Annotated in this window: 50 protein-coding genes and 3 pseudogenes (2 of these 53 only partly in view); 28 read left to right on the top strand and 25 right to left on the bottom strand. The window is 70.0% G+C overall.

The window, feature by feature from the left end; genetic code table 11:
• From recF to dnaA, 4 genes are all read right to left on the bottom strand, one after another.
• On the bottom strand, positions 1-811 hold the 5' portion of the coding sequence (gene recF / locus ACFF45_RS00500; RefSeq protein ID WP_381340299.1) for a DNA replication/repair protein RecF. The gene continues 311 nt to the left of window position 1, outside the view; only the first 811 of its 1,122 coding nucleotides appear in the window; its start codon is at positions 809-811; the stop codon falls past the left edge of the window.
• A 39-nt stretch (positions 812-850) separates the two neighbouring features.
• Positions 851-1,726, bottom strand: coding sequence for a phosphogluconate dehydrogenase (NAD(+)-dependent, decarboxylating) (gnd, locus tag ACFF45_RS00505; RefSeq protein WP_381340302.1), 876 nt, complete (start codon positions 1,724-1,726; stop codon positions 851-853).
• A gap of 204 nt (positions 1,727-1,930) precedes the next feature.
• Entirely contained in the window at positions 1,931-3,061 is a 1,131-nt protein-coding gene (dnaN, locus tag ACFF45_RS00510) for a DNA polymerase III subunit beta (RefSeq protein ID WP_381340305.1), read from the bottom strand.
• 993 nt (positions 3,062-4,054) lie between these two features.
• Complete coding sequence (gene dnaA / locus ACFF45_RS00515; protein WP_381340307.1) at positions 4,055-5,995, bottom strand: chromosomal replication initiator protein DnaA; 1,941 nt, start codon at positions 5,993-5,995, stop codon at positions 4,055-4,057.
• 374 nt (positions 5,996-6,369) lie between these two features.
• On the opposite strand from dnaA, the gene rpmH reads away from it, so the two are divergent.
• The 9 genes from rpmH (at position 6,370) to ACFF45_RS00560 (ending at position 13,356) form a co-directional block, all read left to right on the top strand.
• The gene (gene rpmH, locus ACFF45_RS00520; protein WP_003956500.1) at positions 6,370-6,507 is read left to right on the top strand and encodes a 50S ribosomal protein L34; all 138 of its coding nucleotides are present in this window, start codon (positions 6,370-6,372) and stop codon (positions 6,505-6,507) included.
• Between the two features lie 21 nt (positions 6,508-6,528).
• Positions 6,529-6,900 carry a ribonuclease P protein component gene (rnpA, locus tag ACFF45_RS00525; protein WP_381340310.1) on the top strand — a complete coding sequence of 124 codons (372 nt, stop codon included), beginning with the start codon at positions 6,529-6,531 and terminating at the stop codon, positions 6,898-6,900.
• Entirely contained in the window at positions 6,897-7,274 is a 378-nt protein-coding gene (gene yidD / locus ACFF45_RS00530) for a membrane protein insertion efficiency factor YidD (RefSeq protein WP_381340313.1), read from the top strand. Before rnpA ends, yidD begins: the two co-directional genes overlap by 4 nt.
• A 3-nt stretch (positions 7,275-7,277) precedes the next feature.
• The gene (gene yidC, locus ACFF45_RS00535; RefSeq protein ID WP_381340316.1) at positions 7,278-8,576 is read left to right on the top strand and encodes a membrane protein insertase YidC; all 1,299 of its coding nucleotides are present in this window, start codon (positions 7,278-7,280) and stop codon (positions 8,574-8,576) included.
• A gap of 15 nt (positions 8,577-8,591) precedes the next feature.
• Positions 8,592-9,104: a Jag family protein gene (locus ACFF45_RS00540; protein WP_381340318.1), complete on the top strand. Its 513-nt coding sequence runs from the start codon at positions 8,592-8,594 to the stop codon at positions 9,102-9,104.
• Positions 9,105-9,209: 105 nt separating this feature from the next.
• Positions 9,210-9,926 carry a 16S rRNA (guanine(527)-N(7))-methyltransferase RsmG gene (rsmG, locus tag ACFF45_RS00545; RefSeq protein WP_381340321.1) on the top strand — a complete coding sequence of 239 codons (717 nt, stop codon included), beginning with the start codon at positions 9,210-9,212 and terminating at the stop codon, positions 9,924-9,926.
• Between the two features lie 304 nt (positions 9,927-10,230).
• Positions 10,231-11,304, top strand: a complete 1,074-nt coding sequence (locus ACFF45_RS00550) for a ParA family protein (RefSeq protein ID WP_381340553.1) — start codon at positions 10,231-10,233, stop codon at positions 11,302-11,304.
• Positions 11,301-12,404: a ParB/RepB/Spo0J family partition protein gene (locus ACFF45_RS00555; RefSeq protein ID WP_381340324.1), complete on the top strand. Its 1,104-nt coding sequence runs from the start codon at positions 11,301-11,303 to the stop codon at positions 12,402-12,404. The genes ACFF45_RS00550 and ACFF45_RS00555 overlap by 4 nt, the downstream gene beginning before the upstream one ends.
• A gap of 334 nt (positions 12,405-12,738) precedes the next feature.
• Positions 12,739-13,356 (top strand): GNAT family N-acetyltransferase, encoded by a 618-nt coding sequence (locus ACFF45_RS00560; RefSeq protein WP_381340327.1) that lies wholly within the window; start codon positions 12,739-12,741, stop codon positions 13,354-13,356.
• A 91-nt stretch (positions 13,357-13,447) separates the two neighbouring features.
• Here ACFF45_RS00560 and trxA read toward each other — a convergent pair whose 3' ends face one another.
• The 7 genes from trxA to ACFF45_RS00595 all read right to left on the bottom strand — a co-directional run bounded on the left by trxA (position 13,448) and on the right by ACFF45_RS00595 (position 23,273).
• Positions 13,448-13,780 carry a thioredoxin gene (gene trxA, locus ACFF45_RS00565; RefSeq protein WP_381340330.1) on the bottom strand — a complete coding sequence of 111 codons (333 nt, stop codon included), beginning with the start codon at positions 13,778-13,780 and terminating at the stop codon, positions 13,448-13,450.
• Between the two features lie 44 nt (positions 13,781-13,824).
• Positions 13,825-14,793 carry a thioredoxin-disulfide reductase gene (gene trxB, locus ACFF45_RS00570; RefSeq protein ID WP_381340333.1) on the bottom strand — a complete coding sequence of 323 codons (969 nt, stop codon included), beginning with the start codon at positions 14,791-14,793 and terminating at the stop codon, positions 13,825-13,827.
• A 159-nt stretch (positions 14,794-14,952) separates the two neighbouring features.
• A complete protein-coding gene (locus ACFF45_RS00575) occupies positions 14,953-15,864 on the bottom strand; it encodes an RsmA family anti-sigma factor (RefSeq protein WP_381340335.1) in 912 nt (303 codons plus the stop codon).
• Positions 15,861-16,586, bottom strand: a complete 726-nt coding sequence (gene sigM / locus ACFF45_RS00580) for an RNA polymerase sigma factor SigM (protein WP_381340338.1) — start codon at positions 16,584-16,586, stop codon at positions 15,861-15,863. Before sigM ends, ACFF45_RS00575 begins: the two co-directional genes overlap by 4 nt.
• A gap of 21 nt (positions 16,587-16,607) precedes the next feature.
• Entirely contained in the window at positions 16,608-18,338 is a 1,731-nt protein-coding gene (locus ACFF45_RS00585; RefSeq protein ID WP_381340341.1) for a protein kinase family protein, read from the bottom strand.
• Positions 18,339-18,478: 140 nt separating this feature from the next.
• The gene (gene murJ / locus ACFF45_RS00590) at positions 18,479-20,851 is read right to left on the bottom strand and encodes a murein biosynthesis integral membrane protein MurJ (protein WP_381340343.1); all 2,373 of its coding nucleotides are present in this window, start codon (positions 20,849-20,851) and stop codon (positions 18,479-18,481) included.
• Positions 20,852-20,894: 43 nt separating this feature from the next.
• Complete coding sequence (locus ACFF45_RS00595) at positions 20,895-23,273, bottom strand: DUF6049 family protein (protein ID WP_381340346.1); 2,379 nt, start codon at positions 23,271-23,273, stop codon at positions 20,895-20,897.
• A gap of 257 nt (positions 23,274-23,530) precedes the next feature.
• On the opposite strand from ACFF45_RS00595, the gene ACFF45_RS00600 reads away from it, so the two are divergent.
• The gene (locus tag ACFF45_RS00600) at positions 23,531-24,970 is read left to right on the top strand and encodes a CCA tRNA nucleotidyltransferase (RefSeq protein ID WP_381340348.1); all 1,440 of its coding nucleotides are present in this window, start codon (positions 23,531-23,533) and stop codon (positions 24,968-24,970) included.
• A 117-nt stretch (positions 24,971-25,087) separates the two neighbouring features.
• On the opposite strand, the gene ACFF45_RS00605 is transcribed toward ACFF45_RS00600, so the two are convergent.
• The 4 genes from ACFF45_RS00605 to ACFF45_RS00620 form a co-directional block, all read right to left on the bottom strand.
• The gene (locus tag ACFF45_RS00605; protein ID WP_381340351.1) at positions 25,088-25,558 is read right to left on the bottom strand and encodes an LppU/SCO3897 family protein; all 471 of its coding nucleotides are present in this window, start codon (positions 25,556-25,558) and stop codon (positions 25,088-25,090) included.
• 119 nt (positions 25,559-25,677) lie between these two features.
• Positions 25,678-26,955: an MFS transporter gene (locus tag ACFF45_RS00610; RefSeq protein ID WP_381340354.1), complete on the bottom strand. Its 1,278-nt coding sequence runs from the start codon at positions 26,953-26,955 to the stop codon at positions 25,678-25,680.
• 76 nt (positions 26,956-27,031) lie between these two features.
• Complete coding sequence (locus ACFF45_RS00615; RefSeq protein WP_381340356.1) at positions 27,032-28,114, bottom strand: inositol-3-phosphate synthase; 1,083 nt, start codon at positions 28,112-28,114, stop codon at positions 27,032-27,034.
• A gap of 45 nt (positions 28,115-28,159) precedes the next feature.
• Entirely contained in the window at positions 28,160-28,843 is a 684-nt protein-coding gene (locus tag ACFF45_RS00620; protein WP_381340359.1) for a PadR family transcriptional regulator, read from the bottom strand.
• Positions 28,844-29,216: 373 nt separating this feature from the next.
• On the opposite strand from ACFF45_RS00620, the gene ACFF45_RS00625 reads away from it, so the two are divergent.
• Positions 29,217-31,919, top strand: coding sequence for a transglycosylase domain-containing protein (locus tag ACFF45_RS00625; protein WP_381340362.1), 2,703 nt, complete (start codon positions 29,217-29,219; stop codon positions 31,917-31,919).
• Positions 31,920-32,040: 121 nt separating this feature from the next.
• A complete protein-coding gene (locus ACFF45_RS00630; RefSeq protein ID WP_381340556.1) occupies positions 32,041-33,549 on the top strand; it encodes a glycosyltransferase family 87 protein in 1,509 nt (502 codons plus the stop codon).
• Between the two features lie 108 nt (positions 33,550-33,657).
• Here the strand turns inward: ACFF45_RS00630 and ACFF45_RS00635 are convergent, their stop codons facing one another.
• The 3 genes from ACFF45_RS00635 to ACFF45_RS00645 form a co-directional block, all read right to left on the bottom strand.
• On the bottom strand, positions 33,658-34,689 hold the full coding sequence (locus ACFF45_RS00635) for an alanine racemase (protein WP_381340365.1): 1,032 nt from the start codon (positions 34,687-34,689) through the stop codon (positions 33,658-33,660).
• Positions 34,690-34,763: 74 nt separating this feature from the next.
• Positions 34,764-35,885, bottom strand: coding sequence for a peptidoglycan bridge formation glycyltransferase FemX (gene femX / locus ACFF45_RS00640; RefSeq protein WP_381340368.1), 1,122 nt, complete (start codon positions 35,883-35,885; stop codon positions 34,764-34,766).
• Positions 35,886-36,075: 190 nt separating this feature from the next.
• Entirely contained in the window at positions 36,076-36,387 is a 312-nt protein-coding gene (locus ACFF45_RS00645) for a hypothetical protein (protein WP_381340371.1), read from the bottom strand.
• 262 nt (positions 36,388-36,649) lie between these two features.
• Between ACFF45_RS00645 and rpsF the strand changes: the two genes are divergently transcribed.
• The 4 genes from rpsF (at position 36,650) to rplI (ending at position 38,361) form a co-directional block, all read left to right on the top strand.
• Complete coding sequence (rpsF, locus tag ACFF45_RS00650; protein WP_003991486.1) at positions 36,650-36,940, top strand: 30S ribosomal protein S6; 291 nt, start codon at positions 36,650-36,652, stop codon at positions 36,938-36,940.
• A gap of 77 nt (positions 36,941-37,017) precedes the next feature.
• Positions 37,018-37,602 (top strand): single-stranded DNA-binding protein, encoded by a 585-nt coding sequence (locus ACFF45_RS00655; protein WP_381340373.1) that lies wholly within the window; start codon positions 37,018-37,020, stop codon positions 37,600-37,602.
• Positions 37,603-37,659: 57 nt separating this feature from the next.
• Positions 37,660-37,896, top strand: coding sequence for a 30S ribosomal protein S18 (rpsR, locus tag ACFF45_RS00660; protein ID WP_003949403.1), 237 nt, complete (start codon positions 37,660-37,662; stop codon positions 37,894-37,896).
• Positions 37,897-37,914: 18 nt separating this feature from the next.
• Positions 37,915-38,361, top strand: a complete 447-nt coding sequence (gene rplI, locus ACFF45_RS00665) for a 50S ribosomal protein L9 (RefSeq protein WP_381340376.1) — start codon at positions 37,915-37,917, stop codon at positions 38,359-38,361.
• Between the two features lie 173 nt (positions 38,362-38,534).
• On the opposite strand, the gene ACFF45_RS00670 is transcribed toward rplI, so the two are convergent.
• Positions 38,535-39,872, bottom strand: a complete 1,338-nt coding sequence (locus ACFF45_RS00670) for an MATE family efflux transporter (protein WP_381340379.1) — start codon at positions 39,870-39,872, stop codon at positions 38,535-38,537.
• Between the two features lie 459 nt (positions 39,873-40,331).
• Between ACFF45_RS00670 and dnaB the strand changes: the two genes are divergently transcribed.
• The 9 genes and pseudogenes from dnaB to ACFF45_RS00715 all read left to right on the top strand — a co-directional run bounded on the left by dnaB (position 40,332) and on the right by ACFF45_RS00715 (position 48,658).
• Positions 40,332-41,810, top strand: coding sequence for a replicative DNA helicase (gene dnaB / locus ACFF45_RS00675; RefSeq protein ID WP_381340381.1), 1,479 nt, complete (start codon positions 40,332-40,334; stop codon positions 41,808-41,810).
• A gap of 137 nt (positions 41,811-41,947) precedes the next feature.
• Positions 41,948-42,450, top strand: a pseudogene (locus ACFF45_RS00680) (transposase); the annotation flags it as partial.
• Between the two features lie 169 nt (positions 42,451-42,619).
• Positions 42,620-43,270: pseudogene (locus ACFF45_RS00685) on the top strand (ISL3 family transposase); the annotation flags it as partial.
• Positions 43,271-43,393: 123 nt separating this feature from the next.
• Positions 43,394-43,489, top strand: a pseudogene (locus ACFF45_RS00690) (transposase); the annotation flags it as partial.
• A gap of 393 nt (positions 43,490-43,882) precedes the next feature.
• A complete protein-coding gene (locus ACFF45_RS00695) occupies positions 43,883-44,197 on the top strand; it encodes a helix-turn-helix domain-containing protein (protein ID WP_381340384.1) in 315 nt (104 codons plus the stop codon).
• 332 nt (positions 44,198-44,529) lie between these two features.
• Positions 44,530-45,123: a TetR/AcrR family transcriptional regulator gene (locus tag ACFF45_RS00700; RefSeq protein ID WP_381340387.1), complete on the top strand. Its 594-nt coding sequence runs from the start codon at positions 44,530-44,532 to the stop codon at positions 45,121-45,123.
• Positions 45,120-45,962 carry an alpha/beta fold hydrolase gene (locus ACFF45_RS00705; protein WP_381340390.1) on the top strand — a complete coding sequence of 281 codons (843 nt, stop codon included), beginning with the start codon at positions 45,120-45,122 and terminating at the stop codon, positions 45,960-45,962. The genes ACFF45_RS00700 and ACFF45_RS00705 overlap by 4 nt, the downstream gene beginning before the upstream one ends.
• A 319-nt stretch (positions 45,963-46,281) precedes the next feature.
• Positions 46,282-47,115, top strand: coding sequence for a pentapeptide repeat-containing protein (locus ACFF45_RS00710; protein WP_381340393.1), 834 nt, complete (start codon positions 46,282-46,284; stop codon positions 47,113-47,115).
• A 157-nt stretch (positions 47,116-47,272) separates the two neighbouring features.
• Positions 47,273-48,658 carry a serine hydrolase domain-containing protein gene (locus ACFF45_RS00715; protein WP_381340396.1) on the top strand — a complete coding sequence of 462 codons (1,386 nt, stop codon included), beginning with the start codon at positions 47,273-47,275 and terminating at the stop codon, positions 48,656-48,658.
• A 106-nt stretch (positions 48,659-48,764) separates the two neighbouring features.
• Here ACFF45_RS00715 and ACFF45_RS00720 read toward each other — a convergent pair whose 3' ends face one another.
• The gene (locus ACFF45_RS00720) at positions 48,765-49,160 is read right to left on the bottom strand and encodes a GNAT family N-acetyltransferase (protein ID WP_381340399.1); all 396 of its coding nucleotides are present in this window, start codon (positions 49,158-49,160) and stop codon (positions 48,765-48,767) included.
• Between the two features lie 66 nt (positions 49,161-49,226).
• Positions 49,227-49,685 (bottom strand): MarR family winged helix-turn-helix transcriptional regulator, encoded by a 459-nt coding sequence (locus ACFF45_RS00725; RefSeq protein ID WP_381340402.1) that lies wholly within the window; start codon positions 49,683-49,685, stop codon positions 49,227-49,229.
• 140 nt (positions 49,686-49,825) lie between these two features.
• On the opposite strand from ACFF45_RS00725, the gene ACFF45_RS00730 reads away from it, so the two are divergent.
• Together ACFF45_RS00730 and ACFF45_RS00735 are read left to right on the top strand one after the other, a co-directional pair.
• On the top strand, positions 49,826-51,034 hold the full coding sequence (locus tag ACFF45_RS00730; protein ID WP_381340404.1) for an MFS transporter: 1,209 nt from the start codon (positions 49,826-49,828) through the stop codon (positions 51,032-51,034).
• A 148-nt stretch (positions 51,035-51,182) separates the two neighbouring features.
• Entirely contained in the window at positions 51,183-51,605 is a 423-nt protein-coding gene (locus ACFF45_RS00735; RefSeq protein WP_381340407.1) for a GlcG/HbpS family heme-binding protein, read from the top strand.
• 66 nt (positions 51,606-51,671) lie between these two features.
• Here the strand turns inward: ACFF45_RS00735 and ACFF45_RS00740 are convergent, their stop codons facing one another.
• On the bottom strand, positions 51,672-52,538 hold the full coding sequence (locus tag ACFF45_RS00740; protein ID WP_381340409.1) for a GNAT family N-acetyltransferase: 867 nt from the start codon (positions 52,536-52,538) through the stop codon (positions 51,672-51,674).
• A 1,223-nt stretch (positions 52,539-53,761) separates the two neighbouring features.
• On the opposite strand from ACFF45_RS00740, the gene ACFF45_RS00745 reads away from it, so the two are divergent.
• On the top strand, positions 53,762-55,231 hold the full coding sequence (locus tag ACFF45_RS00745) for a globin domain-containing protein (RefSeq protein ID WP_381340412.1): 1,470 nt from the start codon (positions 53,762-53,764) through the stop codon (positions 55,229-55,231).
• Between the two features lie 50 nt (positions 55,232-55,281).
• Here ACFF45_RS00745 and ACFF45_RS00750 read toward each other — a convergent pair whose 3' ends face one another.
• The 3 genes from ACFF45_RS00750 to ACFF45_RS00760 form a co-directional block, all read right to left on the bottom strand.
• Positions 55,282-55,764, bottom strand: a complete 483-nt coding sequence (locus ACFF45_RS00750) for an NUDIX domain-containing protein (RefSeq protein WP_381340414.1) — start codon at positions 55,762-55,764, stop codon at positions 55,282-55,284.
• Positions 55,765-55,851: 87 nt separating this feature from the next.
• Complete coding sequence (locus ACFF45_RS00755) at positions 55,852-56,757, bottom strand: LysR family transcriptional regulator (protein WP_381340416.1); 906 nt, start codon at positions 56,755-56,757, stop codon at positions 55,852-55,854.
• A 223-nt stretch (positions 56,758-56,980) separates the two neighbouring features.
• A protein-coding gene (locus tag ACFF45_RS00760) for a cystathionine gamma-lyase (RefSeq protein WP_381340419.1) crosses the window boundary here: on the bottom strand, positions 56,981-57,671 show its 3' portion. Its footprint extends 515 nt past the window's final position; 691 of the gene's 1,206 nt are visible here — the last part of the coding sequence; its start codon lies beyond the right edge, outside the window — the gene reads right to left on this strand; its stop codon occupies positions 56,981-56,983.

Here is a 57,671-nt window from a genome sequence, read left to right on the forward strand (position 1 = left end):
GCGGTCCCACCAGGGTGACGCCCCGCTCGATCTCCTGCTTGCGGGCGTCCGCGAGCGCGGCCATGAGCTGTTCGAAGAGGGCCTCGCGCGCGTGGGCGTCGCCCGGGGACGACGGCTTGTACTCCAGGGTGACCGGACCGCCGCCCGGGGCCAGCTGCTCGTACGCCTTGTCGGCGAGCGGCTGGAGCGCGGAGAGCAGTTCCAGCCGCTGGGCGAGCAGCTCGGCGCCCGCGCGCGCGAGGTGCTGGTCCCAGACATCGAGGGTGGACAGGTCCACGGTCCGGCCGCCGTGCCGCCGGGCCAGCGCGGCCGTCTTCAGCAGGGTGTTGCGCTGCTTGAGGACACGGTCGTAGTCGGAGCGCACGCCGCCCATCCGCGGGGACCGGGCGGTGATCAGCTCGTCGAGGAAGCGGCGCCGCTCCCCGGGATCGCCCTTGACCAGGGCGAGGTCCTCCGGGGCGAACAGCACGGTCCGCACGATGCCCAGCACGTCACGCGGCCTGACTTGCGACGACCTGTTGACGCGGGCGCGGTTGGCCTTGCCCGGGTTCAGTTCCAGCTCGACCAGTTGCTGCCGCTCGCCCTGCCGGACCTGGGCACGGACGATCGCCCGCTCGGCGCCCACGCGGACCAGCGGGGCGTCCGAGGAGACGCGGTGGCTGCCGAGGGTGGCGAGGTAGCCGACGGCCTCGACGAGGTTCGTCTTGCCCTGGCCGTTGGGGCCGACGAAGGCGGTGACACCCGGGTCGAGCGGGACCTCGGCCCGGGCGTACGAGCGGAAGTCGGCGAGCGACAGATGCGTGACGTGCATGGTGGTGCGCCGACCTCCCCCGGCCTGCTGTGGTGCCGGTTACTTCTTCTCGACCGCGTGGCCGCCGAACTGGTTGCGCAGCGCCGCGATCATCTTCATCTGCGGCGAGTCCTCCTGCCGCGAGGCGAACCGCGCGAAGAGCGAGGCCGTGATCGCGGGCAGCGGCACGGCGTTGTCGATCGCCGCCTCCACCGTCCAGCGACCCTCACCGGAGTCCTGCGCGTAGCCGCGCAGCCCGTCCAGGTGCTCGTCCTCGTCGAGGGCGTTCACCGCGAGGTCGAGCAGCCAGGAGCGGATGACGGTGCCCTCCTGCCAGGACCGGAAGACCTCCCGGACGTCGGTCACGGAGTCGGCCTTCTCCAGCAGTTCCCAGCCCTCGGCGTAGGCCTGCATCATGGCGTACTCGATGCCGTTGTGGACCATCTTCGCGAAGTGGCCCGCGCCGACCTTGCCGGCGTGCACGGAGCCGAAGTCGCCCTCGGGCTTGAGCGCGTCGAAGATCGGCTGCACCTTGGCGACGTTCTCCGCGTCGCCGCCGTACATCAGCGCGTACCCGTTCTCCAGGCCCCAGACGCCGCCGGAGACGCCGCAGTCGACGAAGCCGATGCCCTGGGCGGCCAGCTCCCCGGCGTGCTTCTCGTCGTCCGTCCAGCGCGAGTTGCCGCCGTCCACGACGACGTCACCGGGCTCCAGCAGCTCGGCCAGCCGGTCGATGGTCGACTGGGTGGCCGCCCCGGCCGGGACCATCACCCACACCACGCGCGGGCCGCTGAGCTTGTCCACCAGCTCTTCCAGGCTGTGCACGTCGGCGAGGTCCGGGTTGCGGTCGTATCCGACGACGGTGTGGCCCGCGCGGCGGATCCGCTCGCGCATGTTGCCGCCCATCTTGCCGAGGCCGACGAGACCGAGCTCCATCAGTTGTGTTCCTTAGGTTGCGACAGGTGGTGCGAGGTGGCGTTGAGGCACTTGCGTACCCACGTCCGAGCCTAGACCCGGACGCTCGCGCACATCTGTGGGCATACGCGCTCACGCGTACGCCCTCACCTGCGGCTTCGTCCAGCCGGTGGTCCACAGGACGGCGAGGCCGGTGGATCACCGGGCCGGCGGTCCCGCCCCGCGTCAGCCGCTGAGGCGGACCGGCATGATCAGGTACTTGTACGCCTCGTCCGCCTCGGCGTCCAGCGCCGGCTTGCCGCTGAGCAGTGCGGGCTTGGTGGACGTCGTGAACGACAGCTGGGCCACCGGGGAGTCGATCGCGCTCAGGCCGTCCAGCAGGAAGGTCGGGTTGAAGGCGATCGAGATGTCGTCGCCCTCCAGCTGGGCGTCGACCCTTTCCACAGCCTGTGCGTCGTCGCTGGAGCCGGCCTCCAGGATCAGCACGCCCTGCTCGAAGCTCAGCCGCACCGGGGTGTTCCGCTCGGCGACCAGGGCCACGCGCTTGACGGCCTCGACGAAGGGCGCGGTCTCGATCACGGCGACGCTGTTGAACTCCGTCGGGAACAGCGTGCGGTACTTCGGGAGGTCGCCCTCCAGCAGGCGGGTCGTCGTCCGCCGCCCGGCGCCCTCGAAACCGATCAGGCCCTCGCCGGCGCCCGAGCCGGACAGCGCCAGCGTCACGCTGTCGCCGCTGGTCAGCGACTTGGCGGTGTCCAGGAGCGTCTTGGCGGGCACCAGGGCGACCGCTGAGGCCTCCGGGTTCTCCGGCTTCCACAGGAACTCGCGGACCGCGAAGCGGTAGCGGTCGGTGGAGGCCAGGGTGACCTTGTCGCCCTCGATCTCGATGCGCACACCGGTGAGCACGGGCAGCGTGTCGTCCCGGCCGGCGGCGATGGCGACCTGGGCGGCCGCGGCGGCGAAGACCTCGCCGGGGACCGTGCCCGTGGCGTTCGGCATCTGCGGCAGCGCCGGGTACTCCTCCACAGGCAGGGTGTGGAGGGTGAACCGGGAGGAGCCGCACACCACCGTCGCCCGTACACCGTCTGTGGAGATCTCCACCGGCCGGTTGGGGAGCGCGCGGGAGATGTCGGCGAGCAGGCGGCCGGAGACGAGGACCGTGCCCTCCTCCTCGACCTCCGCCTCCACCGACACGCGCGCGGAGACCTCGTAGTCGAAGCTCGACAGGCTCAGCTGGCCGTCCTCGGCCTTCAGCAGCAGGCCGGCGAGGACAGGCGCCGGCGGACGGGCCGGGAGGCTGCGCGCCGCCCAGGCCACGGCCTCCGCGAGTACGTCGCGTTCCACCCGGATCTTCACTGTTGCCGCCTCCTGCTGTTGCCGGCGCTTCTCGCCCTGCCTGGCTTCGTCGTCTGTCTCGGTGTCACCGGGCCCTGGGGAGGGAAGGACACCGGGACCAGTCTGACGCACCGCACTGACAGTAGGTGCCTCTCGGGGTCAAGTCGTGACGAGGGGCAGCCGGGCACCGAAGGGCGAGTTGTGCACAGGACCCCCTTCGAAACGGATTCCAGGCTCTCTATGGTCGGGAGTAGTAGTAGGGCCTGTGGATACCGTGGATAACCGCGTTTGCGCAGCTCAGAGCCGATATTTTGTCCACGGGGCCTGTGGGCGGCGGCGGTGGACAACCGGGGCCGTCTGTGGAGAAAAGAAAGTTCTGCACACCCCGTGCACAGGGCGGGGCGACTTCTCCCCAGCGCTGTCCCCAGCTTTACCCACCTTTCCCACAGCCCAACCCGGCACCCTCGTGTGACGCCTTTCACTCGCGCCGGTGACCAGGCGCGCCGGGTTGCCGAACAGTGGACAGCGCTGTGGAGAAGCTGGGGATCGCTGGGGACAACCGCCCCCAGCCTGTGGGTTGCCCGTGGACAACTCCGTGCACAGCTTGTGGACCCGTCGGCTGTCCACAGTCTGTGGAGATCGTTCGTCCACGAATCCACAACCGGCTGACCTGGTCTGATGGTCTTTCAACAGGAGCGGCTGTGGACACGGTCTGGACAACTTCGCGGTCCCCAGGATGTGGACGGGAGAAAGTCACCGAATCTGTGGAGGGCGGCCGTAACCCCGCATGGATTCGAACACCGCAGGAACGCGGAACGGCGAAGGGCGCCCCGGGGACCTCGTCCCGGAACGGCGAAGGGCGCCCCGGGGACCTCGTCCCGGAACGGCGAAGGGCGCCCCGGGGACCTCGTCCCGGAACGGCGAAGGGCGCCTCGGGGACCTCGTCCCGGAACGGCGAAGGGCGCCCCGGGGACCTCGTCCCGGAGCGCCCTCGGCGGCGTACGGAGGCTGCTGTCAGCCGTTCTTGATGCGGTTCGTCAGCTCGGTCACCTGGTTGTAGATGGAGCGCCGCTCGGCCATCAGATTGCGGATCTTGCGGTCCGCGTGCATCACCGTGGTGTGGTCACGGCCGCCGAACAGCGCGCCGATCTTCGGCAGCGACAGATCCGTCAGCTCGCGGCACAGGTACATGGCGATCTGCCGGGCCGTGACGAGCTGGCGGCCCCGCGAGCTGCCGCAGAGGTCCTCCACCGTGAGGCCGAAGTAGTCGGCGGTGGCGCTCATGATGGCCGTCGAGGTGATCTCCGGGGTGGAGTCCTCACCGCCGGGGATCAGGTCCTTCAGGACGATCTCCGTCAGGCCCAGGTCGACCGGCTGCCGGTTGAGCGAGGCGAACGCCGTCACTCTGATCAGCGCGCCCTCCAGCTCACGGATGTTCCGCGAGATCCGCGAGGCGATGAACTCCAGCACCTCCGGCGGGGCGTTCAGCTGCTCCTGCACCGCCTTCTTGCGCAGGATCGCGATCCGGGTCTCCAGCTCCGGCGGCTGGACGTCCGTGATCAGGCCCCACTCGAAACGGTTCCGCAGCCGGTCCTCCAGCGTCACCAGCTGCTTCGGCGGCCGGTCGCTGGACAGCACGATCTGCTTGTTCGCGTTGTGCAGCGTATTGAAGGTGTGGAAGAACTCCTCCTGCGTCGACTCCTTGTCCGCCAGGAACTGGATGTCGTCGACCAGCAGGATGTCCATCTCGCGGTACCGCTTGCGGAAGCTGTCGCCCTTGCCGTCGCGGATGGAGTTGATGAACTCGTTGGTGAACTCCTCCGAGCTCACGTACCGCACGCGCGTACCCGGGTACAGGCTCCGCGCGTAGTGTCCGATCGCGTGCAGCAGGTGCGTCTTGCCGAGCCCGGACTCCCCGTAGATGAACAGCGGGTTGTACGCCTTCGCCGGCGCCTCCGCGACGGCCACGGCGGCGGCGTGCGCGAAGCGGTTCGACGCGCCGATGACGAACGTGTCGAAGAGGTACTTGGGATTCAGCCGCGCCGTCGGCTCGCCGGGGCCGGTCGCCGGCGCGGGCTGCGCGGCCAGCGGGCCGGGGGCGCCGCCGGACATCGGCAGCGCGGTGCCGCCCGGGCCGCGGTGCACCTGGCCGCCGGCCGGCGGCTCGGGACGCTCGCGGCGGGCGTCGCGCTGGTCGTAGTCGCCGCGCGACGGCTCGTACTCGGAGCGCGGCTGATCGTACGCCCGTTCGCGACCCTGCGGGCGGTACTCCTGGGCGGGCACGCCGTAGGAGTCGCGGGAGGGGGCGCCGTAGGGGTCCGGGGAGCCGTACGCGTCCGGTGAGCCGTAGGAGTCCGGTGAGCCGTACGGCTCCTGCGACGGGCTCGCGTAGGGGTCCCGTTCCGGGAAGCCCAGGCGCGGCTGCTGCCAGCCGTACTCGTCCTGCGCCGGCCGCGGCCAGGCGCCGGGCTCCGGTCGCTGGTACTCCGACGGGTAGGCCGGGCGCGGGCTGGGGAGCTGGTCGCCGGGCGAGCCCGGGAGCTGCTCGGCGCGGTGCTCGGTGCGATGCTCGGCGCGGTGGCGGCCGTACCCCTCGTACTGCCCGGACGACGGGAGCTCGGGCTCCTCGTAGCGCTGCTGGGGCTGGACGGGGGGTGCCGGCGGGGCGGGCGGCTCGCCCGCGGAGTCGTCGACGGTGATCGCGATCCGGATCGGCCGGCCGCACTCGCGGCTCAGCGTCTCGCTCACGACGGGGGCGAGACGGCCTTCCAGGACACCCTTCGCAAACTCGTTCGGTACGGCGAGCAGGGCGGTGTCGGCGACCAGCGCCAGCGGCTGGCAGCGCCGGATCCAGTGCTCGTCCTTGGCCTCGACGCCCTGCCCACGGCCCTCACCGAGAAGCTGCTCCAGTACGCGTGGCCACACTGCGGCAAGATCGGCAGGTACGTCAGCCACAGGGCACGCTCTCTCACAGGTCCCACGAACGTGTGGTTGTGGGACGGCTCGGGATGTAAATCGGGTCGGGCGGGGATAAGGGAACGAATCGGAGTCCAGCCACGGTAGTCAGCGCGACGGCTGCGGTTCAAGTTGTTGTCCCCAGGCTGTGGACAGTGTCCCCCCGGACCCCTGGTTTGACCGAATGGCGCAGCCGCGCGTACCGTAACCAGGTCGAGTTGTCGATGGCTGCTGCCGCCTGCCTCCGATGGGCACAGATCGCGTCAAGGTGATCGGAAAGCGGTGCACTCGGGCGTAACGCGAGCTACTCGTGGGCGCACGGTGACAGCCAGGACGGCACCCCGCCAACCCCGATACTTTTCTGGAGCCCCCGAGTGAGCAAGCGCACCTTCCAGCCGAACAACCGTCGTCGCGCCAAGACCCACGGCTTCCGGCTGCGTATGCGCACCCGTGCCGGCCGCGCGATTCTCGCGTCCCGCCGTAGCAAGGGTCGCGCCCGTCTGTCCGCCTGATCCCGATCAGGTCATGACGTCGTGCTGCCCACCGAGAACCGGCTGAGGCGGCGCGAGGACTTCGCGACCGCGGTACGACGAGGGCGCCGGGCAGGCCGCCCGCTCCTCGTCGTCCACCTTCGTAGCGGTGCCACGGACCCGCACGCGCCTGGGGAGAGCGCTCCCCCGACGCGTGCGGGTTTCGTCGTCAGCAAGGCTGTGGGCGGCGCGGTCGTGCGCAACACGGTCAAGCGCCGACTGCGCCATCTCATGCGTGACCGGGTCGGCCTGCTGCCCCCCGGTAGCCTGGTAGTCGTACGAGCGCTGCCCGGTGCGGGTGACGCCGACCATGCACAACTGGCCCGAGACCTGGACGCCGCCCTTCAGCGGCTGCTGGGAGGGGGCGCGCGATGAAGTACCCGCTGCTGGCGCTGATCAAGCTCTACCAGTGGACCATCAGCCCGCTGCTCGGGCCGGTGTGCAAGTACTACCCGTCGTGTTCCCACTACGGCTACACGGCCATCGACCGGCACGGTGCCCTCAAGGGCACCGCACTCACGGCCTGGCGCATCCTGCGTTGCAATCCGTGGTCGCTGGGCGGGGTGGACCATGTCCCGCCGCGCAAGCGCCCGCGGTGGCACGAGATGCTGCGCGACGCCTGGAGCGCACGCAAGGGCGGGCCCTCCGCCGCCGAAACGGCCACCGAAGAGAATGTCTCTCCGAGTCCTTCGAGCGACGTCCCTTCGAGCCCGGCCGCAGAGACCCCGTCCCATGCCCAAGGAGCATGATTAGTGGACACGATTGCCAGCCTCTTCAGCTTCATCACCACACCCGTCTCATGGGTCATCGTCCAGTTCCATTCGCTGTACGGTGCGCTCTTCGGCCCTGACACGGGCTGGGCCTGGGGCCTGTCCATCGTGTCGCTGGTGATCCTGATCCGCATCTGCCTGATCCCGCTCTTCGTGAAGCAGATCAAGGCGACCCGGGCCATGCAGACGCTCCAGCCCGAGATGAAGAAGATCCAGGAGCGCTACAAGAACGACAAGCAGCGTCAGTCCGAAGAGATGATGAAGCTGTACAAGGAGACGGGCACCAACCCGCTCTCCTCGTGCCTTCCCATCCTGGCGCAGTCGCCGTTCTTCTTCGCCCTGTACCACGTGCTCAACAGCATCGCGTCGAACGACACCATCGGCGTGATCAACGACCGGCTGCTGGAGAGCGCGCAGAAGGCCCACATCTTCGGCGCTCCGCTCGCCGCTAAGTTCACCGACGGCGCGGACAAGGTCGAGGCGCTCGGCTCCTCGATCACCGATGTGCGGGTCGTCACGGCGATCATGATCGTCCTGATGTCGCTGTCGCAGTTCTACACGCAGCGCCAGCTGATGACGAAGAACGTCGACACCTCGGTGAAGACGCCGTTCATGCAGCAGCAGAAGATGCTGATGTACGTCTTCCCGGTCATGTTCGCCGTCTTCGGCATCAACTTCCCGGTCGGTGTCCTCGTCTACTGGCTGACCACCAACCTGTGGACCATGGGCCAGCAGATGTACGTCATCCACAACAACCCGACCCCGGGTTCCAAGGCCCAGGCCGCCTACCTGGACCGCCTGTACAAGCACGTCACGCACCACGGCAAGACCCGCAACCGGCGCGAGCGTGCCATCGTCAAGGCCATCGTCGCCAAGGGCCGGGACCGCAACGACTACGAGCGCAAGTTCATCAACGGTCTGAGCAAGGCCGGTCTCGCGGCCCAGTCCGACGGCGCCGTCGTGAAGAGCGAGGCCGCCGTGGCCACCGTGACCGAGGACGGTACGCCGACCACCACCACTGCCGCCGCCGCGCAGCGGCGGCAGCAGCCCAAGCGGCAGCCCAAGTCCAAGCGCCAGGCCGCCGGCGGCCCCAAGCCCGCGGGCGGCGTCGAGAAGACCTCCGCGTCGTCGACTTCGCTGAGCAAGTCCGACGAGCCGCAGGACGCCGAGCCGACGGAGTCCGCCGGCAAGGCGGCGCCCAAGTCCGGCGGGGGCCGCAGCCGGGCCCAGTCCGGCCAGCGCAAGGGCCCGCAGCGCCCCAAGTCCTCGTCCAAGAAGTAAGAAGGAGTCCATCCCGTGACGGAAGGCACCACCTCCGCCGCTGCCGAGGGTGCAGACACCCTGACCCGCCTGGAGCAGGAGGGCGAGATCGCGGCGGACTACCTGGAAGGTCTGCTGGACATCGCCGATCTCGACGGCGACATCGACATGGACGTCGAGGGTGACCGCGCCGCTGTCTCGATCATCAGCGACACGGGAAGCCGTGACTTGCAGAAGCTGGTCGGCCGGGACGGCGAGGTGCTGGAGGCGCTCCAGGAGCTCACGCGCCTGGCCGTGCACCGGGAGACCGGTGACCGCAGCCGGCTGATGCTGGACATCGCGGGCTACCGCGCCAAGAAGCGCTCCGAGCTCTCCGAGCTGGGCGCCAAGGCCGCCGCCGATGCCAGGAACAGCGGCGAGCCCGTGAAGCTCAAGCCGATGACGCCGTTCGAGCGCAAGGTCGTGCACGACGCCGTCAAGGCCGCGGGGCTGCGCAGCGAGTCCGAGGGCGAGGAGCCGCAGCGGTTCGTCGTCGTGCTGCCCGCCTGAGCGGTCCCACGCTCCACCGGCCCCGTCTGTTGCGCAGGCGGGGCCGGTCTTTGTCAGCCTGGTAGTCAGCGCGTGCGCGCTGGAGGGTACGGAAGGACGGTCCCCGTGACGGAGGCAGCGGAGCTCCCCCCCGCTCCCGAGGAAGCCCGGGCGGTATTCGGTGATCGCTTCGCGGACGCGGTCCGGTACGCGGAGCTGCTCGCCGAGGCAGGTGTGCAGCGAGGGCTCATCGGCCCGCGCGAGGTGCCCCGCCTGTGGGAGCGGCACCTGCTGAACTGTGCGGTGCTCTCGGAGGTGGTGCCCGAGGCCGTCACCGTCTGCGATGTCGGCTCCGGCGCCGGTCTGCCCGGCATCCCGCTGGCCCTGGTCCGCGAGGACCTCAAGATCACGCTGCTGGAGCCCCTGCTGCGTCGGACGAACTTCCTCACCGAGGTCGTCGAGCTGCTCGGCCTGGACCACGTCACCGTGGTCCGGGGCCGCGCCGAAGAGGTCATGGGCACGCTCCAGCCGGTCCATGTGGTGACGGCGCGGGCCGTGGCCCCGCTGGACCGACTGGCCACCTGGGGCATTCCGCTGCTGCGGCCCTACGGCGAGATGCTCGCACTCAAGGGCGACACCGCCGAGGAGGAGCTCAAGGCCGCGTCCACCGCGCTGAGCAAGCTCGGCGCGGTGAGCACGTCCATCCTGCATGTGGGTGAGGGCGTGGTGGATCCCCTGTCCACGGTGGTGCGCGTCGAGGTGGGGGAGAGCCCGGGCGGTGTGCGCTTCGCTGCCAAGCGGGCGAAGGCGGCGCGGACGGGACGGGTGCGCCGGCGCCGCTGATCCGTCCTGAGGACGAGACGTACTCCACACAAGCTGCCGAACCTGCGCAAGTCGGAGTGTCGCGACAGTCCGGTCACGGCTGCTGTGCATCGTGTTTCACGTGAAACGTCGCTCACTGTTGCACGGCATCATCAGCCGCGGCCGCGCTGCGGCCGAACCCCGCGACCGCAGGCCTCTCGGCCCACTCGGCGAGAGGCCTGCCGGTCCCGACGGGGCTTCGTCCCCCTCGGGGGGGTCGGAGTTGTCCACAGAGGTGGATTTCTCCACAGAACAACAGGGCTCACTGGTTCGCGACCCCGAAGGCATGGGAGGCTCTGTTCATTGCGAGCCTGAAGTCGAGGAGAGTGAATCCTTGCGGTCCGACGCCCACATCGCGGGACCGATGACCGATCCGGTCCCTGGTCCCCGTACCGAGTCGCCGGGGGGCGATGTTTCACGTGAAACACCGCCCCCGATGGACGACACTCCCATCGGTCGTGCTGCCCAACTGGCGGTCGAGGCTCTGGGCCGGGCCGGTGAGGGTCTGCCAAGACCTGAACAGACCCGTGTCATCGTCGTCGCCAACCAGAAGGGCGGCGTGGGCAAGACGACGACGACCGTGAACCTGGCTGCTTCGCTGGCTCTGCACGGCAGCCGTGTTCTCGTGATCGACCTCGACCCGCAGGGCAACGCGTCCACTGCTCTGGGGATCGACCACCACGCCGAAGTCCCCTCGATCTATGACGTGTTGGTCGAGAGCAAGCCGCTCTCGGAGGTAGTCCAGCCGGTTCCCGATGTCGAGGGTCTCTTCTGCGCTCCAGCCACGATCGATCTCGCCGGTGCGGAGATCGAGCTGGTGTCCCTGGTGGCGCGGGAGAGCCGTCTTGAGCGGGCGATCCAGGCCTATGAGCAGCCGCTGGACTACATCCTCATCGACTGCCCGCCGTCGCTCGGCCTGTTGACGGTCAACGCGCTCGTGGCAGGCCAGGAAGTCCTCATCCCCATCCAGTGCGAGTACTACGCGCTGGAGGGCCTGGGCCAGCTGCTGCGCAACGTCGACCTGGTGCGGGGACACCTCAACCCCACGCTGCACGTCTCGACGATCCTGCTCACCATGTACGACGGCCGGACCCGCCTTGCCTCCCAGGTCGCGGACGAGGTGCGCAGCCACTTCGGCGACGAGGTCCTGCGGACGAGCATCCCTCGCTCGGTCCGTATCTCCGAGGCGCCGAGCTACGGACAGACGGTCCTGACCTACGATCCAGGATCGAGCGGTGCCCTCTCCTACCTTGAGGCGGCACGAGAAATCGCGCTGAGGGGCGTCGGCGTCAGCTATGACGCGACGCACGCCCATATCGGCGCCCAGAGCGACAAGAGCATGGTGGAGGGGATCCAGTGAGCGAGCGACGGAGGGGCCTGGGTCGTGGTCTCGGGGCACTGATCCCGGCGGCCCCGACCGAGAAGACACCGGCCCAGGCCGCGGTGGGAGGGGTGGCGTCCACGTCTCCCGCGGCGGTTCCGGTGCTGACCTCCGACCGCGGCGTGGTTGCGGCGAAGGTGGCCACCCTGCCGCCTGCTTCACGTGAAACCGAGGAACCCGTGATCACCGTCGCGGTGGAGCTGCCCGCACCTCCCATGGGCGCCCACTTCGCCGAGCTTCCCCTCGACTCCATCACGCCGAACCCGCGGCAGCCTCGTGAGGTCTTCGACGACGACGCGCTGCAGGAGCTGGTCACCTCCATCAAGGAGGTCGGCCTTCTCCAGCCGGTCGTAGTACGGCAGCTGGGCCCCGCTCGCTACGAACTCATCATGGGTGAGCGGCGCTGGCGTGCCTGCCGCGAGGCCGGGCTTGAGGCGATCCCGGCGATCGTGCGCGCCACGGAGGACGAGAAGCTCCTCCTCGACGCCCTGCTGGAGAACCTGCACCGGGCGCAGCTGAACCCGCTGGAGGAGGCAGCCGCCTACGACCAGTTGCTGAAGGACTTCAGCTGCACGCACGACCAGCTGGCGGACCGCATCGGCCGGTCGCGTCCGCAGGTCTCCAACACCCTGCGTCTGCTGAAGCTCTCACCGGCGGTGCAGCGCCGGGTGGCGGCGGGCGTGCTCTCCGCCGGGCATGCGCGGGCCCTGCTGTCCGTGGAGGACTCGGAGGAGCAGGACCGGCTGGCTCACCGGATCGTGGCCGAGGGCCTCTCGGTGCGCGCCGTCGAGGAGATCGTGACCCTCATGGGTTCGCGGCCCAAGGCGGCTCAGCGTGCCAAGGGACCGCGGGCCGGCGCGCGGGTCTCTCCCGCACTGAGCGACCTCGCGACCCGTCTCTCGGATCGCTTCGAGACCCGGGTCAAGGTCGATCTGGGGCAGAAGAAGGGCAAGATCACCGTGGAGTTCGCCTCCATGGAGGACCTGGAGCGGATCCTCGGCACGCTCGCCCCGGGCGAGGGGCCGGTCCTGCAGACAGGCCTTCTGGAGGGCGGCGACTCCCCGGAGGCGGACGACTGAGGCACCGGTCGGCGAGGTGATCCCGCTCGGCGGGCGTTCGTGCGGGCCGTGTCCGGTGTGTACCGGAACACGGCTCGCACTGTGCTTTTTGGCGGTATCGATGGAATCGCTTCATGGATACGATGCGATCAGGTATGGCGCATCCACCTGGCAGTACGTCTGCGGTACGTCTATGGAGGGCGGGGCCGATGCGAAGGATGAGCCGGATCGGACTGCTGAGTGTGGGACTGGGCCTGGGCGCGGCCGGCGGGTTCGTCGGCAGTCTGCTCAGGGAACGGAGTGCTCTGACGGCCGCCCGCGATGCGGCGGGCGAGGGAAGCGAGGAACAGCCTTCATGGGGCGTCGGCTCGTACCACTCACGCTGGACAACCTTCAGGACCTCCCCCGGCGCTGTCGTACGTGTGTCTTCTGGGAACTCGACCCCGTCCGTGGCGAAGCTGCGCTGAAGGCCGGCACCGCCGCGCTGGAGAAGGAAGCCTGGATCTCGGCCGTCCTGCTGGAGTGGGGTTCTTGCGGACGGGTCGTCTATGTCGATGACACACCGGTGGGCTTCGTCCTCTACGCGCCGCCGGCCTACGTGCCCCGCTCGACGGCGTTCCCGACGAGTCCCGTCTCGCCGGACGCGGTGCAGTTGATGACCGCGTTCATCGTGCCGGAGTATCAGGGGCAGGGACTGGGCCGCGTGATGGTCCAGACGGTGGCCAAGGATCTGCTGCGGCGGGGCTTCAAGGCGATCGAGGCCTTCGGGGACGCCCGCTGGCAGGAAGCGGCCTGTGTGCTGCCCGCCGAGCATCTGCTGGCCGTGGGCTTCAAGACGGTCCGTCCGCATCCCGCCTATCCGCGGATGCGGCTGGAGCTGCGGACGACGCTCTCCTGGAAGGAAGACGTGGAGATGGCGCTGGACCGGCTGCTCGGGGCGGTACAGAAGGAACCTGCGCTGCGACCGCTGTGAAAGCGGTCAAGCGAAGGGGCCAGCCCGGGTGGGTTGGCCCCTTCGTGTTTCACGTGAAACATGCGCGCCGTCCACTCGACGGCGCAGCCCGTCATTCGGCGATGAAGTCCTCGAGGTCGCGCAGGATCGCGGCCTTCGGCTTGGCACCGACGATGGTCCTGGCGACCTCGCCGCCCTGGTAGACGTTCAGGGTCGGGATCGACATCACGCCGTACTTGGCGGCCGTACCGGGGTTCTCGTCGATGTTGAGCTTGACGATCTCGATCTTGTCGCCGTACTCGGCGGCGATCGCTTCCAGGGACGGCGCGATCTGGCGGCACGGGCCGCACCAAGCGGCCCAGAAGTCCACCAGGACGGGCTTGTCGTTCTTGAGGACGTCCTGCTCGAAGGAGTCGTCGGTCACGTTCTTCAGGGTGCCGGCCACGGAGGGCTCCTTAATCGGTTGGTGCGTGGGGCTGGGTGAGGGGGTCAGACAGTGGTCTTCTCGGGCTCGGCCTTCTCCTCGTCCGCGAGGGCGGCGAGGAAGCGCTCGGCGTCCAGTGCGGCGGAGCAGCCGGTGCCGGCCGCGGTGATCGCCTGTCGGTAGGTGTGGTCCACCACGTCACCGGCGCCGAACACACCGGTCACGTTCGTCCGGGTGGAGGGGGCGTCGACCTTCAGGTAGCCCTCCGGGTCCAGCTCCAGCTGGCCCTTGAACAGCTCGGTGCGCGGGTCGTGGCCGATCGCGATGAACAGACCGGTCACCGGCAGCTCGGAGAGCTCGCCGGTCTTGACGTTGCGCAGCTTCAGGCCGGCGAGCTTCTGGTCGCCCTGGATCTCGGCGACCTCGCTGTCCCAGACGAAGGTGATCTTCGGATCGCCGAAGGCACGCTCCTGCATCGCCTTGGAGGCGCGCAGGGTGCCCCGGCGGTGGACGACCGTCACGGACTTGGCGAAGCGCGAGAGGAAGGTGGCTTCCTCCATCGCGGTGTCACCGCCGCCGATCACGGCGATGTCCTGGTCCTTGAAGAAGAAGCCGTCGCAGGTGGCACACCAGGAGACACCGCGGCCGGACAGGGCGTCCTCGTTGGGCAGGCCGAGCTTGCGGTGCTGGGAGCCCGTGGTGACGATCACGGCCTTGGCGCGGTGCACCGTGCCGGCGGTGTCGGTGACGGTCTTGATCTCACCGGTCAGGTCGACGGAGACGATGTCGTCCGGGATGAGTTCGGCACCGAAGCGCTCGGCCTGGGCGCGCATGTTGTCCATGAGCTCGGGGCCCATGATGCCGTCCTGGAAGCCCGGGAAGTTCTCCACGTCCGTGGTGTTCATCAGGGCGCCACCGGCGGTGACGGCCCCCTCGAACACCAGTGGCTTCAGCGACGCGCGCGCGGTGTAGAGCGCCGCCGTGTAGCCGGCGGGCCCGGAGCCGATGATGATCACGTTACGGACGTCGCTCACGGCTTGATTCCTCGTCTCTGGACTGCGTCGTTCGACCGGTGGGAGCCCGTCTCAGAACTCTCACCCCACCCAACGGATCCTAAGGGGCGCGCATTCCCGCTGTGCCCGGGCACACGGAGAGCCGTCCTTCGAGCGGATACCCGAAGAACAGAGGTCTTCTCAGGGCTGTGGGTAGGACTGCTGCAGCAGCACCTCGGCCGAGGCCGACGGTGCCCCCTTCACGCATGTGGCGTCCACGACGTACGCGGTGACCCGTGAGAGGTCCGAGGCGTCGGGCATGACCACGAGCAGGGCCGTCGTCCCCTGGTAGGTGCCGGGCTCGGTCGCCAGGGCGTCGTCGTCGCGCCCGATCCCCTTCTGCACGCACTCGGGCACCGGAGCCGTGGGCTGGGTGAGGATGCGCGGGCCGTCACTGCCGGGGGCGGAGCCCTCACCGAGTTCGCGGGGAGCGCGCGAGGAAGAACCGGGCCGTTCGCGCACGGCGAGGAGGTCCGCGACCTGTTGCTCCAGCCGCCCTCGGGCGAAGGTGTCCGCGGGGCGCCGCTCCTGGGTGGTGGTGCCCTGGTCGCCGCCCCCCATCGAGGACACCAGCAGGGACGCCAGTCCGAGGGCGCCGACCGAGAGGACGGCACCCAGAACCGCGGCCCTGCGCCGCCCGAGGCGCTTGCGCTCCTTGCGGCCCGGCCCGGTCGTGGAGGTGCGGGCCCGGCCCGAGGGGCGGTCCGCGGGGGTCGGTGTTTCACGTGAAACATGCACGCCGCTGTCCGCGCGAGCCACTTCGCGGGGGGCCGGTGCGCTCACCGCGTCCGGCGCCGTGGCCTGGAGCAGCGCCTCCGCAGCGAGGGCGGCGTCGATCCGTCCGGCGATGTCGGCGGGCATGCGTGCCGGGCCCGGCAGGGTGCCGAGCACGCCGCGGATCTCCTCCAGAGAGGCGTAGACGTCCGCGCAGAGCTCGCACTCGTCCAGATGACGCCGTACGTCCGCGGTCCGGGACGGGGGGAGCAGGCCCTCGGTGAGGTCGGAGATCTCCGTGACGTCCGGGTGCCCGGCCGTGCCCGTCGTGGAAGTCACGCTCGCCCACCTCCGCCCTTCACAGCAGTTGAGTCGCTTGGTCCTGCAGTGCGTGAGCCCGCTGCGTGCGGTCCCGCTGCCGGTGGGACGGATGCCCCCTGCGCCCGGTTCCGTCCGGCGGCCGGTTCTTCGTCGTCTCCGGAGTTTCTCGGTCGCAGATGGGTGAGCAGGGGCAGAAGCCTGGCCCTGCCGCGAGCGCAGCGGCTCTTCACCGTGCCGGTCGGCACGTCGAGGACGCGGGCGGCCTCGGCGACCGGGTAGCCCTGCATGTCCACCAGGACCAGGGCGGCGCGCTGATCTGGCGGGAGCGTGCCGAGCGCTTCGAGGAGCTGGCGGTGCAGGTCGTTGCGCTCGGCGGGAGCCGAGGCCGACTCGTGCGGCTCCAGCAGCTGCTCCAGCCGCTCGGTGTCGTCCACGGGAGAGGTCTTGCGTGAGGCGGCCTTGCGGGCGCGGTCGATGCAGGCGTTCACCGTGATCCGGTGCAGCCAGGTGGTGACGGCCGACTGGCCGCGGAAGGTGTGGGCGGCCCGGTAGGCGGAGACCAGGGCGTCCTGGACCGCGTCAGCGGCTTCCTCGCGGTCCCCCAGCGTGCGCAGGGCGACCGCCCAGAGCCGGTCGCGGTGCCGGCGCACGATCTCACCGAAGGCCTCGGGGTCGCCTTCCCCATGGCGGGCCAGCAGGTCCTGATCGCTCGCCGTCTCGTACCCGGCGCCTTCCGCCATCGGACCCCCCTCGGTGAGACGTCAGCCCGTGAACTTCACGTCGGTGACCGCCTGCTTGTAGCCGGCGCCGCTGTAGCCGTCGACCGGCGCGTTCGGCACCGCCGTGATCCACAGCAGTACGTACTGCGTCTTCACCGACTTCGACGCCCTCACCGTCACAGAGGATCCGCTGGTGGTGGCGGTTCCGATCTCCTGCATCCCGTCGATCCCCGTGGAAGGGGTCAGGGCGTCGGCCGCGTAGAGGTGAGCCGTCGTGTGGTCACCCGCGTAGCGGAGCCCTATCGACGCGGCCGAGACCTCCTGCGACGACCCGAGGTCGTAGACGATGCCCACGCCCGGCTTGTAGGGAGCCAGCTCCGGACCGTCGTTGTAGCGATTGGTGCGCCAGTACGTCGAGCTGTCGCCGTCGTACGTGAGGCCGACGTCACCGGGGGCCTGGGCCTCGCCGCTCGCGACGTACTCCTGAGCCCCCTGGATGCCCAGCGGCTTGGCCGGCTTCTGCTGTACGGAGTTCTTGTCGTCGCCGTCCGTCGTCTGCGACTTGTTCGGGTCGTCCGACTGGGTGCCGCGCTCCATCAGCGCGTCCGCGAGCTGCCAGCTGCCCAGCCCCAGCGCGGCGATGAGCAGCGCGGAGACGGCCCACTTCAGGGCCTTGCCGGTACGGCTCTGCAGGGGTGGCGGCGGGGACGGCACCGGCTGGGTGGCGCCGGGGTGCGGTGCCTGGCGGCCGTAGGTGCCCTGCTGGTAGGTCGTGCGCTGGTAATCCGGCGGGGCGGCGAACGCGGGCTCCGGCGGGCGGATGCGGGGCATCTCGCCGATCGCCTTCACCAGCTCCTCCGGCGTCGTGCAGGGGGACTCGTGCCGGGAGGCGGTCGCACCGTCGTTGGCGAGCGCCCGCATGGCGAGCTCCGACAGGCCGCGGTGGACACCGGCGCGCACCTGGTCCGGGGGGATGAGACCGACGTCCTTGGGCAGCCCCGACAGGCCGTAGGCGTCGCTCTCGTACGGCCAGCGCTGGGTGAGCGACGCGTACAGCAGGGCGCCGATCGCCTCGGTGTCGGTGCGCTGCGGGGTGTCGGACGCGATGCCGCGCAGCGCGGCGTTCACGGCCAGGCCGCGGATGCGCCACTGCCCGGTGGACGCGCGCAGGACGGCGTTGGGGTTCAGCCGGAGATGGGCGAGGCCCTCGCGGTGGGCGGCGGCCATGGCGGCGGAGACCTGACTGACCATCTGGTAGGCGTCGTGCGGCTCCAGCGGGGCGGCGGACAGCAGCGTGGTGAGCTCCGTGGCGTCCGGCAGCCACTCGTGCACCACGTACACGAGGTCGTTCTCCTCGACGGCGTCGAGGACCTGCACGAAGCGGGGGTCGCCGAGCAGCGCGGAGGAGCGGGCCGCGGCCAGCACGGAACGGGCCCGGGCGTGGTCCGCGGGCAGGACGTGGACGCCGACCGCGCGGCGCAGCTTCTCGTCCACCGCACGCCAACTGCTGAAACCGTCCAGACGGGTGACGCAGTCCTCGAGCCGGTAGCGTCTGGCGAGCTTGTGACCGCTGTGCAGTTCCGGCGGTGAGGCCTTCGCTCCGGGACCCTCGGTCCCGCCACTCCCCTGTGCCACGTCGTGTTCCGTGTCCCGCTCCGGGTTCTTGGCCACCCCGTCGGCCGTGGACTGGTCCGCCTGGTCCGCCTTGGCGGCCAGCGGCTTGTCGCCGCTGTTGTCTGCCACGTCGACGGCAGCCGTGCTCCGTTCCGCCACCGTCGTTCCTGCCTCCCCATTCATAGCGCGCCGGACGAACTCCGTTGCGCGCCGTCCGACGCCGAAACCAATTGTGCCCACAGTCCGCCGCTATGCACGACACGCGGCGGCGGACGATGGTTGTGCGCGTACCCCCCGATTCAGCGGCCCAGACGCCCTCGGACCATCCCGACGAGCGAGTTCAGCTCCGCGATCCGCATCCGGCGCGCGGCGACGTAGAAGACGCCCAGCAGGACGGCTCCGCCGGCCACCAGCGCGGCGAGGGAGGCGAAGACGCCCTGCCCGAGCGCCTGGGTGATGTAGTAGCAGGCCGCGCCGCTCAGCAGCGCCGCCGGCACCGAGGCGATGCTCAGGCGCGCGTACGTCCGCATCACGCGGGCGCCGTCCAGGTCGCCGCCCAGCCGCTTGCGCAGCCGGCGCCAGGCGACCCCGACGCCGATGACGTAGGCGACGCCGTAGGAGGCGGCCATGCCGACGACGGCCCAGCGGGCGGGAAGCAGCACGTAACACAGGGCCGAGGCGCCGGCGTTGACCGCGGCGACGATGACCGTGTTGTAGAAGGGGGTGCGGGTGTCCTCGTAGGCGTAGAACGCGCGCAGGACGACGTACTGCACCGAGTAGGGGATCAGGCCGAGGCCGAAGGCCATCAGCATGTAGCCCATGTTGGTGGCCGAGGTGGTGCCCGAGGAGCCGAAGATCAGGGTGCACATCGGGACGCCGAGCGCGAGGAAGCCGAAGGCGATCGGCACGATCGCGACGGCCGTCGTGCGCAGGCCCTGGGAGATGTCGTCGCGGACGGCGCCCGCGTCGTCCTCGGCGGCCGAGCGCGAGATGCGCGGCAGCAGGGCGGCCATCAGGGAGACCGTGATGATCGCCTGCGGAAGGCCCCAGATCAGCTGGGCGTTGGCGTAGGCGCTGAAACCGGTACCGGCGATTCCCTCGTCCGAGACCGCGGCGGTGGCCAACTGGGTGACGACGAGCGCGCCCGCCTGGTTGGCGAGGACGAACAGGATCGTCCACTTGGCGAGCACCGCGGCCTTGCCGAGCCCGTGGCCCTTCCAGTCGAAGCGCAGGCGGAGCCGGAACCCGGTCTCGCGCAGGTACGGGATCATCGCCAGCGCCTGGACGACGAGTCCGAGCAGGATGCCGACGCCGAGGAGCCGCTCGCCCGCCGGCGGGATGTTCTCGACCGTCAGGCCGGAGTCGGCGGCGCTGCCGTACACCCAGAGGAACATGCCGAGGGTGACGATGATGACGATGTTGTTCAGGACCGGCGTCCACATCATCGCGCCGAACCGGCCGCGGGCGTTGAGGATCTGACCCATCACCACGTGGATGCCCATGAAGAAGATCGAGGGCAGGAAGTAGCGGGTGAAGGTGACCGCGGTCTCGTTGGCCGCGGGATCCGTGGCGACGGAGGTCGACAGGGCCCGGACCAGGAGCGGCGCGGCGAACACGGCCAGCACGGTGAGGGCGCCGAGGACCACCATGACCAGCGTCAGCAACCGGTTGGCGTAGGACTCGCCGCCGTCGTCGTCCTCCTTCATGGCGCGGACGAGCTGCGGCACGAAGACGGAGTTCAGACCGCCGCCGACGGTCAGGATGTAGATCATCGTCGGCAGCTGGTACGCCACCTGGAAGGCGTCGCCCAGCATGGCGAGGCCGAGCGCCGAGACGATCATCGCCGAACGGACGAACCCGGTGAGGCGGGAGACCATCGTGCCCGCCGCCATCACGGCGCTGGACTTGAGCAGCCCTCCGGCCCGGCCGCCCTTGGCGGGAGCAGCCGAGGCCGCCGAGGCCGCCGGAGCGGCCGGAGCGGCCGGAGCGGCGGGGCCGGGAACGGGTGCGACGGGCCCCGGCTCGGGCACCTGGTACTGCCCGGCGTACGCCTGGGCACCGCCGTACTGCCCCTGCGGGGCGTGCGTCCCGCCGTACTGTCCGGCCTCGTACTGTCCGGCCTCGTACTGTCCCGCCGGTCCGTGTTCCGCGCCCGGCGCGTGCGCCGGCCCCGGCACGCCCGCGTAGTCCGTGGGCGGACGCACACCGGTCTGCTGCTGGTCCCGGAACAGGTGCGCGAAGGCGTCGGGTTCGTGGCGCTGGTCACCGGACTGGGTGATCAGGTCGTCGACACCGACGTACTGGGTCGTGCGCGGGTCGTCGCCGTAGGGCAGGTACTGGGTGGGCCCCGCCGGTTCCGGCGCCGGTGTCTGGGCCCACACGCGCGGGTCGGGGGCGTACGGCGACTGGGGCGGCTGGGCGTACAGCTGCTGCGGCGACGGATACGTGCCCGGGGGCGGCGGCGGGTGCGCGGCGCGGTCGTAGAGCGCCTCGGCGACCGGATCCTGGGCGGCGAGGTCCTGCGCCCGGTAGGGGTCCTGCTCGTAGGCGTCCTGGAGGTACATGTCCGCGGGGTGCTGCGGCGGTACCTGGCCGTGCTCGGGCGGCGGGCCCTCGGGGTGACCCGGGCTGCCCGCAGCCTGGCCGCGGTCACCGTCGTACGGCGCGTTCATGGTTACCCCACCTCATCGTCCCGGGCCCACCGGCCACGACATCTCAACGGTCCACTCTCTCACCCGTCCCGGACGGGTCGGCGCTTTCCGCTGGGGTGTCCGGACCAGGGTCACTCGGCTGCACCGGGGCGGCTGCCCCGGGCCGGTCACCGGACTCCCCCGTGAGACGGTCCGCGGGGGCCTTCGGGTTCTGCGCACCGTCGACGGCGCCCGGGGCGTCCTCCTCGGCCTCCCGGGCGGCGGCGCGCTTGCGCTGGGTGTACATCCGGAAGCCGGCGAGCACGAGCAGCAGCACGCCGCCGCCGATGACCAGCATCACCGTGGCGGTGATCTCGGTGACCCGCACGTCGAAGTAGACCGGCGGGCCGTACGGCTTGCCGTCCTCCGTGAACAGCTGGGCCTTCACCGACACCCGGCCGTTGGCGTTGGCCGAGGTGGCGAACTTCACCGACTGGCTGTGGCCGCCCGAGACGGTGACGGGCTGCTCGGCGTAGCCCGCGCCGCCGATCTCCAGCCGGGTCGGGCTGGTCGAGGTGAGCCGCAGGACCAGGTGGTCGACGTCCTGCACGAGGTTGTTCTGGACGGTCACCGGGATGGTGGCGCTGCGGCCGGAGAGCTTGGTCTCCGACTTGTCGATCAGCGTGACCCCCGCGGCGAGTCCGGCGAGGTAGCGCTCCACGCCCTCGCGGTAGTGCTGCGCCTCGGTGGTCCGGCCGCGCCACGACGTGGACATCTCACGGTTTATGGCGCGCCCGAAGGGCGTCACCACGCGGGACTGGTCGGTCAGGATCACCCTGAAGTCGTCGAGCTCGGTCTGGGTCCGCGCGATCTGCTCGAAGGCCGAGCGCCGCAGTTCCTGCCCGCGCAGCGCGGCGGGGTAGTCGGAGGCCGGCGGCACCGTCCTGCTGGCCGCGGGGTCCGGCTTGGCCTTGGCGGCCGCGCCGAGGTCCTGCGACTCGCTCCAGCCGCCGCTCTGCAGCTCCGTGATCGCCTCGGCCATGGCCTGCGCCTGGCTCGCGGTCGGCATGCGCTGCGGGGCGACGACGATGCTGCGCTGCTGGTTCGTCTGGAGGTTCAGGGCGAGGCTCTGGGCGAGGAAACGCTGCACGGCCAGCGTCCTCGCGGAGGCCTTCGTCAGGTCACCCTGGAAGGCTGTGGACAGCCGTGCGTCCGCGACCACCGCCGTGGTGCCGCCCCCGATGGGGCGGGCCGCGGACGGCGTGTACGACAGGCCCCCGCTCTCCTCCAGGCTGTCGCTGCGGGCGATCACCTTGTCGGCGCCGGCGGAGGTGGCGACCTTGAGGATCGACGGGTCCACGGCGCCGTCGACGGGCCAGGCGAAATCGGTGTCCGGCTTCACGTGGAGGATCGGCTCCACCGTGTTCGCGACGACGTCCGTGGCCTCCTTGAGACGGCTCAGCGATCCGGTGACGTCCGTGCCGTTGTGGGCGAGGGAGGCCAGGTCCGGGTCGGCGTAGGGCAGGGCGACGACCTCCTTGTCCACCACCGCCTGCTGCAGATCGGCCAGCCACTGCTTGGCGACCGCCTGGTGCGGGCCGGCCGCGGTGGTGTCGCCGTCGCTCCGCACGCGGTAGCCGCGTGCCATCGAGTCGACCGAGGCGAGCAGGTCCGGGTCGATCACCCAGGTGACGTCGAGGTTCCGGCCCAGCGACACGAGCTGCTCCAGGCGGCCGCCCGGGGAGATATCCGCGGCCAGCTCGTCGTCGTGGAAGACGGGCGTCTGCTGCTCGTTCGACCCGGTCTCCGCCGTCATGTGCGCGGTCGAGACGAGGGGCCACAGGAACGTCGTCCTCGTCGTCGTGTCCGCCGCTTCGGGCTGCCACGGCAGGAACGTCCGCTGGATGCCCAGCACCTGGTCCCAGGGCTGCGCGGACGTCTCGCCCGAGAGGGAGACGCCGAGCTGGTAGACGCCGCTGCCGCCGAGGTCCAGCTCGTCGATCGGCACGGAGATGGTGAAGCGCCGCGCGACGCCCGGCGTGAGCTCGGCGAACTCCTGGCGGTACGCGTCGTCGACCTGCGTGCCGTCCTTGTCCGGCGAGTACCCGGTGCGCCTGGCGGCGCTCTCGATCGACGAGCGCGTGGTCATCTCGGGGCCGGTGCGCAGGTCCACATGGGCGCCGGTGACCGGCCGCTCGCCGAGGTTGGTCACCGTGCCGGAGACGGTCAGGGTGTCGCCCTCGGTGGGGGCGGCGGGGCTGAGCGAGTCCACGGCGACGGTCACGGTGCGGGAGCCGGAGGCCTGCGGTGCGGAGGCCTGCCCGGCGGCGTCCGCCGCGGGGGCCGCGGGCAGCTGGAACACCCCCGCCAGCAGCGGCGCCCCGGCCAGCAGCGCTCCGGTACGCCTCAGCCACCGGCGGGCAGGTGAGGGACTGGTCCCCTGGAAGTCTGCCGCCTCGGCCACGCGCTCGCCCGTCCCTCGTCGTCGTCAGTGGTCGTCGCAATGTGCGTCCACGCATGGTAACGATGCCCGCTGAGGGGAAGTGCCGCGGTCTGTCCACAAGATCGGCACCACGACTGGCCGCTGCCCCGAATGTGCCCCTATAAAGAGGAACGCTTCCGTACGCCGTGAGGGCAGCTCCTGAGCCGTGCCGGCGCCCCTGTTCGCCCGCCCTTCATCGAGACGCTCGCGGTCGTCCGGGCCACGTACCCTGTTCTGTTGTGCCGAACGCCAACGATGACACCAGTGCCCTGAGTCAGGTGCCGCCCCGCGCGATGAGTGAGCCGCTGCGGGTCGCGCCTGTCGCCGTCGACCTCGCCCGCCGTTTCCAGGAGGCCGGGTTCTCACTCGCCCTGGTCGGCGGCTCGGTCCGGGACGCGTTGCTCGGCCGGCTCGGCAACGATCTGGACTTCACGACCGACGCCCGCCCCCAGGACGTCCTGAGCATCGTCCGGCCGTGGGCGGACTCCGTCTGGGACGTCGGGATCGCCTTCGGCACGGTCGGTGCCCAGAAGGACGGCTTCCAGATCGAGGTGACGACCTACCGCTCGGAGGCCTACGACCGGACCTCCCGCAAGCCGGAGGTGTCGTACGGCGACTCCATCGAGGAGGATCTCGTCCGGCGCGACTTCACCGTGAACGCGATGGCCGTCGCGCTGCCGGAGAACACGTTCATCGACCCGCACGGCGGGCTCGATGACCTGGCGGCGAAGGTGCTGCGCACGCCGGGCACCCCGGAGGAGTCCTTCTCCGACGACCCGCTGCGGATGATGCGGGCCGCCCGCTTCGCGGCCCAGCTCGACTTCGAGGTGGCACCCGAGGTCGTCACGGCGATGAAGGAGATGGCCGGGCGCCTGGAGATCGTCTCGGCGGAGCGGGTGCGGGAGGAGCTGAACAAGCTGGTCCTGTCCCGGAATCCGCGCAAGGGCCTGACGCTGCTGGTCGACACCGGTCTGGCCGACCATGTGCTGCCCGAGCTGCCGGCGCTGCGGCTGGAGCGGGACGAGCACCATCGCCACAAGGACGTCTACGACCACACGCTGATCGTCCTGGAGCAGGCGATGGCGCTGGAGGAGGAGGGCCCCGACCTGACCCTCCGCCTGGCCGCGCTGCTGCATGACATCGGCAAGCCGCGCACGCGTCGCTTCGAGAAGGACGGGCGGGTCTCGTTCCACCATCACGAGGTGGTCGGCGCGAAGATGACCAAGAAGCGGATGACCGCGCTGAAGTACTCCAACGAGCTGGTGAAGGACGTCTCGCGCCTGGTCGAGCTGCACCTGCGCTTCCACGGCTACGGCACCGGCGAGTGGACCGACTCCGCGGTACGCCGCTACGTCCGTGACGCCGGCCCGCTGCTCGACCGGCTGCACCAGCTGACCCGCTCGGACTGCACCACGCGGAACAAGCGCAAGGCGGCCGCGCTCTCCCGGGCGTACGACGGCCTGGAGGAGCGCATCTCCCAGCTCAAGGAGCAGGAGGAGCTGGACGCCATCCGGCCCGACCTGGACGGCAACCAGATCATGGACATCCTGGGGATCAAGCCGGGCCCCGAGGTCGGCCAGGCGTACAAGCACATGCTGGAGCTGAGGCTGGAGCACGGGCCGATGGAGCACGGCGAGGCGGTCGCGGCGCTCAAGCAGTGGTGGGCCGAGCAGGGCTGAGTTCGTGGAACCGCTCGATGTTTCACGTGAAACATCGAGCTGTCACGAGGTCTCCCAGGATACGAAGAGGGGCGATGTTTCACGTGAAACATCGCCCCTCGGCACGTCCGGTGCGCGCTACTTGTTGTCCCCCAGGCACAGGACGAACGAGTCACTGCCCTCCGTCCACTCGATCGCCGCGGTCGTGCCCTGGACCGACTGGCAGGCGAGCATGGAGAGGCTGGTGCTGTCGTCCTTCTTGAGGACCTTGTACTGGGCCTTGGTGTCGGTGCAGTCCAGCTGCTCGATCTCCGGGGACTCGTCGCTTCCCTTGTTGGTCAGGCAGTCGCCGACGGCCAGCTGCTTGGTGTCGTCGTTGCCGACGTACCAGCCGACGGCCGCGAAGATGAGGCCGGCGACGACGACGGCTATGCGCAGGTACTGCTTGATTCCGCGCCTCGGCCGCTGCGGCGCGACCGGCACGGTGGGCACCGCGCCCTGGGGCGGGAACGGCGCCTGGCCCTGGGGCTGACCGTAGGGCTGCTGACCCTGGGCGTAAGGGTTCTGGCCCTGTGCGAACGGGTTGCCCTGGGGCGGGGTGGTGGTCACTTGGGTCCCCCTGGAGACATGGGTGCGTGACGCGGCAGAACGACGCGCATAAAGATCGAATAAGACCCACGTAAGTTATCGGCTCCCACTGACAGTGCCCAGCCGGGAGCGAGTCTGTGTCACTGATGTGACAGTTGCCGGTGCTCAAAGCGGGCCATAGCCACCGCAACCGCCGCGTAGATAGCTGCCACGGTCAGCACCAGGGGCACCGAGCGCCCGTCCGGAGGCAGCATCAGGGCGGCGACTCCGGCAGCGGCGACGAAAGCGGCGTTGAACAGGACGTCGTAGAGGGAGAAGACCCGGCCCCGGAAGCCGTCGTCGACCGAGGACTGCACGATCGTGTCCGTGGAGATCTTCGCTCCCTGGGTGGTCAGTCCGAGGACGAAGGCCGCGACCAGGAGGGGCCCGGTGGCGAAGGGGAGTCCGAGGGCCGGCTCCAGGAGGGCGGCGGACCCCGCGCAGAGGACGATCCAGCGGCCGGGGCCCAACCGGCCGGCGGCCCACGGGGTCAGGACCGCCGCGGCGAAGAAGCCGGCGCCCGAGACGCCCACCGCCAGACCCAGCAGGGTGAGACCGTCGTCGGTGCTCGTGGTGAGGGCGTAGCGGCAGAGCATCAGCAGCATGACCGTCAGGGCGCCGTAGCAGAACCGCATCAGGGTCATCGACGCGAGCGCCCAGGCGGCCTGCCGTCGCGCGGGGTGGGCGAGGTGGCGCAGGCCGGCCACGAGGTCGCGGGCGGTCCCGGAGAGCGCGGCCCGCAGTCGCGGCTGCACCTGGTCGCGGTCGGGGCCCAGCAGGTCCCGCCCGATGCGCAGGGCGGCCAGCGCCGAGCAGAGGTACAGCGCGGCCCCCACCAGCACCACGGCGGCGTCCGAGCCCGCGAGAACCAGCCGGACCACGAAGGCGAGACCGCCGCCGGCGGTCGCCGCCAGGGTGCCGGCCGTCGGGGAGAGCGAGTTGGCCATCACCAGGCGGTCCCCGTCGACCACGCGGGGCAGCGCGGCGGACAGGCCCGCCAGGACGAAGCGGTTGACGGCGGTGACGCACAGGGCGGAGACGTAGAAGAGCCAGTCCGGGACCTGCGCGATCATCAGCACCGCCGTCGCCGAGGCCAGCAGCGCGCGCAGCAGGTTGCCGTACAGGAAGACCTGGCGGCGGCGCCAGCGGTCGAGCAGGATGCCGGCGAAGGGGCCCACCAGGGAGTACGGCAGCAGCAGGACCGCCATGGCCGAGGCGATCGCGGCGGGTGAGGTCTGCCGCTCGGGGGAGAAGACCACGTAGGTGGCGAGGCCGACCTGGTACACGCCGTCGGCGCCCTGGGAGAGCAGCCGCACGGCGAGCAGCCGGCGGAAGTCCCGGAAGCGGAGCAGGACGCGTAGATCACGTACGACGGCCATGGGCACAGCCTCACATACGGGGAGGGCCCCCGGGCACACTGCCTCGGGGGCCCTCAGCCCGGAAGGGGGGCGAGCCTCAGCGCTCGACCTCGCCCTTGATGAACTTCTCGACGTTCTCGCGGGCCACGTCGTCGAAGTACTGGACCGGCGGGGACTTCATGAAGTAGCTCGACGCGGAGAGGATCGGACCGCCGATGCCGCGGTCCTTGGCGATCTTCGCGGCGCGCAGGGCGTCGATGATGACACCGGCCGAGTTCGGGGAGTCCCAGACCTCGAGCTTGTACTCCAGGTTCAGCGGGACGTCACCGAAGGCGCGGCCCTCCAGGCGGACGTAGGCCCACTTGCGGTCGTCCAGCCAGGCGACGTAGTCGGACGGGCCGATGTGGACGTTCTTCTCGCCGAGGTCCCGGTCGGGGATCTGCGAGGTGACGGCCTGCGTCTTGGAGATCTTCTTGGACTCCAGGCGCTCGCGCTCGAGCATGTTCTTGAAGTCCATGTTGCCGCCGACGTTCAGCTGCATCGTGCGGTCCAGGATCACGCCCCGGTCCTCGAACAGCTTCGCCATGACGCGGTGCGTGATGGTGGCGCCGACCTGCGACTTGATGTCGTCACCGACGATCGGGACGCCGGCCTCGGTGAACTTGTCCGCCCACTCCTTGGTGCCGGCGATGAAGACCGGGAGGGCGTTGACGAAGGCGACCTTGGCGTCGATGGCGCACTGGGCGTAGTACTTCGCCGCGTCCTCGGAGCCGACGGGCAGGTAGCAGACGAGGACGTCGACCTGCTTGTCCTTGAGGACCTGGACGATGTCGACCGGCTCCTCGGCGGACTCCTCGATGGTCTGGCGGTAGTACTTGCCCAGGCCGTCGAGGGTGTGGCCGCGCTGGACGGTCACGCCGCTGCTCGGCACGTCGCAGATCTTGATGGTGTTGTTCTCGGAGGCGCCGATGGCGTCCGCGAGGTCGAGGCCGACCTTCTTCGCGTCGACATCGAACGCGGCGACGAACTCCACGTCACGGACGTGGTAGTCGCCGAACTGGACGTGCATCAGGCCGGGGACCTTGGACGCCGGGTCGGCGTCCTTGTAGTACTCGACTCCCTGCACCAGCGACGCGGCGCAGTTGCCGACGCCGACGATGGCTACGCGAACCGAACCCATTCCGGTTGCTCCCTGTGTGTACTCGGTGAGGCCCTGACGGGGACCTCACGTGGCGGTGTCGTCGGACGAGTCCGGCCGGGAGGTGTCCCCGGGCCGGGGCAGGTCGCCCGACGCTCCAGTGGTGGTGTCCTGCTGAGCGGGCCCCCCGGTGGCGGAACCGCGAAGGTCCCGCCCGGCCCGCTCGCTCTCGATGAGCTCGTTCAGCCAGCGCACTTCGCGCTCCACGGACTCCATCCCGTGGCGCTGGAGCTCGAGGGTGTAGTCGTCGAGGCGCTCCCGGGTGCGGGTCAGGGAGGCGCGCATCTTCTCCAGACGCTCCTCCAGCCGGCTGCGGCGGCCCTCCAGGACGCGCATGCGGACATCGCGGGAGGTCTGGCCGAAGAAGGCGAACCGGGCGGCGAAGGTCTCGTCCTCGTACGCGTCCGGGCCCGTCTGCGCGAGCAGCTGCTCGAAGTGCTCCTTGCCCTCCGGTGTCAACCGGTAGACGATCTTGGCGCGGCGGCCGGCGAGCGGAGCGGCGAGGGCGTCCTCGGAGGTGTTCCCCGGCTCCTCGATCAACCAGCCGTTGGTGACCAGCGTCTTGAGGCAGGGGTACAGCGTCCCGTAGCTGAACGCCCGGAACACGCCCAGTGACGTATTGAGTCGTTTGCGCAGCTCATACCCGTGCATCGGTGATTCGCGGAGCAGGCCGAGTACGGCGAACTCGAGGATCCCGGAACGCCGGCTCATCGTCGCCTCCTCTCTGCCGCGGTGGTGCCGTCACTGTCTTATGTCGCGCTGATGTATCGACTCGATACATCACGACGATAGAACGGCGCTTGGATTGCGACAAGGGGCTGAATCGTGAACGGCGTCACATCACCGATAAGCAGGAAGCAACTTGCCGGATTTGGGGTGAATTTATGGACTAGGCGCGTTTTGGTGCTGCGTAGTCTGTGCCGCATGCACACCACCGGGAACCAAGTTGCCTCCGGGGGCGTCCTTGTCCTTGGTGCAGTACGGGTGAATGCGGAACCTGCCACATCCGTACTTCGGGGGGACCGGAAACCAGCCGCCGTTTCCAGGCGCGCCCAGGTGCGCCTGCCCTAGGAGTAGTCGTTCGATGAGCGAGCACCGTCGCAAACCGCCGCAGCCGCAGGGAGGCGGACGTGCCGCGGCCCGACGCGGCACGTCCGGTTCGTCCCCCGGCCGCCGTGCGGCACCGCGAGGCGCCACCGGGTCTCCTTCCGACGCGTACGGGTCGGGTCCCTCTGGGCCGGAAGGCGAGGAGCGGCCGTACGGCGGCCGCGCCGAGGCCCGGCGCGCGGCACAGAGGAGCGGTGGCGGCCGGCGCAGAGCGGCCGACCCCGGCCGGGGCGGCCGGCGGTCCGGCGCGGCCGGTCCGGCGCGCGGGCGCGCGGGCGCGGACCAGAGGCGGATCATCGACTACCCGCGCGCGGGCAAGTACGGGTGGCGCCGCTGGGTGCCCTCCTGGAGGCTTGTCTCGGGCCTGTGCCTCGGCTTCTTCGGCAGCATGGTGGCGGTCGCGGGCATCGGGTACGCCATGGTGGGCGTCCCGAACGTCGCGCAGGCGGCCAGGGCGCAGAACAACGTCTACTACTGGTCCGACGGCACCGAGATGGTGTCCACGGGCGGGGAGACGAACCGGCAGATCATCAATCTGTCGCAGATCCCCAAGAACATGCGCAACGCGGTCATCTCGCAGGAGAACAAGACTTTCGAGACGGACAGCGGCATCGACCCGAAGGGCATCGCCCGAGCGGTGTTCAACATGGCCCGGGGCGGTGAGACGCAGGGTGGCTCCACCATCACCCAGCAGTACGTCAAGAACGCCATGCTGGACGACCAGTCGCAGACGGTCAGCCGCAAGTTCAAGGAGCTCTTCGTCTCCATCAAGGTGGGCGCCTCCGTCCCCAAGGACGACATCATGGAGGGCTACCTCAACACCGCGTACTACGGCCGCAGCGCCTTCGGTATCCAGGCCGCCGCGCGCGCCTACTTCAACAAGGACGCCATCAGGCTGAACGCGGGCGAGTGCGCGTTCCTGGCGGCCATGCTCAAGGGCGCCACCTACTACGACCCCGCCGGTGCCACGTCCATCGACCCGGCCGCCACGGAGTCGGCGAACAAGCGCCGGGCCCTGCGCCAGATGCAGGACACCCTGGACAAGATGGTCGAGTACGGGCATCTGAGCGCGGCGGAGCGGGCCAAGTACACCACGCTGCCCAAGGTCGAGAACCCCCGGGCCAACCGGGCGCTGAGCGGCCAGGTCGGTTACCTGGTGGACCTCGCCAACGGCTACCTGCTGAACAACAGCGAGACGACCAAGGTCACCGAGCGCAAGCTCCGCGAAGGCGGCCTCTCGGTCTACACGACCTTCGACAAGAAGAAGGTCGACGAACTCGAGAAGGCGGTCAAGAAGGTCCAGCAGGCCAACATCGACCCCGAGAAGCGCCCCGGCACGGACACCCACGTCCAGTTCGGCGGTGCCTCGGTGGATCCGGCCACCGGTGCCATCGTGGCCATCTACGGCGGTGAGGACGCGACCAAGCACTTCACCAACAACGCCAACGAGACCGGTGCCCAGGTCGGATCGACGTTCAAGCCGTTCGTGCTCGCGGCCGCCATGAGCTGGGGCGTCCGTGACCCCGACCTCGGCCCCACCCAGGCCCAGGACGAGCGCACCGTCGTCTCCCCCAAGAGCCTGTACAGCGGCGAGAACAAGCTCAAGATCCAGAATTACGACAAGTCGGTCTGGCACAACGACAAGGGCGAGGAGTGGCTCCAGGTCAACGACGGTGACGAGACGTACGGCGAGGCACCGAACTACCAGATCGACCTCCGTGAGGCGATGCAGTTCTCGGTGAACTCGGCGTATGTGCAGCTCGGCATGGACGTCGGCCTGGACAAGGTGAAGGAGGCGGCCGTCGACGCCGGCGTGCTGGAGAGCAGCCTGGCCGGCATCGACTACCCGTCGTTCTCCCTCGGCACCTCCGACCCCAGCGCCATCCGGATGGCGGGCTCGTACGCCACCTTCGCGGCCAGCGGCAAGCAGCGTGACCCCTACTCCGTGCAGAAGGTCACGGACAAGGACGGCACGCTCTACGAGCACGAGACGCAGGCCAAGCAGGCCTTCACCGCGAAGGTCGCCGACAACGTCACCGACGTGCTGAAGACCGTGGTCGAGGAGGGCACGGGTACCAACGCCCAGCTGACGGGCCGGGAGGTGGCCGGCAAGACCGGTACCACCGACGGCAACAGGTCGGCCTGGTTCGTCGGCTACACCCCTCAGCTGTCGACCGCGATCAGCATGTTCCGGTACCCGGACGACGAGAACATCAAGAACCGTACGTTCCTGGAGATGTACGGAACCGGTAACCAGAAGTCGATCCACGGTGCCTCGTTCCCGTCCGAGATCTGGCACGACTACATGGAGCAGGCCCTGAAGGGTGAGCCGGTCAGGAAGTTCCCGGTACCGGAGCCCATCGGCACGGTCGTCAACGAGCTGCCCCCGCCCCCTCCGACTCCGACGGTCATCGAGACCGAGGAGGAGAGCCCGAGCCCGACACCGTCGCCCACCCCGTCCGAGACCACTCCCTCGCCCACGCCGAGTGACACCTGCAGGCCCTTCGAGTGGAACTGCGAGGACACCGGCGGCACGGAGAACGGTGGTACGGACACCGGTGGCACCGACGGTGGAGTGAGCACCTCGCCCGTCCCCACGGAGACAGGTGAGGAGAGCGGGAGCAGCAACGGCAACGGGAACGGCAACGGAGGCGGCCTCTTCGGAGGCGTGGACGATTAGCCGCCGTATCGCCCATCAAGGGTGTTCCACGTGAAACCGGATCGGTGTTTCACGTGAAACAGGGCCGCCGCACCGCACAGGTGTGGCGGCCCTCGGCGTCCTCCTGGACATGTACGGCAGGATGTGGCCCATGCCCAGTGCAGAAACGACGCAAGCGAGCGCGCCCGAGCCGGACCCGGTGCGGCCCACCACGGCCGACGAGGTCGCCGCGAGCGGCAGCGAGCTGATCGGCGGTCCCCTCGGGCGGCACGCCCTGCTCGGGACGTCCTGGTGGACTCCAGTGCGGGTGATCGCACTCGTGGCGATCGGCATGTTCGCCCTCGGTCTGGTCCAGAAGGCACCCTGCTACAACGGTGCCTGGTTCTTCGGCGCCAGTTCGCAGTACACGCACGCCTGCTACTCGGACATCCCGCACCTCTACAACGGGCGCGGTTTCGCCGACGGGCTGGTGCCGTACTTCGACCGGCTCCCCGGCGACATGGAGTACCTCGAGTACCCGGTGCTGACCGGCGTGTTCATGGAGGTGGCCGCCTGGCTCACGCCCGGCACCGGCAGCATGCAGGACCAGCAGCAGTGGTACTGGATGGCCAACGCCGGGATGCTGATGGTGTGCGTGGCCGTCATCGCCGTCAGCGTGGCCCGGACGCATGCCCGGCGCCCCTGGGACGGCCTGCTGGTCGCCCTCGCGCCCGCCTTCGCGCTGACCGCCACCATCAACTGGGACCTGCTGGCGGTCGCTCTGACGGCCGCCGCGATGCTGATGTGGTCGCGGGGCCGCTCCGTGGCCTTCGGCGTGCTGCTGGGGCTCGCCACGGCCGCCAAGCTCTATCCGCTCTTCCTGCTGGGGCCGCTGCTCGTGCTGTGCTGGCGGGCCGGCAAGTGGCGGGACTTCGGCAGGGCACTGGCGGCCGCGGTCGTCGCCTGGCTGGTCGTGAACCTGCCGGTGATGCTCTTCGCCTTCGACGGCTGGTCGAAGTTCTACACGTTCAGCCAGGAGCGCGGCGTCGACTTCGGGTCCTTCTGGCTGATCCTGGTCCAGAACTCCAGTGACCCGCTCAGCACCGACACGGTCAACTCCCTCGCCATGCTGCTGATGCTGCTGTGCTGCGTCGGTGTCGCGGCACTGGCCTTCACGGCGCCGCGCCGTCCGCGCTTCGCCCAGCTGGCCTTCCTGATCGTCGCGGCGTTCATCCTCACCAACAAGGTCTACTCGCCGCAGTACGTGCTGTGGCTGGTACCGCTGGCCGCGCTGGCCCGGCCGAAGTGGCGGGACTTCCTAGTCTGGCAGGCGTGCGAGGTGACGTACTTCCTGGGGATCTGGATGTACCTCGCGTACACGACCAGCGGAGACGCGCACAAGGGACTGCCGACCGACGGCTACCACTGGGCGATCGGCGTGCACCTGCTGGGGACCCTGTACCTGTGTGCCGTCGTGGTGCGCGACATCCTCATGCCCGACCGGGACGTGGTGCGGCGCAACGGCGAGGACGATCCGTCCGGGGGCGTGCTCGACGGAGCGGAGGACGTGTTCGTCCTCGGGCCCGCCGCCCGTCCGCCGCGGCACGACGCGCAGGTCGACGGGCCTCCGGTGGAGTGGGGCAGTGAGAAGACGACCGGCGGTTCGCTCTGAGCGAACGGACCGTCGGGCCGTCGCCGGCGTGCGGAGCCGGGTCATGAGTGAGGCCGTACACGGAGTCCCGTGTACGGCCTCTCCGTCTCTCCCGGCGACGCTTCGACGTCAGCGGTCCACGAGCCGGTCGAACTGCGTGGTGGTGTGCCGCAGATGGGCCACCAGCTCGTCGCCGACCTTCGGCTCCGGGGCGTCGGCCGGCACGAACAGGATCGACACCTGCATGTGCGGCGGCTCGGCGAACCAGCGCTGCTTGCCGCCCCAGACGAACGGCGAGAGGTTCCGGTTCACCGTGGCCAGGCCGGCGCGGGCGACGCCCTTGGCGCGCGGCATGACGCCGTGCAGCGCCTTGGGGGCCTCCAGGCCCACACCGTGCGAGGTACCGCCCGCCACGACCACCAGGAAGCCGTCCGAGGCCACCTTCTGCTGCCGGTAGCCGAAACGGTCGCCCTTGGAGACCCGCGTGACGTCCAGGACCGCGCCGCGGTACTCGGTGGCGTCGTGGTCCCCCAGCCACAGCCGGGTGCCGATCCGGGCCCGGAAGCGGGTCTGCGGGAACTGCTGCCGCAGCCGGGTGAGCTCCTCGGCCTTGAGGTGGCTGACGAACATCGTGTGCAGCGGCAGCCGGGCTGCCCGCAGGCGGTCCATCCAGCCGATGACCTCCTCGACGGCGTCCGAGCCGTCGGTGCGGTCCAGCGGCAGGTGGATGGCGAAGCCCTCCAGACGGACGTTCTCGATGGCGGCGTGCAGCTGCGGCAGGTCCTGCTCGCTGATGCCGTGCCGCTTCATGGAGGACATCACCTCGATGACCACGCGGGCGCCGACGAGGCCGTACACGCCGTCGATCGACGACACCGAGCGGATGACGCGGTCGGGCAGCGGTACGGGCTCCTCGCCGCGCCGGTACGGCGTCAGCACCAGCAGGTCACCGCCGAACCAGTCCTTGATCCGCGCGGCCTCGTACGTCGTGCCCACGGCGAGGACGTCCGAGCCCAGCCGTGTGGCCTCCTCCGCGAGGCGCTCGTGTCCGAAGCCGTAGCCGTTGCCCTTGCAGACGGGGACCAGCCCCGGGAACTGCTCCTGCACGTGCTTGTGGTGCGCCCGCCAGCGCGCGGTGTCGACGTAGAGCGTGAGCGCCATGGCCGGACCTGGAACCTTTCTGGTGGCTGCGGTGTATCAGAGGTGTGGAAGCTGTCGAAGCAAACGGCCGGTGCTCAGCGGCGCGACATGTAGATGTCGAGCGCCTTGTGCAGCAGCTTGTTCAGCGGGAAGTCCCATTCGCCGAGGTACTCGGCGGCCTGCCCGCCCGTGCCGACCTTGAACTGGATCAGTCCGAACAGGTGGTCCGACTCGTCGAGCGAGTCGGAGATGCCGCGCAGGTCGTAGACGGTGGCGCCGAGCGCGTAGGCGTCGCGCAGCATCCGCCACTGCATCGCGTTCGAGGGCCGGACCTCACGGCCGATGTTGTCCGAGGCGCCGTAGGAGTACCAGACGTGCCCGCCGACGATCAGCATCGTCGCCGCGGACAGGTTCACACCGTTGTGGCGGGCGAAGTACAGCCGCATGCGGTTGGGGTCCTCGTTGTTGAGGGCCGTCCACATGCGCTGGAAGTACGCCAGCGGGCGGGGCCGGAAGTGGTCGCGTACGGCCGTGATCTCGTACAGCCGCTGCCATTCCTCCAGATCGTGGTAGCCGCCCTGGACGACCTCGACGCCGGCCTTCTCGGCCTTCTTGATGTTGCGCCGCCACAGCTGGTTGAAGTCCCTGTGGACCTCCTCCAGCGAGCGGTTCGCCAGCGGCACCTGGAAGACGTAGCGGGGCTGGACGTCACCGAAGCCGGCGCCGCCGTCCTCGCCCTGCTGCCAGCCCATCCGGCGGAGCTTGTCGGCCACCTCGAAGGCGCGCGGCTCGATGAAGTCGGCCTCGATGTCCCGCAGGCGCTTGACGTCCGGGTCCTGGATGCCCTTCTTGATGGACGCGGCCCCCCAGCGGCGGATGATCACCGGCGGACCCATCTTCACGGAGAACGCGCCCTGCTGCTTGAGGTGGGCCAGCATCGGCTGGATCCAGTCGTCGAGGTTCGGCGCGAACCAGTTGATGACCGGACCCTCGGGGAGGTAGGCGAGGTAGCGCTTGATCTTGGGCAGCTGGCGGTAGAGCACCAGACCCGCGCCGACCAGCTCGCCGGTGCGCTCGTCGAACCAGCCGAGGTTCTCCGAACGCCACTCCGCCTTGACATCAGCCCAGGCCGGGACCTGCATGTGACTCGCCGACGGCAGGCTCTGGATATAGGCCAGATGCTGCTCTCGGCTGATGGTCCTCAGGGTCAGGCTCATTCGGGGCGCTCCTCGGGCTGGTGTGTCCCCATGGGTTCAGGGGCTCCGGCTCTCGCGCCGAAGCCTACTGCGCCCCACGGGCGCCCTGACTGGGCGTGCGCATCCTTCGCCCCGGCCTGTCGCGGCCGCGGCGGCGGGCGCCGGGCCCCGACGGGATCGGCGCGGTGTCAGCGGAGCGTGGTCCGGCGGGTCAGAACAGCCCGCCGAAGAGACCCCCGTGGGCCATGCCGAGGAAGAAGCCGACGGCGGAGGCACCGAGGCCCAGCACCAGCCCGAAGCGTTCGCGGGTCGTCTCCGAGATCCACTGGCCGTACGCACCGGTGACGATCCCCGCCAGGCCGGCCCAGGAACTGATCAGATGAAGGCTGTGGAACATCGCCGTGACGAAGGCGACCACTCCGAGTACCAGGGTCACCGCCAGCAGCGCGTCCTGGGCGGGATGAGGCCTGCCGTCCGTGGCGAGCAGGGATCCGGCGGTATTGGGTCGCAATGCCTGTGCCATGGGGGCACCTCCTGCGAAAAGGCGGCGCATCGTAGCGCCATACACACCCGATGTGTACAGATTGTCGGCGCTCACGGCCGGATTTCAACCGGAAGCCGGTGTGCGGGTACTGTGTACCGTCTGCACCGGTGTCTGTTCAGGCCACGGCACGGGAGCCCGACAGGGCCCATTGTCAGTGGCGGCCGATACCGTTGCGTACGCATCACAACCCTCCTGCCACGGAACGACCGTGGCCGCTGAGTCCGAAGGAGGTGGGTTCCACATGCGTCACTACGAGGTGATGGTCATCCTCGACCCCGACGTCGAGGAGCGCGCTGTCTCCCCGCTGATCGAGAACTTCCTGTCTGTCGTCCGTGACGGCGGCGGCAAGGTCGAGAAGGTCGACACCTGGGGCCGTCGTCGTCTCGCGTACGAGATCAAGAAGAAGCCCGAGGGCATCTACTCGGTCATCGACCTGCAGGCCGAGCCTGCGGTCGTCAAGGAGCTCGACCGCCAGATGAACCTGAACGAGTCGGTCCTCCGGACCAAGGTCCTCCGCCCCGAGACCCACTGAGCTTCCGCTCAGCGATCTCGGGTTCCGAGTAGCACCACCAGCAGCCAGCAGCAGCAAACCCGCCGAGAGGTTCCCCCATGGCAGGCGAGACCGTCATCACGGTCATCGGCAATCTTGTCGACGACCCCGAGCTGCGCTTCACCCCCTCCGGTGCGGCGGTCGCGAAGTTCCGCGTCGCGTCCACGCCCCGCACCTTCGACCGTCAGACCAACGAGTGGAAGGACGGCGAGAGCCTCTTCCTGACCTGCTCGGTCTGGCGCCAGGCGGCTGAGAACGTCGCCGAGTCGCTCCAGCGAGGCATGCGCGTCGTCGTGCAGGGCCGGCTGAAGCAGCGGTCCTACGAGGACCGTGAGGGAGTCAAGCGCACGGTCTTCGAGCTGGACGTCGAGGAAGTCGGCCCCAGCCTGCGCAACGCCACGGCCAAGGTCACCAAGACCACCGGCCGCGGTGGCCAGGGCGGCTACGGCGGCGGTGGCGGCGGCCAGCAGGGCGGCGGCTGGGGCGGCGGCCCCGGTGGCGGCCAGCAGGGCGGCGGCGCCCCTGCCGACGACCCCTGGGCGACCGGCGCTCCCGCCGGTGGCGGCCAGAGCGGCGGCTGGGGCGGTGGCTCCGGCGGCAGCGGCGGCAGCGGCGGCGGCTACTCGGACGAGCCCCCCTTCTGAGCCTCGCGGCTGAGGGTGGGCCGTACCCACACTTCTTGATCACACAGGAGAAACACCATGGCGAAGCCGCCTGTGCGCAAGCCGAAGAAGAAGGTCTGCGCTTTCTGCAAGGACAAGGTCACGTACGTGGACTACAAGGACACGAACATGCTGCGGAAGTTCATTTCCGACCGCGGCAAGATCCGTGCCCGCCGCGTGACCGGCAACTGCACGCAGCACCAGCGTGACGTCGCCACGGCCGTCAAGAACAGCCGTGAGATGGCGCTGCTGCCCTACACCTCCACCGCGCGATAAGGGAAGGGTGACCGACTCATGAAGATCATCCTCACCCACGAGGTCTCCGGCCTCGGTGCCGCGGGCGACGTCGTCGACGTCAAGGACGGTTACGCTCGCAACTACCTGATCCCGCGGAAGTTCGCTATCCGCTGGACCAAGGGTGGCGAGAAGGACGTCGAGCAGATCCGTCGTGCTCGCAAGATCCACGAGATCCAGACCATCGAGCAGGCCAACCAGGTCAAGGCCCAGCTCGAGGGCGTCAAGGTTCGCCTGGCCGTCCGCTCCGGCGACGCCGGCCGTCTCTTCGGTTCCGTCACGCCGGCCGACATCGCCTCGGCGATCAAGGCTGCCGGTGGCCCCGAGGTCGACAAGCGTCGCATCGAGCTCGGCTCGCCGATCAAGACGCTGGGCGCTCACGAGACGTCCGTGCGTCTGCACCCCGAGGTTGCCGCCAAGGTCAACGTCGAGGTCATCGCTGCGTAAGCGCTGCGCTCGCTGAAGCGAGGAGTGGGGCCGCACCCTTCGGGGTGCGGCCCCACTCACTTGTTCCGGGGAGGGTCGTGCGCGGCTGTGCAGAACCCCGGGGTGTTTCACGTGAAACATCGGCGCGAGGGCGCCGGCCTGTCGGGCGCTGTTTCACGTGAAACACCACTTGCTCAGCGCGTCGCGCCGGTGACGAGCCAGCGGCCCGAGCGGGTGCGCAGCCACAGGGTCAGCATGCGGACCGTCATCATGAAGGCCATGGCCGCCCAGAGCGCGGTGAGCCCGCCACCGAGGACGGGCACCAGAAGGGCCACGGGAGTGTAGGCCGCCAGGGTGAGGAGCATCGCCCAGGCGAGGTAGGGGCCGTCGCCCGCACCCATCAGGACGCCGTCCAGGACGAAGACCACCCCGCAGATCGGCTGGGAGAGAGCCACGACCAGCAGGGCGGGCAGGGCGGTGTCCTGCACGGTGGAGTCGCTGGTGAAGAGGGGGAGAAAGGCCGGCCGGGCCACCACGACCAGTACACCGAGCGCGAGGCCGACCGAGATGCCCCACTGCACCATGCGGCGGCAGACGTCGCGGGCTCCCTGGGAGTCGCCGGCGCCCAGACAGCGTCCGATGATGGCCTGCCCCGCGATGGCGATGGCGTCGAGCGCGAAGGCCAGCAGGCTCCAGAGGGAGAGGATGATCTGGTGGGCGGCGATGTCGGCGTCGCCGAGACGGGCTGCGACGGCCGTCGCGATCATCAGGATCGTCCGGAGCGAGAGGGTGCGGACGAGCAGGGGCGCCCCGGCGTGGGCGGAAGCCTTGATCCCGGCGGCGTCCGGGCGGAGTGAGGCGTCGTGTCGCCGGGCACCGCGGACGACGACCACGAGGTAGACGGCGGCCATGCCGCACTGGGCGATCACGGTGCCCCAGGCGGAACCGGCGATGCCGAGGCCGGCGCCGTAGACGAGGCCCACGTTGAGGACGCCGTTGGCGACGAAGCCCGCCACGGCGACGTAGAGCGGCGTCCTGGTGTCCTGCAGACCGCGCAGGACGCCGGTGGCGGCGAGGACGACGAGCATGGCGGGGATGCCGAGGGACGAGATCCGCAGGTAGGTGATCGCGTAGGGGGCGGCGGTCTCTGAGGCGCCGAAGAGTTCCACGAGAAACGGTGCGGTGGGCAGGACGACGGCGATGACGCCGGCGCCGAGCAGCAGGGCCAGCCAGATGCCGTCCATGCCCTGCCGGATGGCCGCCGGGAGGTCACCGGCGCCGACCCGCCGGGCCACGGCCGCCGTGGTGGCGTAGGCGAGGAAGACGAAGACGCTGACGGCGGTCGTGAGCAGGGCCGAGGCGACGCCGAGTCCGGCGAGCTGGGCCGTGCCGAGGTGGCCGACGATCGCACTGTCGGCCAGGACGAAGAGGGGCTCGGCGACCAGCGCGCCGAAGGCCGGGACGGCCAGCGAGACGATCTCCCGATCGTGTTGTCGCCGGGTGCCCCTGAGGGTCGCGGGAGCCTGTGTCATGAGCACCAATCTAATCTTCCACAGGTAAGAGATGCAAGGTAAGTGTGCCCCTTACTGATCGTGTGGCCGTGTGTGGTGTCGGGCACTGTTCGAGGTGATCTTGAGCCGACTGGGAAAGTTTTTCTTCTGCACAGCCGGTGGACGGGAAAGGTGCAGGTCAGACGGGCTTCTCGGGGTGCGGTGCGGGCTTGTTCACAGGCCTGTCCACCGTGTCGTGCACAGGTTTCGCGGAGTTCTCCACAGCATCGGGGCCGTCGTCCACATGGCCTGTGGATAACCAGATTGGCTGACGGTGCCCGGGGGCCTAACGTGGTCCGGCGCCCGCTCCCTCCGCCGACTGTGGAAACGTCACAAAACCGACTCGTGCGAACCGGAGTTGGGCCTCTTAGTTGTCAGAGCCGTCCCGTAGAAATGAGGGGCACGGCGAGGTCCGCTCGGCGGACGGGAGGAGGTGGCTCGGTGAGCATTTCCGAGCCCTTGGACGACCCGTGGGCCGACAGCGGGCCCAGCGATCGTCTGCCCTCCCGCCGGCGTGGGGACGGCGGCGGCCGCGGCCGTGAGGAGCAGCACGAGCGCGGCCGGGACAGCGGGTCCTGGGACGGTGGGGGCGCGTCCTTCGAGCGGGTTCCGCCCCAGGACCTCAATGCCGAACAGTCCGTTCTCGGCGGCATGCTGCTGTCCAAGGACGCCATCGCGGACGTCGTGGAGATCCTCAAGGGCCACGACTTCTACAAGCCGGCGCACGAGACGATCTACCAGGCGATCCTCGACGTCTACGCCAAGGGCGAGCCGGCCGATCCCATCACGATCGCCGCCGAGCTCACCAAGCGCGGTGAGATCAACAAGGTGGGCGGCGCGTCGTACCTGCACACCCTCGTCCAGACGGTGCCGACGGCGGCGAACGCCGAGTACTACGCGGAGATCGTCCATGAACGGGCCGTGCTGCGCCGCCTCGTGGAGGCGGGCACCCGCATCACGCAGATGGGATACGCGGCCGACGACGACGTCGACGAGATCGTCAACCGCGCGCAGGCCGAGATCTACGCGGTCACCGAGCAGCGCACCAGCGAGGACTACCTGCCGCTCGGCGACATCATGGAGGGCGCGCTCGACGAGATCGAGGCGATCGGTTCACGTACCGGCGAGATGACCGGTGTGCCCACGGGCTTCACCGACTTCGACTCGCTCACCAACGGCCTGCACCCGGGCCAGATGATCGTCATCGCGGCGCGTCCCGCGATGGGCAAGTCGACGCTCGCACTGGACTTCGCCCGGGCCGCGTCGATCAGGCACAACCTGCCGAGCGTCATCTTCTCCCTGGAGATGGGGCGCAACGAGATCGCGATGCGCCTGCTGTCCGCCGAGGCGCGGGTGGCCCTGCACCACATGCGTTCCGGAACGATGACCGACGAGGACTGGACGCGGCTGGCCCGCCGGATGCCGGACGTCTCCGCGGCCCCTCTCTACATCGACGACTCCCCGAACCTGTCGATGATGGAGATCCGCGCCAAGTGCCGTCGCCTCAAGCAGCGCAACGACCTCCGGCTGGTCGTCATCGACTATCTCCAGCTGATGCAGTCCGGCGGTTCCAAGCGCGCCGAGAGCCGTCAGCAGGAGGTCTCGGACATGTCCCGGAACCTCAAGCTTCTGGCCAAGGAGCTGGAGGTCCCGGTGATCGCGCTCTCCCAGCTGAACCGTGGCCCCGAGCAGCGCACCGACAAGAAGCCGATGGTCTCCGACCTGCGTGAGTCCGGCTCCATCGAGCAGGACGCCGACATGGTCATCCTGCTGCACCGCGAGGACGCCTACGAGAAGGAGTCGCCGCGCGCGGGCGAGGCGGACCTCATCGTCGCCAAGCACCGAAATGGCCCGACCGCGACCATCACGGTCGCCTTCCAGGGCCACTACTCGCGGTTCGTGGACATGGCGCAGACCTGATCGGGAGTGTCTGATCAACGGCGGATCTGATGATCGAGGAGACGCCAGAGATGACCGGCACCGTCGTTGAGCCTGAGCCCGCTGAGCGGCCGGTCCAGGCGCCGTCGGGTACGGCGACGGACGAGCAGTTGATCGCGATGCTGGCAGACCGTGCCCGTACGGACGGGTTGCACCTGACCGGCGGGGGCGGGCTGCTGCAGATGCTGACCAAGCGGGTGCTGGAGTCCGCTCCGAAGGGCGAGATCACCGATCACCCCGGCTACGAAAAGCACGATCCGGCCGGGAAGAACAACGGCAACAGCCGCGACGGCACCCGGGCGAAAACCGTGCTGACCGGTGTCGGCCCAGTCGAGGCCAGGGTGCCCCGGGCACCGCCGGCAGCTTCGAACCGCAGATCGTCGGGAAGCGGCAGCGCCGCCTGACCGGCGTCGACGGGATGGTGCTGTCGCTGTCCGCGAAGGGCCTCACTCACGGCGAGATCTCGGCTCGTCTCGCCGAGGTCTACGGCGCTGAGGTGTCCAAGCAGACCATCTCCACCATCACCGACACAGTGATGGACGGCATGGCCGAATGGCACAACCGGCCCCTCGACCGCGTCTGCCCGGTCCTGTTCGTGGACGCCGTCCACGTGAAGATCAGGGTTCTGTCGACGATCTTGTGATCCGGGCAGCTGAGTACATTGCTCCGCCTGTTTGCGATCATGCATCGCGTGCTCTGATGATGTGCTCCTGGAGCTGTGTCCGTACCTGTCCGCATTGCTGATCGAGGAGGTCGAGCGGCGGCCGGACCAGGTGGTGCTCAGAACGCGAGTGCGGGCGACGGCCGGCTCCTGTCGGTGCGGCCAGAGTTCGGCCCGGGTGCACGGTCGGTACGTACGCAGGCTGCGTGATGTCTTTGTGGGCGGGCTCGGTGTCGTGATCGAGTTATGCGTGCGCCGCTTCCGTTGCGAGAACCCTGCCTGCACGGCGGTGACGTTCGCCGAGCAGGTCTTGGGACTGACCACCCCGCACAGTCGGCATACCCCGCTGCTGCGCGAGGTGCTGACGCAGATCGGGTTGGCCGTGGCCGGCCGGGCAGGAGCCCGACTGGCGTCCGCGGTCGGCCTCACCATAGGTAGGGACGCGCTGTTGCGGCTGGTCAGGTCCCTGCCCGAGCCGGAGATCGGCAAGGTGGAGGTCCTCGGTGTCGACGACTTCGCCTTCCGCAAGGGCCGCCACTACGGCACGGTATTGATCGACATGGCCACCCACCGGCCGCTGCACCTCTACGACGGCCGTGACGGGGAGGACCTGGCTGCCTGGCTCCGCGATCACCCCGAGGTGAAGGTCATTTGCCGGGACCGGTCCAGCGGCTACGGGGAGGGTGCTCGGGTCGGGACGCCTCAGGCCGACCAGGTCGCGGATCGCTATCACCTGTGGGCCAACCTCGGCCAGGCGGTCGAGAAGACGGTCAACACCCATCGCTCCCGCCTGGCGGAACCGCCTCCAGCACGGGCCGGCAGCCACGACACTCCCGCGGTTGAGCCCGAGGTGGTGCAGCCGCCGAAGGAGCTGAAGATCGTGGCCCGGCTGCGTGAGCAGCACGCCGGTGACGGGGGCGAAGGTGCCAAGTACTGGCTGCGTGTGTTCACCGAGCTGAAGAACCGCGGCTGCGAGGACGTTGTCATGCTCGTCCGTGACATGGCCTGGAAGGCACCCCTGGACGCCTCCCAGATCGCCTTCGAAGGCCGCCTGACCCCGAGCGACAACTGACCACCCGACAACCACGAAGGACGTCCTCGCACGCCTCCATCTCGACGAACACCCCTCACTCCAGGCGATCGCCGGCATGACCGGCTTCTGCCGCGGATTGCTGACCGATCTCGCCCGCGCATACGACATCCCGATCGCGGGCTTCCAAGGCCGCCAGCCTCGCGTGACCCACTGAACGGTCCTGGCTCTTCGAGCAGTACGTCGTCCGCCGACGGACCCTGCCCGACCTGGCCCGCGAGCAAGGCATGAGCCGCTCGAACACGGCCCGCTGGGCCCGCGTCCATGACATCCCCCTCCGTCACAGCGGAGGCGGAAGTCACCATGCCGCCCTCCGAACAGCCGAACTCGCCGTCCATCCCTGCTGTTCTGCGCAACACCGTCACCAGTCCCTACGCATGGCAGAGGATGCGTCACTTCGCGGCCGCATCGTCCTTCCCGTCGATGCATGAGGCAGCGCGAGCCCTCAGCATCCATCGGTCAACGCTGGTGAACCGGATCAACCAGCTTGAGGGAGATCTCGGACAGCCCCTTCTGGAACGGGCTACGCGCGGCAGAGCCATGAAGCTGACCCGCTTCGGCAAACGGGTGATCGCCGCGATCAATAAGATCCCTGCCGAGGAAATGACAAGGCCATGAGGCATACGTCCTCGGCCGCGACGTGAGACAGGACGAGAAGCCCCAGGTCATAGCGCGACACTCGTGCCATGCACCGCGAACATGGCGAGATGGGCCCACACCCACATGATCCCCTCCGGTCCCGCGGCGGAGCCTCCCACGAAGCCGCCCTCCGGGCGGCAGACCGGGACGGCACGAGCAACGGGCTTATCGCGTGATGCCCTGATGAGCCCACCAACCGAGGAACTGTCAGACAGCCCGCGATCCCACGGACGCCCTTATTGATTGCACCCCGATTGCTATCCTAGGACTCCTAGGTTAAAGCTAGGATCTCAAGGATCTGAGGAGGGTGCATGGTGCGGGCCGGGCTGACAGCGGAGCGAGTGACGGTCGCAGGCGCAGAGCTGGCGGACGACGTTGGGCTCGACCAGGTGACCATGTCGCAGGTGGCGCGGCGGCTGGGCGTGAAGGACGCGAGCCTCTACACGCACGTCCGCAGCCTGAAGGATCTGCGCGGGCGGATCGCGCTGCTGGCGGCGGACGAAAAGAGCATCCTTATCGCGGAGGCGACTGCCGGGCGGGCGGGCAAGGACGCGCTGGTCGCCTTTGCGAATGCCTGGCGGCAGTACGCCCACCAGCATCCGGGCCGCTACATGGCAACGCAGACCCCGATCCAGATCGACCCCGAGCTGGCCGCAAAAGCGCCCGGACCACGGCGTGCGGTCGAGTTGACCTACGGCATGCTGCGCGGCTACGGACTGGCCGAGCCGGACCTGACCGACGCCGTCCGGTTGCTGCGCAGCACGTTCCACGGGTTCGTCGCCCTGGAAGCTGCGGGCGGCTTCGCGCACGAGCGTTCGCCGCAGCGGTCCTGGACCCGCGCGCTCGACGCCCTGCACACCCTCTTGGAGCACTGGCCCCCGTCCCGAGAAGGAGCCCCCTCATGACCGACCCGACCATCGGCAGCCTGCGTGTGAACGGCGCGACCTTGCACTACGAAGTCCGAGGAGAGGGCCCGCTCCTACTGTTGATCCCCGGAGGAACGGGCGGCGCGGCATCCTTCGACGGCATCGTCGACGACCTGGCCGCCGAATACACCGTCGCGACCTACGACCCGCGCGGTATGTCCCGCAGCACGCTGGACGAACCCGACGCCGAGCAGCAAGTGGCCGAGCACGCCGATGACGCGTTCCGGATGCTGGAACTGCTGTCGCCCGGTGAGCCCGCCCGAGTATTCGGCGTCAGCTCGGGCGCGATCACCGTCCTGCACCTGCTCACCGCCCACCCCGAATGCATCGCACGCGTTGTGGTGCACGAGCCGCCGGTGGTAGAGGTCCTGCCGGACGCGGCTGAACACCGCGCACTCATCGCACGCGTGCAGGACACGTTCCGCACCCGAGGGCTCATGCCGGCCATGGCCGTGTTCGCTGCGGGCCTGAAGAAGGACGGCGACACCACCGAGCCGAAGGCCGAGCTCAAGCTTCCGCCCCAAGCAGCGGCGCGGGCCGAGCAGACGATGGCCAACCTGCCGTACTTCGTCGGTCGCATCGTGCCCGGCCTCATGTCCTACACCCCGGATATCCGTCGGCTCGAGGGGCTGTCGGACCGGCTCGTGCTCACCGGCGGCCAGGAGTCACGCGGCGAGCTGCCCTACCGCTCGGCCGCCTTCCTGGCGGAGCGTCTCGGCATGGATCTCCGGCACTTCCCTGGCGGGCACACTGGCCTGACCACGCACCCCGCCGAGTTCGGCGAGCTCCTGCGGAAGGCCTTCCGAGCCTCGATCTGAAGCGCGCTCGCCATGGCCAACTCCGCCGAAGGCGGTCGAAGGAAATGACACGATCCTGAGACTCAACCCCTACGTCACTGTCTGAGACAACCGGAGGAACAGCAGGTCACAAAGTCGCCATAGGACAGCGAACCGGAGAACCTGCAAATTGCGCAGGGCAGCGCCCGCGCGTGAAGCCGCACGATGATGAATGCCCCCCTCGGCGCCGAGAGGGCCCTTGCCCGCCCGGCGTGAGTCGGGAACGTCCGGCCCTGGGAACATGGAACTCCATTCCGAGCACGCTGAGAGGCGATGCTCGCTTGCAGCAGGAGTTCCCACGTTGCCCCAGAAGCGCGAACACCCGTTTCCCGACGCCGCCGGGCTCGGCCTGCAACCGGACTGCGGCAGCTGCTTCGCGTTGTGCTGTGTCGCTTTGCCCTTCGCGGCATCGGCGGACTTCGCGCTCGACAAGGACGCCGGCCGGCCCTGCCCGAACCTGCGAGCGGACTTCGGCTGCGGCATCCATGCGCAGCTGCGGCAGCGGGGCTTTCCGGGCTGCACCGTCTTCGACTGCTTCGGCGCGGGACAGAAGGTCTCCCAGGTCACCTTCGGCGGACAGGACTGGCGGCAGGCTCCGCGCACCGCCCGGCAGATGTTCGACGTGTTCCCCGTCATGCGGCAGCTCCATGAGCTCCTCTGGTATTTGGCCGAAGCACTGACACTGCCGTTGGCCCGCCCGATCCACGGCGACCTGCGACGCGCGCTGGACAAGACCGAACGCCTCACTGGTGGCAGCGCCCAGGAGCTCCAGGAACTGGATGTGACAGCACACCGCAGAGACGTCAACGCTCTGCTGCTGCGCACGAGCGAACTCGTGCGGGCCAAGGTCGCGGGCCGCAAGAAGGACCGCAGGGGAGCCGATCTCGTCGGGGCCAACCTCGAAGGCGCCGATCTGCGGGGAGCCAACCTCCGCGGGGCCTGCCTCATAGCTGCCGACCTCAAGCGCGCCGATCTGAGATCGGCTGATGTGATCGGTGCCGACCTGCGCGACGCCGACCTGAGCGGCGCCGACCTCACCGGCAGCATCTTCCTCACCCAGTCCCAGCTCAACGCGGCCAAGGGCGACACCGTCACCAGACTGCCGCCAGCCCTTACCCGTCCCACGCACTGGTAGCCCTTACGGTGCAGGGCTGCACGACGACTGTCACGAGCCGGGGTGCTGCGGCGTGGGCGCGTGACGGACGGGACGGAGACTCAATGTCACCGCCGCACCCAGCCGTGCACCGGGAAATGCGCTCGACGCCGGCCGTCCGGCCGGATGGACTGGGGGCATGACGACCTCTCAGGAAGAACTGCTCCCCGCCACCCGCCGGGCGTTGCTGCACCGGCTCGCCGTGGCGCAGGCCGAAGGGCGTGCCCCCTCGATGGTCGCGGCGGTCGTGCGGGACGGCCGTGCCGTGTGGCACGGGGCCCGGACGTCGGTGGACGGGCAAGTACCGGACGAGGACGTGCAGTACCGGATCGGCTCGATCACCAAGACCTTCACCGCGGTTCTGGTGCTGCGGCTGCGCGACGCGGGCCTCCTCCACCTCGGCGACCGGCTGGAGAAGCACCTGCCGGGCACCGGGGCCGGCGAGGCCACCGTCGCCGAACTGCTGGCGCACACCAGTGGGCTGGCCGCCGAGTCTCCCGGGCCCTGGTGGGAGCGCAGCCCGGGCTCGCTGCGTCCCGAGCTGGCCGACGTACTCGGTGACCAACCCTTCCTGCATCCGGCCGGGCGCCGCTTCCACTACTCGAACCCCGGCTACACACTGCTGGGCGCGCTCGTCGAGAGGCTGCGCGGTGCTCCGTGGGAGGAGGTGCTGCGGCGCGAGGTGCTCGAACCGCTGGGCCTCGACCGGACGGCCGCACAGCCGTCGGCCCCGCACGCCGGTGGCTGGGCGGTGCACCCGTGGGCCGATGTCATGCTGCCGGAACCCGCTGAGGACCTCGGACGGATGGCGCCCGCCGGTCAGCTCTGGTCCACCACGAAGGACTTGGCGCGGTTCGCCGTGTTCCTCGCTCGGGGCGACGACCGCGTGCTGAGCGCGCAGACGGTACGGGAGATGCGGGCGCCCGCGGCGCCGGCCGAGGCCGCGGACGTCGCCGGCGGGGTGGCGTACGGGCTCGGACTGCAGATCCAGCACCGGGACGGCAGGCTGCTCGTGGGCCACTCCGGTTCGCTGCCGGGGTTCCTCGCGAACCTTACCCTCAGTGTGGCGGACGACGTCGCGGCAGTGGTGCTCGCCAACTGCACCTCCGGTCCCCTGCCGGCGACGGTGGGTGCGGACCTCGTCCGCATCGTCGCCGACGCCGAGCCGCGCATTCCCGAACCGTGGCGCCCGCTGCCCGAGGTCGACCCGGCGGTGCTGGAGTTGGCGGGCCAGTGGTACTGGGGGACGTACGCCTTCGTCCTGCGTCTGACGACGGGCGGCGGGGTGTCGCTGGAGCCGTTGTCCGGGAAGGGGCGCGGGGCGCGTTTCCGGGCCCTGGAGGACGGCACCTGGATCGGGCTGGAGGGCTACTACGCCGGAGAACTGCTGCGGCCGGTACGGCGGGCGGACGGGTCCGTGAGTCATCTGGACCTCGGATCGTTCGTGTTCACGCGTCAGCCGTACGACGAGACGGCGGAAGTGCCGGGCGGAGTGGACCCGGAGGGATGGCGGGGAATCGGATAGCCCCCGCGTTGCCCGGAGAAGTGGAGAAGGGCCGTGTTTCACGTGAAACACGGCCCTTCGTGGCAGAGGGCCGGGCGGATGGTTCGGTCGCTTCTCCGAGCGGGCCTCAGAGCTGAAGCTTGAATCCGACGTGGGACGCGGTGAAGCCGAGCCGTTCGTAGAAGCGGTGGGCGTCCACACGGGAGGTGTCGGAGGCCAGCTGAACCAACTGGCAGTCCTGACGGCGGGATTCCCCGATCGCCCACTCGATGAGCTGAGTACCCAGTCCGCTCCCGCGCTCGTCGGTATGGATGCGGACGCCCTCGATGATGGACCTGGTGGCGCCTCGGCGGGAGAACCCGGGATCGAGCGAGAGCTGAAGCGTGCCGACGACACGGCCCTCACGCACGGCGACGACGAGGTGTTGGTTGGGGTCGTCGGCGAGGCGCTCCAGCGCGGCCCGGTACGGGGCCAGATCGTCCGGTGACTCGCGCCGCGCGCCCAGCGGATCGTCGGCCAGCATGCCGACGATGGCGGGAAGGTCGTCCGGGACCGCCGCCCGTACGTCGAGATCGGCCGTGCCCGCACCCTATGCGGGCACGCTCACCGACTCCACCACCCGGACCAGGGGGGCCAGTTCGGGATTCTTGGCCGCCTCGTCGAGCGCCTCGCGCAGGGCGGCGTCATTGGTCGGCCGCGCCTCCTCCAGCAGTTTCAGGCCCGCCTCGGTGACGTTGGTGTAGATGCCCCGGCGGTCGGTGGGGCACAGATAGCGCTCCAGCAGCCCACGGTCCTCCAGCCGGGTGACCAGCCGTGTGGTGGCGCTCTGGCTGAGGACGACCGCGTCGGCGACCTGCTTCATCTGCAGATGCCCGCCCTCGCCGTCGTGCTGTCGGCTGAGCACGTCGAGCAGGGAGTACTCGCGCGCGCTCAGACCGTGCCCGGCCTGCAGGGCGCGCTCGATGTGTGCCTCGATCCTCCCGTGCAGCAGGGAGAGGGCGCACCAGCCCTGGGCGAGGGCGGTGAGCGCGGGGTCCGTCGCTGTCATCGGTCTTCCTCCGTCCCGGAGCGGCTCACTCCAGGATAGAGCAGCGGTGCAATAGACGACTGTTGCGCATAACCCGCGTCTGCAATTATTGTGAACGCACGCAACGTGCCTCTGCAATCGTCTGGGAAGGTGTATCCCCCATGCCTCTCGCGCTCCTGGCCCTCGCGATCGGGGCCTTCGGAATCGGCACGACCGAGTTCGTGATCATGGGCCTGCTGCCCGAGGTCGCGTCCGGCTTCGGTGTCTCCATCCCGACAGCCGGATTCCTGGTCACCGGCTACGCGCTCGGCGTCGTGTTCGGTGCCCCGCTGATGACCGTGCTCGGCACCAAGGTCTCCCGCAAGCGGATGCTGATGATGCTCATGGGCCTGTTCGTCGTCGGCAACCTGCTCTCCGCCCTCGCCCCCGCCTTCGGCGTGATGCTCGCCGGCCGGGTGGTCGCCTCCCTGGCCCACGGCGCCTTCTTCGGCATCGGCTCAGTGGTGGCCGCAGAACTCGTCGCACCGGACCGCAAGGCCGGAGCCATCGCGATGATGTTCACCGGTCTGACCGTCGCCAACGTCGTCGGGGTGCCGCTGGGCACGCTCGTCGGGCAGTCGCTGGGCTGGCGGATCACCTTCGCCCTCGTCGCCGCGCTCGGTGTGATCGGCCTGGCCGGCATCGCCAAGCTCGTCCCCGAGACGCCCAGGCCCGAGGGTGTCCACCTGCGGCACGAACTGGCCGCCTTCAAGAACGTCCAGGTGCTGCTCGCCATGGCGATGACGGTCCTCGGCTTCGGTGGCGTCTTCGCGGCCATCACCTACATCGCGCCGATGATGACCCACGTCGCCGGCTTCGCCGAGGGTTCCGTCACCTGGCTGCTGGTCCTCTTCGGTCTCGGCATGGTCGGCGGCAACCTCGTCGGCGGCAAGTTCGCCGACCGGGCCCTGATGCCGATGCTGTACGTCTCCCTGGGCGCCCTCGCGGTCGTGCTCGCGCTCTTCTCGCTCACGGCGCACGACAAGATCCTCTCGGCCGTCAGCATCGCGCTGATCGGTGCCCTGGGCTTCGCGACCGTCCCGCCGCTGCAGAAGCGCGTCCTCGACCAGGCGCACGGGGCGCCGACCCTGGCGTCCGCGGTGAACATCGGCGCCTTCAACCTGGGCAACGCCCTCTCCGCCTGGCTCGGCGGCCTCGTCATCGCGTCCGGCCTCGGCTACACGGCCCCCAACTGGGTTGGCGCCACCCTCGCCGCGGCCGCTCTGCTGCTCGCCGTCCTCTCGGCGGCGCTGGAGCGTCGCGACCGCACTCCGAGTGCCGTCGTCGCGGCCGGCGTCCCCACTCAGGACCGGACTGCCGTCCACCACTGAGGCGCCGGACGCGGCAGGACCGTACGCCCGGCCGTACGACCACCCCGTCCCAACGCCACCCACCGAGCCGGCGTCGCACGAGTTCAGGACCGTTCGCGCGCCGCCCGGCAGCACCCCTCACCCGCCCCACACGCAGGGAGAAACCGTCATGAGCACCACCACCGCTGTCGCGCCGCTGACCATCCAGGACGCCGAGGTGCTGGTCGCCTCGGCCCGCCGGCCCGCCGAGGCCGCCGGAGCGACGGTCAGCGTCACCGTGCTGGAAGCGGGCGGACACCTGCTTGCCTTCCGGCGCGACGACCGGGCGGTGCTGATCTCCGGAGAGACCAGCACTCGTAAGGCGCATACCGCCCTCCAGTTGAACGCACCGACCGCCGGCCTCGTCGACGCGGTCAAGCCCGACGGGCCGTTCCACTCCCTGCAGACCGCGCTCGACCGGCCGCTGCTGTTCATCGCGGGTGGTCTGCCGATCCACCGTGCCGGACGGCTGATCGGTGCGATCGAAGTGGGCGGCGGCGCACCGGAGCAGGACCACGGCTTCGCCACGGCCGACGTCGAGGCGCTCGTCTGACGGCCGGTTCCCTCAGCAGGACGCCGGTTCCCCAGGGAGGCGGCGTCCTGCACCCCTTCTCCGGGTTCAGCCCGCGGCCACCGTCAGCGGGGCGAAGCGCCGGGTCCAGTCGCCCGGGAGTTCGGCCACTCCGTACGTCATCACCGCGTTGAAGGCGACCGAAGCCAGGCCGCGCTCCTTGGCCCATGCCAGCAGTTCCTCGTGCCGGACGTCGATGTCGGTGCGCAGCGGGCGATCGGTGTGGGCGGCGAGCGAGGCGATCAGGGCCTTCGCCGTCTCCGTGTCCCGGGCGATCAGCGGTCCGACGACGTGCGTGTCCATGGTGGGCCAGGCGGCCGCGTAACCGGTGATCCGGCCGTCCTCCTCGGCGACCCGTACCTGGTCGGCGAAGGCGGGCAGGCGGGTGATGATGTGCGTGCGGTCGGCGCCGAACACCTCGGCGTCCACGCGCAGGATGGTGGGAAGGTCCTCGGCGGTGGCGGGACGAGTGGCCACCTTGGGCTCGGGGCCGCCCGGCACGAAAAAGCCGCGCAGCATCTCTGCGCGGCCGGTGACCTTGAAGCCGAGTTCCTCGTAGAGCGGGCGACCGTTCGGTGTCGCGTGCAGGGTCAGTGGCGTGGTGCCCGTCGACGACACCACATGCTGCATCAACCGGCGCCCGACGCCCTGGCGAGCGTGCCGCTCGGCGACCAGCACCATGCCCACGGCTGCGAGTTCCGGGCGCTCCTGCGGTCCGTACTCGGTGACCACGCAGGCGGCCACCAGCCCTCCCTGGGGGTCGTCGATGCCGTATCCCGTTCCGGCGGTGAGGAGGAAGCCCCACTTGTGCTCCTCGCGTGGCCACCCCCGGTCCTCGGACAGGTCGGCGCAGACCTTGAGGTCGCGACGGGTCAGGCGGCGGATCGGCAGAGCGGCGAGGGAAGGAGTAGGCACGCAGGTCAGGCTGTCCGAACGGTGCCCCTGGCGTCCACCTGTTTCGGCAGAGACGTACGCCCTTTTAGTCAACTCGTGCGGTTCCGCTGGACGCACGGACGGCTGCGGGATGTTTCACGTGAAACGTCGGCGAACGGCGAGCATCCATCAGTTTCCCCGGGGGATAGTCGGTGCGCCCGTCAAGTGACGTCACCTATCGCGTAGTTGGGAAAAATGCTCCATCTCCCGCTGGTCGCAATCGTGGTGGCGGCAGGGGGGACTTGTGTGCGGGGCGGGGGCCGGTAGGGTCGACTCCGGTTCCCGCATGGGAGGCGGAACGCCTTCCTGTGGGGCCGAGAACAGGGCAAAGCAGCCTAACGGGACGGAGAGATCGAAGACCCGCGTTGTCGGTTGAACGGCCGGGCGTCCACAGGAGTGGGACGCTGCGGCGAGATCACTGCGGCTAATGTCACACTCTCTTCCTACTTGTCCGTACGCAGTAGGAGCACGTGTTGACTAAGGCTGCGGTGGCCGTGACGCCGGAGGGGGACAGCAGCCGGCTGGTGAGGAAGCAGGCATCTTCCGATTGAGGAAGTGCGCAGACCGACCGAAAGATGTTCGAGGCGAGGCACACCATGGACGCTCCGACCACCACGTCGGCCGACAACGGCACTTCGGACGGCGGGGGCGGCTGGTTCACGCCGCGCAACAAGCCGGCGCCGAACCAGGGAACCGAGCGGGAGGCCGCAGACGGCCGCCGCCAGGCCGCAGACGGCCGCCGCCTGGCCAACATGCGCCCGGTGGGCCGGGGGAGGCCGGAGAACGACCCGGGTGCGCCGACGGACGAGCCCGTAGCGCACACCACCTCGCCGGACGCGGGGGCGCACGAACACCCTCAGGACGACGAGCCGCTCGCCCGGCCTTACGTCGCGGAGGCCTTCTCCCGGCAGAGAACGGCGGACCCGGCCGCCGACAGTGCTGCGGCGCCGCAGGGACGTGGCACGGGGGCGCCTCCGAGGGGGCGGGAGGTGCCGCACGGGACCCCCGCCCCGGGTCCGCTGTCCGGTTCCCGGCCCCCGGAGCCGTACGCACGAGCACACGACCCGGAGCCGTCCGGGCTGGCGCAGCCGCCCCTGGCAGCACCGTCGGGCGCCTTCTCCGCGCCGACCGCCCACGGAGGTGCCCCCGCCGTCACCGACGACGTCGCGGCCGGCCGCGAGCGAATAAGCCGGGCGGCCCAGCCCATGCCCACGCCGCCGCAGCCCCGCACCGCACCACTGCCCCCCGAGCAGCGCACGGCGGCTGCCCCCGCCGAGGCGCCGTACGCCCCTCAGCGCGTGCCCGCCCAGCGCCGCCAGGCCCCGGCGGCGGCCCCCACCGAGCCGTCCCTCTTCCCGGCCGGCGGCCACCCGCCCGTCCGCCAGACCGCCCCTGTCGGCCCATCGGCAGCCTCTGCCCCGCACGCCGGGGCGCCCACCGCCCAGGCCGCCCCGCACGCCGGGGCGCCCACCGCCCGGACCGCCCCCCCTGCCGGGCCGTCCGCCGCCCACACCACCCCCGCCAGCGAGCCCTCCGCCGCGCCGGCCTCCCAGGAAGGCACTCCCCCGGACGCCGTCCTCATCCAGCGCACCATGGCCACGGTCACCCCCGTCGCCGACAAGGTCACCTCGTACTTCTACGCCCTGCTCTTCGTACGCCACCCGGACCTGCGCCCGCTTTTCCCCGCCGCGATGGACGCGCAGCGGGACCGCCTGCTCAAGGCGCTCCTGACCGCCGCCGAGCACATCGACAACACCGACGTGCTCGTCCCGTTCCTGCAGAATCTGGGCCGCGGCCACCGCAAGTACGGCACCCGGCCCGAGCACTACCCGGCCGTCGGCGAGTGCCTGATCGGCTCGCTGAGCAGATACGCCGAGTCCGTCTGGGACGACGAGACGGAGGCGGCCTGGGTGCGGGCCTACACGACGATCTCCCAGGTGATGATCGATGCGGCGGCGGCGGACGAGTTGCGCTCCCCGGCCTGGTGGCACGCGGAGGTCGTCTCCCACGAACTGCGCACCCCGGACATCGCGGTCGTCACCGTCCGCCCGGACCAGCCGTACCCCTTCCTCGCGGGGCAGTACACGAGCGTCGAGACACCCTGGTGGCCGCGTATATGGCGGCACTACTCCTTCGCGTCGGCGCCCCGCTCCGACGGCCTGCTCAGCTTCCATGTGAAGGCGGTCCCGGCGGGCTGGGTCTCCAACGCCCTGGTGCACCGAGCCCGCCCGGGCGACGTCCTCCGCCTCGGCCCGCCCGCCGGTTCGATGACCGTGGACCACACCACCGACAGCGGGCTTCTGTGCCTGGGCGGCGGCACGGGCATCGCGCCGATCAAGGCCCTGATCGAGGACGTCGCCGAGCACGGCGAGCGGCGGCCGGTCGAGGTGTTCTACGGCGCCCGCACCGACCACGACCTGTACGACATCGACACCATGCTCAGGCTCCAGCAGGCCCACCCCTGGCTCTCGGTGCGGGCCATCATCGACCAGCAGGCGCACCTCCAGCTCCCCGACGCCATCAGGGAGTACGGCCCCTGGAACGAGTACGACGCCTATGTGTCGGGCCCGCCCGGCATGATCCGCAGCGGGGTCGACGTCCTGCGGAACGCCGGCATCCCGCACGAGCGCATACGGCACGACTCCCTGGAGGAACTCGTCGCCTCCGGGAGCTGAACGGCCGCCTCGGCGAGCTCGGCCCCGGCCGGGTCGGCAAAGGCCGGTGCTCAGCCGAGGTCGGGCGCGTGCATGGCCCGTACCCCTTCGATGTTGCCGTCGAGATAGTGCCGCAGCGACAGCGGTACGAGGTGCACGGAGGCGATCCCGACGCGGGTGAACGGCACGCGTACGATCTCGTACTCGCCCGCGGGCTCGTCGACCTCGGGGCCGTGGCGCAGGGACGGGTCCATGGACTCGAGCCGGCAGACGAAGAAGTGCTGCACCTTCACGCCGGTCGCGCCGCCGTCCTCGCCGATGTGCTCGACGGTGTCCACGAAGCACGGCACGACGTCGGTGATCTTGGCGCCCAGTTCTTCGTACACCTCGCGGTGGAGAGCGCGGACGACGGTGGGGTCGTCGGGTTCGACCCCGCCACCGGGGGTGACCCAGTAGGGATCGACACCGGGCTTGGTGCGCTTGATCAGGATCAGGTCGTCACCGTCCAGGAGAACGGCGCGGGCGGTGCGCTTGACCACGGGTCGGACGGTCATGGGAGAAATGTGGCCCGACAGGTTCCACGTGAAACATCGCGGATCGTGACGCTTCGGGCGGGGGAGCACGTCCTTGTATGCCCCTGTTCAGCACCACTCGGCCGCCGCCCGCAACAGCCGCTCGTGCGCCCGCGCGATGTGCGGCAGGGTCGGCGTCCCGGTGCGCACCACCAGGAAGTACGTCCGCAGCGGCGGGACCGCGGGTTCGTGCAGGGCGACCACCTCGCCGCGCTCCAGGGCAGGCGTGCACGGATAGCGGGGCAGTACCGCGAGCCCCGCGCCCGCCGCCGTGCAGGCCAGGACGGCACGCAGGTCCGGGACGACGACCGTGCCGGACGCGGCCGGGCGGGAGTCGAAGACGGAGGCCCAGGAGCGGGCGACGAAGGGCAGGGATTCGTGCACCTCGACGACGGGAACGCCGGCCAGAGCGGGGGCGCCCGTGTGGCGCAGCGTCTCGGCATCGATCTCCGCCGCCCGGCGCGGGGCGGCGGCCAGGACGTGCTCCTCGTCGCAGAGCGGAGTCGCGGTGAGCAGGGCGCCGCGCGGGCGGACCGTGCTGATGGCCAGATCATGATGACCGGCGGCCAGCCCTTCCAGGGTCTCCTCGGCGTTGCCGAACGAGGCGCGCAGGGCGTAGCCCCGGCCGTCCTCCCCGGTCAGCTCCACCAGCGCGGGCAGCGCCCGCTCGGCGGTGAACTCCAAGGGCCCGGCCAGATGCAACGTGCGCAGGGACGACTGCTCGTCGAGCCCGCTCCCGGTGATCTCCACCAGCGCGTCCAGGTGCGGAGCGGCCTTGTGCGCCAGTTCGTCGCCGATGGCCGTCGGCGTCACGCCCCGCGCCTGCCGCAGGAAGAGGGGACGGCCCAGCTGTCGTTCCAGGGTGCGGATCTGCGAGGTGACGGCCGGCTGGGAGAGTCCCAGCAGGGCGGCGGCGCGGGTGAACGAGCCGGCCCGGTGCACGGCCACGAACGTGCGCAGCAAGGTCAGGTCCATGGCGCCCCCCTTCCGCGCGCTGCCCCCGACCCCGAGACAGGGGCCAACTATAAATAAGTCGATAGGTCGCTGTCGTTACAGTGATTGGACACTGACAGAGAGTCATCTCGCCTTGGTCGCGCGGTTCTTGCGCGCGGAACCGGGGACGGTCCGAGCCACCAGGGGGGAGGCTCGGACCGTCCGTTGTGCGTAGCCGGATCCCCACCGGGCGTCCGGCCGGCGGTCACCGGGCCGACTCGTGCAGCGCGCGCAGCACATCCGCCACCAGGTCCTGCGGGTCCTCGGCACCGACCGAGAGCCGGATGAAGCCCTCCGGCACCGCGTCCCCTCCCCAGCGCCCGCGCCGCTCGGCGGTGGAGCGCACCCCGCCGAAGCTCGTCGCGTCGTCCACGAGCCGCAACGCGTCGAGGAAACGGTCCGCACGCGCGCGCGTGGGCAGCGTGAACGACACCACGCACCCGAAGCCGTGCATCTGCTGCGAGGCGGTCTTGTGCGACGGGTCGCTCAGCAGCCCGGGGTAGCGCACCCCGAGGTCCTCGTGCCAGGCGCGCAGCGCCTCGGCGACCGCCAGTGCGCCGGCGTTCTGCCGCTCGACGCGCAGCTGGAGCGTGGCGATCGACCGATGCGCGAGCCAGGCCTCCATGGGCCCCGGGATGGCCCCGACGATCTTGCGCCAGCGGCGTACGGCGGCCATGGCCTCGGTGTCGCGGCCGGCGACGTAGCCCAGGAGGATGTCACCGTGCCCGGTGAGCTGCTTGGTGCCGCTGGCGACGGAGAAGTCCGCGCCCAGCTCCAGGGGCCGCTGCCCGAGCGGTGTGGCGAGCGTGTTGTCGACGGCGACCAGGGCCCCGCGCGCGTGTGCCGCCGCGGCGAGCCGCCGGACGTCGCACACGTCCAGGCCCGGGTTCGACGGG

Source organism: Streptomyces cinereospinus (assembly GCF_042430725.1).
Taxonomy (GTDB): domain Bacteria; phylum Actinomycetota; class Actinomycetes; order Streptomycetales; family Streptomycetaceae; genus Streptomyces; species Streptomyces cinereospinus.

Coding starts and splice junctions, on each gene's coding strand:
- gnd (WP_381340302.1), bottom strand. CDS start 1,726: ATGGAGCTCGGTCTCGTCGGCCTCGGCAAGATGGGCGGCAACATGCGC.
- yidD (WP_381340313.1), top strand. CDS start 6,897: ATGAAGTACCCGCTGCTGGCGCTGATCAAGCTCTACCAGTGGACCATC.
- ACFF45_RS00550 (WP_381340553.1), top strand. CDS start 10,231: ATGGGAGGCTCTGTTCATTGCGAGCCTGAAGTCGAGGAGAGTGAATCC.
- ACFF45_RS00560 (WP_381340327.1), top strand. CDS start 12,739: ATGGGGCGTCGGCTCGTACCACTCACGCTGGACAACCTTCAGGACCTC.
- sigM (WP_381340338.1), bottom strand. CDS start 16,586: ATGGCGGAAGGCGCCGGGTACGAGACGGCGAGCGATCAGGACCTGCTG.
- murJ (WP_381340343.1), bottom strand. CDS start 20,851: ATGAACGCGCCGTACGACGGTGACCGCGGCCAGGCTGCGGGCAGCCCG.
- ACFF45_RS00610 (WP_381340354.1), bottom strand. CDS start 26,955: ATGGCCGTCGTACGTGATCTACGCGTCCTGCTCCGCTTCCGGGACTTC.
- ACFF45_RS00615 (WP_381340356.1), bottom strand. CDS start 28,114: ATGGGTTCGGTTCGCGTAGCCATCGTCGGCGTCGGCAACTGCGCCGCG.
- ACFF45_RS00620 (WP_381340359.1), bottom strand. CDS start 28,843: ATGAGCCGGCGTTCCGGGATCCTCGAGTTCGCCGTACTCGGCCTGCTC.
- ACFF45_RS00625 (WP_381340362.1), top strand. CDS start 29,217: ATGAGCGAGCACCGTCGCAAACCGCCGCAGCCGCAGGGAGGCGGACGT.
- ACFF45_RS00630 (WP_381340556.1), top strand. CDS start 32,041: ATGTGGCCCATGCCCAGTGCAGAAACGACGCAAGCGAGCGCGCCCGAG.
- ACFF45_RS00635 (WP_381340365.1), bottom strand. CDS start 34,689: ATGGCGCTCACGCTCTACGTCGACACCGCGCGCTGGCGGGCGCACCAC.
- femX (WP_381340368.1), bottom strand. CDS start 35,885: ATGAGCCTGACCCTGAGGACCATCAGCCGAGAGCAGCATCTGGCCTAT.
- ACFF45_RS00645 (WP_381340371.1), bottom strand. CDS start 36,387: ATGGCACAGGCATTGCGACCCAATACCGCCGGATCCCTGCTCGCCACG.
- rpsF (WP_003991486.1), top strand. CDS start 36,650: ATGCGTCACTACGAGGTGATGGTCATCCTCGACCCCGACGTCGAGGAG.
- ACFF45_RS00655 (WP_381340373.1), top strand. CDS start 37,018: ATGGCAGGCGAGACCGTCATCACGGTCATCGGCAATCTTGTCGACGAC.
- rpsR (WP_003949403.1), top strand. CDS start 37,660: ATGGCGAAGCCGCCTGTGCGCAAGCCGAAGAAGAAGGTCTGCGCTTTC.
- rplI (WP_381340376.1), top strand. CDS start 37,915: ATGAAGATCATCCTCACCCACGAGGTCTCCGGCCTCGGTGCCGCGGGC.
- ACFF45_RS00670 (WP_381340379.1), bottom strand. CDS start 39,872: ATGACACAGGCTCCCGCGACCCTCAGGGGCACCCGGCGACAACACGAT.
- ACFF45_RS00695 (WP_381340384.1), top strand. CDS start 43,883: ATGCCGCCCTCCGAACAGCCGAACTCGCCGTCCATCCCTGCTGTTCTG.
- ACFF45_RS00700 (WP_381340387.1), top strand. CDS start 44,530: ATGGTGCGGGCCGGGCTGACAGCGGAGCGAGTGACGGTCGCAGGCGCA.
- ACFF45_RS00705 (WP_381340390.1), top strand. CDS start 45,120: ATGACCGACCCGACCATCGGCAGCCTGCGTGTGAACGGCGCGACCTTG.
- ACFF45_RS00715 (WP_381340396.1), top strand. CDS start 47,273: ATGACGACCTCTCAGGAAGAACTGCTCCCCGCCACCCGCCGGGCGTTG.
- ACFF45_RS00720 (WP_381340399.1), bottom strand. CDS start 49,160: ATGCTGGCCGACGATCCGCTGGGCGCGCGGCGCGAGTCACCGGACGAT.
- ACFF45_RS00725 (WP_381340402.1), bottom strand. CDS start 49,685: ATGACAGCGACGGACCCCGCGCTCACCGCCCTCGCCCAGGGCTGGTGC.
- ACFF45_RS00730 (WP_381340404.1), top strand. CDS start 49,826: ATGCCTCTCGCGCTCCTGGCCCTCGCGATCGGGGCCTTCGGAATCGGC.
- ACFF45_RS00735 (WP_381340407.1), top strand. CDS start 51,183: ATGAGCACCACCACCGCTGTCGCGCCGCTGACCATCCAGGACGCCGAG.
- ACFF45_RS00745 (WP_381340412.1), top strand. CDS start 53,762: ATGCCCACGCCGCCGCAGCCCCGCACCGCACCACTGCCCCCCGAGCAG.
- ACFF45_RS00750 (WP_381340414.1), bottom strand. CDS start 55,764: ATGACCGTCCGACCCGTGGTCAAGCGCACCGCCCGCGCCGTTCTCCTG.
- ACFF45_RS00755 (WP_381340416.1), bottom strand. CDS start 56,757: ATGGACCTGACCTTGCTGCGCACGTTCGTGGCCGTGCACCGGGCCGGC.